The 57,268-nt window shown below is 48.8% G+C and carries 56 protein-coding genes, 2 riboswitches and 1 other annotated feature (2 of these 59 cut by a window edge); of the genes, 19 read left to right on the top strand and 37 right to left on the bottom strand.

Going from position 1 to position 57,268, the window contains the following annotated elements; translation table 11 throughout:
* Positions 1-630, bottom strand: the 5' portion of a protein-coding gene (gene cmoM / locus LGV68_RS02535) for a tRNA uridine 5-oxyacetic acid(34) methyltransferase CmoM (protein ID WP_020428706.1). 153 nt of this gene lie to the left of the window's left edge; only the first 630 of its 783 coding nucleotides appear in the window; the start codon lies at positions 628-630; its stop codon lies off the left edge, out of view.
* A 114-nt stretch (positions 631-744) separates the two neighbouring features.
* Here cmoM and elyC point away from each other — a divergent pair, with 114 nt between their 5' ends.
* Positions 745-1,554 (top strand): envelope biogenesis factor ElyC, encoded by an 810-nt coding sequence (gene elyC / locus LGV68_RS02530; protein ID WP_024374256.1) that lies wholly within the window; start codon positions 745-747, stop codon positions 1,552-1,554.
* Positions 1,555-1,619: 65 nt separating this feature from the next.
* Here the strand turns inward: elyC and torR are convergent, their stop codons facing one another.
* On the bottom strand, positions 1,620-2,327 hold the full coding sequence (gene torR, locus LGV68_RS02525; RefSeq protein WP_020330237.1) for a two-component system response regulator TorR: 708 nt from the start codon (positions 2,325-2,327) through the stop codon (positions 1,620-1,622).
* A gap of 222 nt (positions 2,328-2,549) precedes the next feature.
* On the opposite strand from torR, the gene torD reads away from it, so the two are divergent.
* The 5 genes from torD to LGV68_RS02500 all read left to right on the top strand — a co-directional run bounded on the left by torD (position 2,550) and on the right by LGV68_RS02500 (position 6,572).
* Entirely contained in the window at positions 2,550-3,197 is a 648-nt protein-coding gene (torD, locus tag LGV68_RS02520; protein WP_020428710.1) for a molecular chaperone TorD, read from the top strand.
* 275 nt (positions 3,198-3,472) lie between these two features.
* Entirely contained in the window at positions 3,473-4,483 is a 1,011-nt protein-coding gene (gene purR, locus LGV68_RS02515; protein ID WP_020330234.1) for an HTH-type transcriptional repressor PurR, read from the top strand.
* A 159-nt stretch (positions 4,484-4,642) separates the two neighbouring features.
* A riboswitch (cyclic di-GMP riboswitch) is annotated at positions 4,643-4,727 on the top strand.
* 117 nt (positions 4,728-4,844) lie between these two features.
* Positions 4,845-5,435: a TfoX/Sxy family DNA transformation protein gene (locus LGV68_RS02510; RefSeq protein WP_020330233.1), complete on the top strand. Its 591-nt coding sequence runs from the start codon at positions 4,845-4,847 to the stop codon at positions 5,433-5,435.
* 127 nt (positions 5,436-5,562) lie between these two features.
* Positions 5,563-6,252, top strand: coding sequence for a TVP38/TMEM64 family protein (locus LGV68_RS02505; protein ID WP_252536177.1), 690 nt, complete (start codon positions 5,563-5,565; stop codon positions 6,250-6,252).
* Positions 6,249-6,572: a DUF2007 domain-containing protein gene (locus tag LGV68_RS02500; RefSeq protein ID WP_020330231.1), complete on the top strand. Its 324-nt coding sequence runs from the start codon at positions 6,249-6,251 to the stop codon at positions 6,570-6,572. The genes LGV68_RS02505 and LGV68_RS02500 overlap by 4 nt, the downstream gene beginning before the upstream one ends.
* Here LGV68_RS02500 and LGV68_RS02495 read toward each other — a convergent pair.
* The 5 genes from LGV68_RS02495 to topA form a co-directional block, all read right to left on the bottom strand.
* Positions 6,569-7,369: an alpha/beta hydrolase gene (locus LGV68_RS02495; RefSeq protein WP_020428713.1), complete on the bottom strand. Its 801-nt coding sequence runs from the start codon at positions 7,367-7,369 to the stop codon at positions 6,569-6,571. The genes LGV68_RS02500 and LGV68_RS02495 overlap by 4 nt on opposite strands.
* Positions 7,370-7,513: 144 nt before the next feature.
* Positions 7,514-8,968: a glycogen synthase GlgA gene (gene glgA, locus LGV68_RS02490; RefSeq protein ID WP_024374258.1), complete on the bottom strand. Its 1,455-nt coding sequence runs from the start codon at positions 8,966-8,968 to the stop codon at positions 7,514-7,516.
* Position 8,969: 1 nt separating this feature from the next.
* Positions 8,970-10,187: a glucose-1-phosphate adenylyltransferase gene (gene glgC, locus LGV68_RS02485; protein WP_020428715.1), complete on the bottom strand. Its 1,218-nt coding sequence runs from the start codon at positions 10,185-10,187 to the stop codon at positions 8,970-8,972.
* Positions 10,188-10,536: 349 nt separating this feature from the next.
* Entirely contained in the window at positions 10,537-12,207 is a 1,671-nt protein-coding gene (locus tag LGV68_RS02480) for a GGDEF domain-containing protein (protein WP_252536175.1), read from the bottom strand.
* Between the two features lie 201 nt (positions 12,208-12,408).
* Positions 12,409-15,042, bottom strand: coding sequence for a type I DNA topoisomerase (gene topA / locus LGV68_RS02475; RefSeq protein ID WP_252536174.1), 2,634 nt, complete (start codon positions 15,040-15,042; stop codon positions 12,409-12,411).
* Positions 15,043-15,382: 340 nt separating this feature from the next.
* On the opposite strand from topA, the gene LGV68_RS02470 reads away from it, so the two are divergent.
* Positions 15,383-15,631, top strand: a complete 249-nt coding sequence (locus LGV68_RS02470; protein WP_020330225.1) for a YciN family protein — start codon at positions 15,383-15,385, stop codon at positions 15,629-15,631.
* A 36-nt stretch (positions 15,632-15,667) separates the two neighbouring features.
* Here LGV68_RS02470 and aroA read toward each other — a convergent pair whose 3' ends face one another.
* Positions 15,668-16,948, bottom strand: coding sequence for a 3-phosphoshikimate 1-carboxyvinyltransferase (gene aroA / locus LGV68_RS02465; RefSeq protein WP_020330223.1), 1,281 nt, complete (start codon positions 16,946-16,948; stop codon positions 15,668-15,670).
* Positions 16,949-17,118: 170 nt separating this feature from the next.
* On the bottom strand, positions 17,119-17,574 hold the full coding sequence (locus tag LGV68_RS02460) for a glycine zipper 2TM domain-containing protein (protein WP_020330222.1): 456 nt from the start codon (positions 17,572-17,574) through the stop codon (positions 17,119-17,121).
* A gap of 65 nt (positions 17,575-17,639) precedes the next feature.
* Here LGV68_RS02460 and aat point away from each other — a divergent pair, with 65 nt between their 5' ends.
* The 3 genes from aat (at position 17,640) to infA (ending at position 19,372) form a co-directional block, all read left to right on the top strand.
* Positions 17,640-18,368: a leucyl/phenylalanyl-tRNA--protein transferase gene (gene aat / locus LGV68_RS02455; protein ID WP_020428720.1), complete on the top strand. Its 729-nt coding sequence runs from the start codon at positions 17,640-17,642 to the stop codon at positions 18,366-18,368.
* A 2-nt stretch (positions 18,369-18,370) separates the two neighbouring features.
* Complete coding sequence (locus LGV68_RS02450) at positions 18,371-19,072, top strand: arginyltransferase (protein ID WP_047458158.1); 702 nt, start codon at positions 18,371-18,373, stop codon at positions 19,070-19,072.
* A gap of 81 nt (positions 19,073-19,153) precedes the next feature.
* Positions 19,154-19,372, top strand: coding sequence for a translation initiation factor IF-1 (gene infA / locus LGV68_RS02445; protein ID WP_006075347.1), 219 nt, complete (start codon positions 19,154-19,156; stop codon positions 19,370-19,372).
* A 124-nt stretch (positions 19,373-19,496) separates the two neighbouring features.
* Here infA and clpA read toward each other — a convergent pair whose 3' ends face one another.
* Together clpA and clpS are read right to left on the bottom strand one after the other, a co-directional pair.
* Positions 19,497-21,764, bottom strand: a complete 2,268-nt coding sequence (gene clpA / locus LGV68_RS02440; protein ID WP_020330219.1) for an ATP-dependent Clp protease ATP-binding subunit ClpA — start codon at positions 21,762-21,764, stop codon at positions 19,497-19,499.
* Between the two features lie 40 nt (positions 21,765-21,804).
* On the bottom strand, positions 21,805-22,125 hold the full coding sequence (clpS, locus tag LGV68_RS02435) for an ATP-dependent Clp protease adapter ClpS (RefSeq protein ID WP_020330218.1): 321 nt from the start codon (positions 22,123-22,125) through the stop codon (positions 21,805-21,807).
* A gap of 531 nt (positions 22,126-22,656) precedes the next feature.
* On the opposite strand from clpS, the gene cspD reads away from it, so the two are divergent.
* Entirely contained in the window at positions 22,657-22,878 is a 222-nt protein-coding gene (gene cspD / locus LGV68_RS02430; RefSeq protein WP_020330217.1) for a cold shock domain-containing protein CspD, read from the top strand.
* Between the two features lie 95 nt (positions 22,879-22,973).
* On the opposite strand, the gene LGV68_RS02425 is transcribed toward cspD, so the two are convergent.
* Positions 22,974-25,202 carry an NADP-dependent isocitrate dehydrogenase gene (locus LGV68_RS02425; RefSeq protein WP_020330216.1) on the bottom strand — a complete coding sequence of 743 codons (2,229 nt, stop codon included), beginning with the start codon at positions 25,200-25,202 and terminating at the stop codon, positions 22,974-22,976.
* 308 nt (positions 25,203-25,510) lie between these two features.
* Here LGV68_RS02425 and LGV68_RS02420 point away from each other — a divergent pair, with 308 nt between their 5' ends.
* Positions 25,511-26,203 (top strand): pseudouridine synthase, encoded by a 693-nt coding sequence (locus LGV68_RS02420; protein ID WP_252536172.1) that lies wholly within the window; start codon positions 25,511-25,513, stop codon positions 26,201-26,203.
* 49 nt (positions 26,204-26,252) lie between these two features.
* Here LGV68_RS02420 and hisIE read toward each other — a convergent pair whose 3' ends face one another.
* Genes hisIE through hisG form a run of 8 tightly spaced genes read right to left on the bottom strand, consistent with a single transcriptional unit; the run spans position 26,253 to position 33,398 of the window.
* Positions 26,253-26,882: a bifunctional phosphoribosyl-AMP cyclohydrolase/phosphoribosyl-ATP diphosphatase HisIE gene (gene hisIE, locus LGV68_RS02415; protein WP_020330214.1), complete on the bottom strand. Its 630-nt coding sequence runs from the start codon at positions 26,880-26,882 to the stop codon at positions 26,253-26,255.
* A complete protein-coding gene (gene hisF, locus LGV68_RS02410; protein WP_020428733.1) occupies positions 26,879-27,652 on the bottom strand; it encodes an imidazole glycerol phosphate synthase subunit HisF in 774 nt (257 codons plus the stop codon). The genes hisIE and hisF overlap by 4 nt, the downstream gene beginning before the upstream one ends.
* Positions 27,634-28,371: a 1-(5-phosphoribosyl)-5-[(5-phosphoribosylamino)methylideneamino]imidazole-4-carboxamide isomerase gene (hisA, locus tag LGV68_RS02405; RefSeq protein WP_171933689.1), complete on the bottom strand. Its 738-nt coding sequence runs from the start codon at positions 28,369-28,371 to the stop codon at positions 27,634-27,636. Before hisA ends, hisF begins: the two co-directional genes overlap by 19 nt.
* Positions 28,372-28,419: 48 nt before the next feature.
* Entirely contained in the window at positions 28,420-29,031 is a 612-nt protein-coding gene (hisH, locus tag LGV68_RS02400) for an imidazole glycerol phosphate synthase subunit HisH (RefSeq protein WP_061056406.1), read from the bottom strand.
* On the bottom strand, positions 29,031-30,104 hold the full coding sequence (gene hisB / locus LGV68_RS02395) for a bifunctional histidinol-phosphatase/imidazoleglycerol-phosphate dehydratase HisB (protein WP_024374599.1): 1,074 nt from the start codon (positions 30,102-30,104) through the stop codon (positions 29,031-29,033). The genes hisH and hisB overlap by 1 nt, the downstream gene beginning before the upstream one ends.
* A gap of 53 nt (positions 30,105-30,157) precedes the next feature.
* Entirely contained in the window at positions 30,158-31,198 is a 1,041-nt protein-coding gene (gene hisC, locus LGV68_RS02390) for a histidinol-phosphate transaminase (protein WP_020330208.1), read from the bottom strand.
* Between the two features lie 5 nt (positions 31,199-31,203).
* Positions 31,204-32,496: a histidinol dehydrogenase gene (gene hisD, locus LGV68_RS02385; RefSeq protein ID WP_020330207.1), complete on the bottom strand. Its 1,293-nt coding sequence runs from the start codon at positions 32,494-32,496 to the stop codon at positions 31,204-31,206.
* A gap of 5 nt (positions 32,497-32,501) precedes the next feature.
* On the bottom strand, positions 32,502-33,398 hold the full coding sequence (gene hisG, locus LGV68_RS02380) for an ATP phosphoribosyltransferase (RefSeq protein ID WP_020330206.1): 897 nt from the start codon (positions 33,396-33,398) through the stop codon (positions 32,502-32,504).
* A gap of 54 nt (positions 33,399-33,452) precedes the next feature.
* Positions 33,453-33,589 (bottom strand) — a sequence feature (His leader region).
* A 373-nt stretch (positions 33,590-33,962) separates the two neighbouring features.
* On the opposite strand from hisG, the gene LGV68_RS02375 reads away from it, so the two are divergent.
* A complete protein-coding gene (locus tag LGV68_RS02375; RefSeq protein WP_038128219.1) occupies positions 33,963-34,904 on the top strand; it encodes a sigma-54 dependent transcriptional regulator in 942 nt (313 codons plus the stop codon).
* A 42-nt stretch (positions 34,905-34,946) separates the two neighbouring features.
* Here the strand turns inward: LGV68_RS02375 and LGV68_RS02370 are convergent, their stop codons facing one another.
* Entirely contained in the window at positions 34,947-36,548 is a 1,602-nt protein-coding gene (locus LGV68_RS02370) for a Na+/H+ antiporter NhaC family protein (protein ID WP_020428744.1), read from the bottom strand.
* Between the two features lie 111 nt (positions 36,549-36,659).
* Positions 36,660-36,843: riboswitch (Lysine riboswitch) on the bottom strand.
* A gap of 410 nt (positions 36,844-37,253) precedes the next feature.
* On the opposite strand from LGV68_RS02370, the gene LGV68_RS02365 reads away from it, so the two are divergent.
* On the top strand, positions 37,254-37,658 hold the full coding sequence (locus LGV68_RS02365) for an H-NS family nucleoid-associated regulatory protein (protein ID WP_020330203.1): 405 nt from the start codon (positions 37,254-37,256) through the stop codon (positions 37,656-37,658).
* A gap of 299 nt (positions 37,659-37,957) precedes the next feature.
* On the opposite strand, the gene LGV68_RS02360 is transcribed toward LGV68_RS02365, so the two are convergent.
* On the bottom strand, positions 37,958-39,262 hold the full coding sequence (locus tag LGV68_RS02360) for an inosine/guanosine kinase (protein ID WP_020330202.1): 1,305 nt from the start codon (positions 39,260-39,262) through the stop codon (positions 37,958-37,960).
* 371 nt (positions 39,263-39,633) lie between these two features.
* Here LGV68_RS02360 and mnmA point away from each other — a divergent pair, with 371 nt between their 5' ends.
* From mnmA to purB, 3 genes are all read left to right on the top strand, one after another.
* Positions 39,634-40,752: a tRNA 2-thiouridine(34) synthase MnmA gene (gene mnmA / locus LGV68_RS02355; RefSeq protein WP_020330200.1), complete on the top strand. Its 1,119-nt coding sequence runs from the start codon at positions 39,634-39,636 to the stop codon at positions 40,750-40,752.
* Between the two features lie 33 nt (positions 40,753-40,785).
* Complete coding sequence (hflD, locus tag LGV68_RS02350; protein WP_020330199.1) at positions 40,786-41,403, top strand: high frequency lysogenization protein HflD; 618 nt, start codon at positions 40,786-40,788, stop codon at positions 41,401-41,403.
* 167 nt (positions 41,404-41,570) lie between these two features.
* On the top strand, positions 41,571-42,941 hold the full coding sequence (gene purB / locus LGV68_RS02345; protein WP_212570233.1) for an adenylosuccinate lyase: 1,371 nt from the start codon (positions 41,571-41,573) through the stop codon (positions 42,939-42,941).
* 94 nt (positions 42,942-43,035) lie between these two features.
* On the opposite strand, the gene LGV68_RS02340 is transcribed toward purB, so the two are convergent.
* From LGV68_RS02340 to htpX, 9 genes are all read right to left on the bottom strand, one after another.
* Positions 43,036-43,563 (bottom strand): DUF3833 domain-containing protein, encoded by a 528-nt coding sequence (locus LGV68_RS02340; RefSeq protein WP_222804492.1) that lies wholly within the window; start codon positions 43,561-43,563, stop codon positions 43,036-43,038.
* Positions 43,560-44,084 carry a chalcone isomerase family protein gene (locus LGV68_RS02335; protein ID WP_020330196.1) on the bottom strand — a complete coding sequence of 175 codons (525 nt, stop codon included), beginning with the start codon at positions 44,082-44,084 and terminating at the stop codon, positions 43,560-43,562. The genes LGV68_RS02340 and LGV68_RS02335 overlap by 4 nt, the downstream gene beginning before the upstream one ends.
* On the bottom strand, positions 44,056-44,595 hold the full coding sequence (locus LGV68_RS02330; protein ID WP_020428754.1) for a DUF2878 domain-containing protein: 540 nt from the start codon (positions 44,593-44,595) through the stop codon (positions 44,056-44,058). Before LGV68_RS02330 ends, LGV68_RS02335 begins: the two co-directional genes overlap by 29 nt.
* Positions 44,595-45,839: a cyclopropane-fatty-acyl-phospholipid synthase family protein gene (locus LGV68_RS02325; RefSeq protein ID WP_020330194.1), complete on the bottom strand. Its 1,245-nt coding sequence runs from the start codon at positions 45,837-45,839 to the stop codon at positions 44,595-44,597. Before LGV68_RS02325 ends, LGV68_RS02330 begins: the two co-directional genes overlap by 1 nt.
* The gene (locus LGV68_RS02320; protein WP_222819764.1) at positions 45,833-46,630 is read right to left on the bottom strand and encodes a DUF1365 family protein; all 798 of its coding nucleotides are present in this window, start codon (positions 46,628-46,630) and stop codon (positions 45,833-45,835) included. Before LGV68_RS02320 ends, LGV68_RS02325 begins: the two co-directional genes overlap by 7 nt.
* Positions 46,627-47,904: an NAD(P)/FAD-dependent oxidoreductase gene (locus LGV68_RS02315; RefSeq protein ID WP_222819765.1), complete on the bottom strand. Its 1,278-nt coding sequence runs from the start codon at positions 47,902-47,904 to the stop codon at positions 46,627-46,629. The genes LGV68_RS02320 and LGV68_RS02315 overlap by 4 nt, the downstream gene beginning before the upstream one ends.
* Positions 47,901-48,641, bottom strand: a complete 741-nt coding sequence (locus tag LGV68_RS02310) for an SDR family oxidoreductase (RefSeq protein ID WP_075988446.1) — start codon at positions 48,639-48,641, stop codon at positions 47,901-47,903. Before LGV68_RS02310 ends, LGV68_RS02315 begins: the two co-directional genes overlap by 4 nt.
* Positions 48,638-49,057 carry a nuclear transport factor 2 family protein gene (locus LGV68_RS02305; RefSeq protein WP_024373431.1) on the bottom strand — a complete coding sequence of 140 codons (420 nt, stop codon included), beginning with the start codon at positions 49,055-49,057 and terminating at the stop codon, positions 48,638-48,640. Before LGV68_RS02305 ends, LGV68_RS02310 begins: the two co-directional genes overlap by 4 nt.
* Positions 49,058-49,293: 236 nt before the next feature.
* Positions 49,294-50,157, bottom strand: coding sequence for a protease HtpX (gene htpX / locus LGV68_RS02300; RefSeq protein ID WP_020330189.1), 864 nt, complete (start codon positions 50,155-50,157; stop codon positions 49,294-49,296).
* 270 nt (positions 50,158-50,427) lie between these two features.
* On the opposite strand from htpX, the gene LGV68_RS02295 reads away from it, so the two are divergent.
* On the top strand, positions 50,428-50,595 hold the full coding sequence (locus LGV68_RS02295) for a hypothetical protein (protein ID WP_020330188.1): 168 nt from the start codon (positions 50,428-50,430) through the stop codon (positions 50,593-50,595).
* A gap of 56 nt (positions 50,596-50,651) precedes the next feature.
* Here the strand turns inward: LGV68_RS02295 and bioD are convergent, their stop codons facing one another.
* From bioD to bioB, 4 genes are read right to left on the bottom strand one after another with little or no spacing between them, the layout of a single operon-like run.
* Entirely contained in the window at positions 50,652-51,347 is a 696-nt protein-coding gene (gene bioD / locus LGV68_RS02290) for a dethiobiotin synthase (protein ID WP_020330187.1), read from the bottom strand.
* A complete protein-coding gene (bioC, locus tag LGV68_RS02285) occupies positions 51,344-52,147 on the bottom strand; it encodes a malonyl-ACP O-methyltransferase BioC (protein ID WP_100267303.1) in 804 nt (267 codons plus the stop codon). Before bioC ends, bioD begins: the two co-directional genes overlap by 4 nt.
* On the bottom strand, positions 52,140-53,294 hold the full coding sequence (gene bioF, locus LGV68_RS02280) for an 8-amino-7-oxononanoate synthase (RefSeq protein WP_252536170.1): 1,155 nt from the start codon (positions 53,292-53,294) through the stop codon (positions 52,140-52,142). The genes bioC and bioF overlap by 8 nt, the downstream gene beginning before the upstream one ends.
* A complete protein-coding gene (gene bioB / locus LGV68_RS02275) occupies positions 53,281-54,333 on the bottom strand; it encodes a biotin synthase BioB (RefSeq protein WP_004725339.1) in 1,053 nt (350 codons plus the stop codon). The genes bioF and bioB overlap by 14 nt, the downstream gene beginning before the upstream one ends.
* Before the next feature lie 209 nt (positions 54,334-54,542).
* Here bioB and bioA point away from each other — a divergent pair, with 209 nt between their 5' ends.
* Positions 54,543-55,832 carry an adenosylmethionine--8-amino-7-oxononanoate transaminase gene (gene bioA / locus LGV68_RS02270; RefSeq protein WP_252536168.1) on the top strand — a complete coding sequence of 430 codons (1,290 nt, stop codon included), beginning with the start codon at positions 54,543-54,545 and terminating at the stop codon, positions 55,830-55,832.
* A 118-nt stretch (positions 55,833-55,950) separates the two neighbouring features.
* Here bioA and nirD read toward each other — a convergent pair whose 3' ends face one another.
* Both nirD and nirB read right to left on the bottom strand, forming a co-directional pair.
* Positions 55,951-56,292: a nitrite reductase small subunit NirD gene (gene nirD / locus LGV68_RS02265; RefSeq protein WP_252536166.1), complete on the bottom strand. Its 342-nt coding sequence runs from the start codon at positions 56,290-56,292 to the stop codon at positions 55,951-55,953.
* Positions 56,289-57,268 carry the 3' portion of a nitrite reductase large subunit NirB gene (gene nirB, locus LGV68_RS02260; protein WP_252536723.1) on the bottom strand. It continues 1,507 nt past the right edge of the window, so only the last 980 of its 2,487 coding nucleotides appear in the window; the start codon falls outside the window, past its right edge; it ends in the stop codon at positions 56,289-56,291. The genes nirD and nirB overlap by 4 nt, the downstream gene beginning before the upstream one ends.

Below are 57,268 nucleotides of genomic sequence, written 5' to 3'. Positions count from 1 at the left end.
ACCTGACTTACCACAGATTTCAAAACCGGCGTCTTCTATCCATTGATAAACGTCCGTCGGAATTAAGCCTTTCTGCGGTTGAAGTTTAAAACGTTTACGGTGAGGCATGCCTTCCAGAACGTGAGGAATGTTACCGCAAACCGCATTCTTATAAACCAGACCGTGATAGTTATAGAACATCACCGACACCATACCGCCCGGGCGAACTTGCGCCAGCAAGTTATCCAGCGCGGGTCTCGGATCCGCCAACCATTCCATTACGGCGTGGAACATGACAATATCCACCGGGTCTGACAGGTGGTCCTGAATGGACTGGACCGGTGAATGAACCAAGCGATACTGCTCAAGCAGACCGTGATTTGCAATATCCTTTTCTGCCAGCTGCAACATTTCAGAAGACAGATCACACAGGGTGACACGGTGCCCTAGCTTGGCCAGTTTTTGTGACATTTGGGCCAGACCGCCGCCTGCATCTAAAACGTGCAAAGGCTTGCTTGCTTCGCCAAAATGCGATAGCAATTGCAGTAAATCTTCCCAAACAATGACTTGGCGGATTTCGCCTTTGTCAGAACCGTATATATTTTTTGCAAATTTGTGGGCAATATCGTCGAAATTGCGATCTTCTGTCACAGTGGCTTGAGTTATGATAATCAATCGTGCTGCTATTCTGTCATAGGAATGGCAGGAATAAAGAGGCTTTAGCCCTTTTTATTATCAAGTGCTGTTTTTTCGGACTATTTGTTTATGTTTGAGCTGAAAAAAATTGTTTCCTCTTTACTGATGCCACTTCCGGCGTTGTTGATTATTGGATTTGTGGGCCTGATGCTGATCATGTTCACCGCCAAACGCAAAACCGGATGCCTTGTTGTTTTATTTTCTCTGTTTGGCATTTTCTTAATTTCATTCCAGCCTGTGTCCAGTCGTCTCTTGATGCCTTTAGAGCGTCAGTATACAGCCTTCCTGCCGGTTGACGGCACGATTGATTACGTGATGGTGCTGGGTAACGGGCATGTGGTCGACGACCAAATTCCACCGACATCGGAACTAAGTCGCGCGGCATTAATGCGTCTGACCGAGGGTATCCGCATTATGCGTTTGTATCCGGGTTCGAAACTGATCCTGTCAGGTTACGCAGGTGGTAGTGAGTTCAGTCATGCCCGCATGCTGGCTCGAGTCGCGCTGGCGCTGGGCGTTGCGAAATCCGATATTATTTTGCTGGAAACAGCAAAAGATACCTGGGAAGAAGCACGTCAGGCCGCGGCATTCGTGCAGCAACGTAAACTGGTGCTGGTGACGTCAGCCAGTCACATGCAACGCGCGTTAAATGAGTTCCACTCTGCGGGCTTACAGCCTATTCCAGCACCGACCAACTTTCTGGCTCAAACCAATATCAGTCAGCCTTGGGATAAATACACCCCCAAAGCGCTGTATTTGGAGCAGACAGAACGTTACTGGTACGAAAGTATGGGCTTAATTTGGCAGTCACTGCGTGACTGGGTAGCCGGCCATGAACAGACCGCGCCGATCAATAACGCCGAAACCACGTTGCAGTAAATACTGCATGGGAAGAAACAAAAAAAGACCCGCTGAAGCGGGTCTTTTTCTTTCAGCGTCAACGCTTAATCACCTGCAAACATGTAACCTTCACCATGTACAGTCACAAAGATCTGCGGGTTCTTTGGATCAAACTCCATCTTGGCACGCATACGACGAATCAACACATCGATGGTGCGATCATTCGGCGCATCGACCCGATGACTGATCATATTGAGAATACGCTCGCGGCTGAGCACCTGATTAGGGTACGCCGACAAAGCAACCAACAGCTCATACTCCGCCTTCGTTAAACGCACAGGTTCGCCATTACGAGTTAATGAACGGCGCTGGATATCAAACGTCCATTCGCCAAAACGCACGAGCTTGTCGTCGTCCGGCTCGAGTTCGTGATTGCAGTGGCAGGCAGTGGAAATACGCCACAATAAATTTTTCACGCGAACCAACAGCTCACGTAGTTCAAGCGGTTTGGTGACATAATCGTCAGCACCCATTTCGAGGCCAATAATTCTGTCGATGCTATCCGTGCGTCCAGTAACCAGAATGATTCCAATATCTGATTGCCCGCGAAGTTCTCGCGTCAGTAACAAACCATCTTCACCTGGCAAATTGATGTCCAGCATCACCAGGTCAATGTCATGTTCACTGAGCGCCTGACGCATCTCTACCCCATTTTCAGCCTCTGTTACCTGATAACCCTCTTTCTGAAAGTAACCAGCCAGCTTACTGCGGGTAACGATGTCGTCTTCAACAACTAGTATGTGATAGCTCATTGACACCACTTTATGCTCATTCGAAATACTCCGTAATTCTATTCATAAACAGTCATAATTCTAGTCTGCAATCCAAAAACCTCAGGGTTTATTGATTCAAAGCAATCTCTGAGCAAGCTATTAATTTGCTGACGTATTTGTTCATATTTTTTCATGGTTTGCGTTATTGCTATTCATGTTTATTGTTTAGACTTATAGGGAGAAAGTATCCGGAGTCTAACCATGCAAGAAGTAAAAGCATTTAACGAAAAGCGCGCCGAAATTTATTGGTGGTTGTCGAGTTTGTTCAGTAAAGAGCTCAGTGATAAAGAGATCGAGCAATATCATTCACCCGAAATTCGTGCCTTTCTGACTGGCTTGAGTGAAAACGCCGGACTGAAAGCGGCGGTGACGCATCTGGTGGAAGCACTGAACCGCTTGCTCGACCGTGACGATGCCCGCCTTGAATTGGCGGCCGACTTTTGCGACCTGTTTTTAAAATCAGACAAGGATTCAGCCCTGCCCTACGCCTCCGTTTACCTTGGTAAAACAGGCCTGTTGAACGATACTCCGGCACAAGAAATGGCTGACTTGATGAAACAGCACGGCGTTGCGATTCACGACTCACTGAACGAACCAGCTGATCATTTGGCTGTCGAGTTGGATTTCTTGGGACATATGATTATTCGCTCCAACGAACTGGAAAAACAGTCACATATGGAACAAGCCTTTTCTGAACAGGCCGAATTTATCCAATCTCATCTCTTGAGTTGGGTACCAACTTTCGCGACCCGTTGCCAGTCGCTTGATCAATTTGGTTTTTACGCCGCAGTCAGCGAGCTTCTGGTCGCTTTCCTGCAACTTGATCAGGCTTATCTGACTGACGAATAGTTCGCTATCATGCTCACAAATTGAAGAATATCGCGCGAACTTTGTGACGATCATTTGATCTCATCCGATGAATTTCGTTGCGAGTTCACGCGTTGCGGACTACTATATTGGCCGCAAACGATAAAATATGAATTTAAGATGCAAACCGCTGTTTTCGAGCGGTTTTTGTGTTTTTACTACTTTTAGGCTTCACTTGCAGTACAAGCCTAACCGCTGCTGAATCTGATAGCACGACGCATTTTGTTGCGCTCAGCAGTCATCGACAGGACAAACCTATGGCTACGATTAAAGACGTTGCACGCCTGGCTGGCGTTTCAACAACAACCGTATCTCACGTAATTAATAAAACTCGATTTGTTGCAGAAGCCACACAAGAAAAAGTGATGGATGCTGTTAAAGAGCTGAACTATGCACCGAGCGCTGTAGCTCGAAGCCTAAAGTGCAACACCACACGAACGATTGGTATGTTGGTCACTCAGTCCACCAACCTATTCTTCTCCGAAGTGATCGATGGTGTGGAAAGCTACTGTTACCGTCAGGGTTACACGCTGATCCTGTGTAACACCGGTGGTATTTACGAAAAGCAACGCGACTACATCCGCATGCTGGCGGAAAAGCGCGTAGACGGTATTTTGGTTATGTGTTCTGACCTGACCGAAGAACTGCTGGAAATGTTGGAAAGCCATTCTGACATTCCTAAGGTGATCATGGATTGGGGTCCAGAGACCTCTCAGGCTGATAAGATCATCGATAACTCCGAAGAAGGTGGTTATCTGGCAACCAAATACCTGACTGACCGCGGTCACACTGATATCGCTTGTCTGAGTGGCCATTTCGTTAAAGCCGCCTGTCAGGAACGTATTGCTGGTTTCCGCCGTGCGATGGCAGAAGCAAACCTGCCTGTCCGCGAAGACTGGATTCTGGAAGGTAACTTCGAGTGTGACACCGCCGTACTGGCCGCAGATAAAATCATCGCCATGGACAAACGTCCAACCGCCGTATTCTGTTTTAACGATACGATGGCGCTTGGCTTAATGAGCCGCCTGCAACAACGTGGGATCCGTGTTCCGGAAGATATGTCCGTTATCGGTTATGACAACATTGAGCTGGCGGAGTATTTCTCTCCACCGCTAACCACTATCCACCAACCTAAACGTCGTGTAGGTAAAAACGCATTCGAAATATTACTCGAACGAATCAAAGATAAAGAGCACGATCGCCGTATCTTCGAGATGCATCCGGAGATTGTAGAGCGCGACACAGTAAAAGACTTGACAAAACAATAACTTTGCAGAAAATCAACATGTCTGAATTGTCTATTTAGATTCAAAATCAATGAATCAAGTTGCAATGGTTGGACATATATATTTGAATAACATCACATTTGCACAAGATAAATGTGATGTTTATCCAAATTTTTGATTATCCTTTTTTTGAAGGAAATGTCACGCACAGGGCAAACCATCTGAAAAGGTGGGACGCAAAGCCTCCGGCCTAAACCCAATTCGGGTAGGTAGCGGGGTTACCGATGGCAAAAATGCATACACTAAGAAGTTGACTCCTAACTGACATACTCTCTGCATTCTTTTGCTATTTTCTCGGACCTGACTTTGGTGGCGTATTAATTAATACACCGAGACTTACAGCATGGATAAACCAATACTAAAAGATTCAATGCGGCTCTTTGAGCAATTTGGACGCGTTAAATCTCGTTCAATGTTTGGTGGCTTTGGGATTTTTGTTGATGACACAATGTTCGCATTGGTGGTTAACGACAGACTTCACATTCGCGCCGACGATGCTTCAACAGCCAAGTTCAAACAACAAGGCTACGAGCCTTATGTTTATAAAAAGCGCGGATTTCCCGTTGTAACCAAGTATTTCGCTTTGCCGGAAGACTGTTGGTTAGACACCGCAAAAATTCTGGAAGACGCGAAAGCGGCATTAGCAGTGGCCAAAGATGAGCGTGAGACTCAAGCCCAAGCGAAGCCGGATCGTCTTAAAGATCTCCCTAACCTGCGCCTTGCAACCGAACGAATGCTGAAAAAAGCCGGCATCGAAACGGTGGAAGATCTGCAGGAGAAAGGTGCCGTAGAAGCTTACAAAGCCGTTAGACAATCACATTCTTCAGATGTCGGCTTGGAGCTTCTGTGGGCACTTGAAGGCGCTATTGAGGGCAAGCACTGGTCAGTTATCCCTCAGACGCGTCGCGACGAGTTGTTACAGCGTTTGTCGTAAACCTTTTTGAGAGCAACTTCATTAAAAGCATCCGTTCACGGATGCTTTTTTCTTTGAGTGAAAGAAAATATCGCTTTTCCCTGTCTGGTTACGTATACCTTAGATAACCGTATAACGAGAAACATCGATGAGTAAGAAGTTAGTTCTAGGCTTAATTTTGCTGGCCGTGATCATTGGATTAGGGCTCACGTTCAGTCAATACCTCACTCTGGACAATGCCAAAGCTCAGCAAGCGCTGTTGTCGGACTATATCGCCGAACATTTGCTTGCTGCTGCCCTGATTTACTTTGTCAGCTACGTCTTGATTACGGCGTTCTCGATACCCGGCGCAGCCGTTGTCACATTGCTTGGAGCAGCATTGTTCGGCTTTTGGCTCAGTCTTTTGCTGGTCTCTTTCACCAGTACCATCGGTGCAACACTAGCCTTTCTGAGCAGCCGTTATCTGCTTCGAGACTGGGTTCAACAACGATTTGGTGACAAACTGAACGCAATCAACCAAGGCGTTGAGCGTGATGGCGCGTTTTATTTGCTGTCATTACGGCTGATCCCTGTATTCCCGTTCTTTCTGATAAACCTCTTGATGGGCCTAAGTCCCATTAACGTTGCCCGCTACTATTGGGTCAGCCAGTTGGGTATGCTGCCTGGCACTGCGGTGTATCTAAACGCCGGCACACAACTGGCACAAATTGATTCATTATCCGGCATTGTCTCGCCATCGGTGTTGCTGTCATTCGCCTTACTTGGGGTGTTTCCACTGCTCATGAAATGGGTGATGAACCGGCTGGTCAGACGCTCTGCCAACACGGTACAACGATGAAAATATTCATAGCCGCCAATCCGACGGAAGCACACTTGCTGTGCGAACTGCTAAAACAAGCCAATATTGCCTGTGAGGTGCGTGGAGAAGGTTTGTTTGGTCTGCGCGGTGAGTTGCCGATGAATGATGAAACTGCGCCTTACATCTGGTTGTATGACGTGACTCAGCATGAGCGGGCGCAAGCTATCATTGAAGATTATCAAAGCCCGTCCAGCAGTTCCCGTTCAACACCATGGCAGTGTGCACATTGTGGTGAGCTTAATGAGCGTCAGTTTGCCGTATGCTGGAATTGCGGAAAAGCCGATGACTTGGCAGATTAAGAGCGAATCTGCTGCTGAATAAACTCAATAGACACCTGATTAAACACATCAGGTTGCTCTACGTTGCAGACGTGGCCACAATCAGGAATTTCATGCAGTTCACTCTGCTGGTGAGCAGCGACCATTTCTTTGACCGGTTGGATAAACATGTAGTCCCGCTCGCCCATCAGATACAGCGTCGGAATTGCCAGCTCACGTTCCTTGAAGTAACGCATCAACGGATTCACTTCCGCGGTCAGGGTGTACCAGCGTTTGAATTCTTTCTGGCACAATTTACGCGCTTCATGGATAAAAAGATGGCGGGACTCTTTCTGACTGCGTTGTGGCATCACAATATAAGCAAATAGGCGATACAGCCACATATAAGGGATAAAGTGCTGACTGAAATGGCCAAGTTTCACCAATACCTGCGAGCGGATGTTAAGCCGAGTAATCGCCCCACCAAGCACCATCGAGCGTACGCGCCCGGCAGATATCTCAGCCACATTCCGTACAATAATTGTACCCAGCGACATGCCCACAAAATGAGCCGAGTGAATTTTCAGGTGATCGAGAACCCGCAACACATCCTGAGTAACCGACTGAAACGTATAACGTTTGGACATCAAGCCTTTAATCAGCTCACCGGATTTACCGTGCCCTCGCAGGTCAATAAGTAATAAGTTGAAATGCTGTTTATAGGCTTTGATTTGTTTGAACCAAATCGACGAACTGCCACCTGCACCATGCACAAAGACCACCCACTCCTGACTGGTAGGATGTACGAAGGTTTTGTGAAATAGCAGACTGTCAGACATGAATACCACTGAGCTACGAGTTGATAACGTGGCAAAGACTACCACAAAGCCAGACGCGAATAGCACTCTAGTTGTAAAAATCTGTTTGGTGGATCGTTTACGTCGCTAAAAAAACGGAGCGCTTATGCGCCCCGTTGTATCGAATCAATCAAATATCGCCAGTCGGTACATTTTGATGTAATCCAGCGCCGATTCTCGCCAACTGAAATCTCTCTGCATCGCTCTCTGCTGCACTTTTAGCATTTCATCTGGATGTTGCAGATAAAACAGCAACGCACGTTGCATGGTGATAAGCAGCGCTTCTGGAGACGGTTCCTGGAAGCCAAAACCAGTGGCTTCGTTCGGGTACTTATCGTAATCCAGCACCGTATCTTTTAACCCACCGACTTCACGCACAATCGGCAAGGTGCCATAGGCCATGCTGTAGATTTGGTTCAGACCACATGCTTCGAACTCGGATGGCATCAGGAAAAAATCGGAGCCTGCTTCAACTAAGTGTGCAAAGCGATTGCTGTAGGCCTCAACGAAGGCAAATTTGTCCGAGTGCGCTGCAGCAATCTTATGCAGTTTCGCGGCAACTTCGGGTTCACCTGTTCCTACAATGACCAGTTGCACGTCGTTGCGTAGGAAATGTTCCAAGATAGGTAAAATGTAGTGGAAGCCTTTCTGGTGAGTCAGGCGGCACACCATGCCAAACAGAGGAATGTCGCGTTTCGGCAGTTGCAATTCTTCCTGCAGCAGCGCTTTACTCGCCGCCTTGCCCTGTTTTAGCGAAACCGCTTCATCACTGTATGTTTTGGGTAGGTAACTGTCTGTTTTCGGGTTCCACTCGGTATAGTCACAACCGTTAATAATGCCATGCAGATCTCTGGCGCGTCGGACAAAATCATCCACCAAACCGTGAGAACCCAGTGGCGTTAACAGCTCCGATGCATAGTTCGGGCTGACCGCATTAATTTTGTCGGCGAAAGCAATCCCTGCACGAAGCATGCTGATGTGGTCATGCCCGTATTGCAAAAACTCCATACCAGACAGATTCAGTTCCGGAATCACTTCCAGTTGATGGTAGGAGAATATGCCTTTAAACATCGCGTTATGAATCGTAATAACGCTCTTTACACCGTCAAAGTAGTGGTCTTCACGGTAGCGGGTTTTGAGCAAAAATGGCACCAATCCCGTGTGCCAATCGTTGGCGTGAATAATATCGGGTTTGATATTGAGTTTTGGTAACACATCCAGACAGGCGGCGGAAAAGAAACCAAAACGTTCGCCATTATCGGGATAAGCCTGATTGCTTTCCGCATACAGCTCAGGACGGTCAAAATACGGGTCGCAGTCGATGAGATAGACAGGCACTCCATCCAGTTCGCGCTGACGAACCTGGTAACGAATATGAGGCCAGTGAGTCAGTTCCGTTTCCAGAATCACAGGAGCAGAATTTTTATCTGCGATGGAGCGATAACCAGGCAGCACAAGCGCTACCTGATGACCAAGTTCTACCAGAGCTTTTGGCAGTGCCTTGGCTACATCCGCCAAGCCACCACTTTTAACCAGTCCTTCAGCTTCTGAAACGACAAACCAAACATTAAGATGATCAATGTTAGAATCCAACTTTTGTTCCTTTTGCTATGACAACAATTCCCTCGTCGGATACATGGAAGCGTTGTCTATCTAGTTCTAAATCTTCGCCAATAATCGTACCCGGAGCGATTTCAACATTTTTGTCGATAATTGCGCGCTTTATTGTGCATCCTGCACCAATTTTCACATCACCCAAGATAACAGATTCACTTATCAAAGAGCCAGCAGCAATATTGCTGCGAAATCCCAGAATTGATTTATAAATTTTAGCACCTTGAATGTAGCTACCACCGGAAACCAAGCTGTCGGTTATCGTCACTTTTTTATCGCCGACATCAATAAATGTTGCTGGCGGCAATGGCGGATAGTAAGTGTGCAAAGGCCAACTGCGGTTGTACAACGAGAATGGCGGCTCTTTTTCCAGCAAGTCCATGTGGGCAGCCCAGTAAGACTCGATCGTACCGACATCGCGCCAATAGGTAGACTCCTTCTCGCCTTTGATTTTATTGGTTGAGAAGTCATACACATACACGCCACCTTGCGGGAACATCTTCGGAATGATGTCTTTACCAAAGTCGTGGCTGGAGTTTTCTAAAGCGGCATCCTCACGCAATTCTTCACACAGCGTTTCCGTTTCGAAAATGTAGTTGCCCATCGACACCAGCGCCCACTCAGGATCGCCCGGAATCGCTTTAGGATTTTTCGGCTTTTCTTCAAAACCGACCATACGACCTTCATCGTCCACTTCGATCACGCCGAATTGAGATGCTTGCGACAAGGGCATACGCAACGCGGATACCGTCAGGCGTGCTTCCTTGCGACGGTGATAATCAAGCATCTGGCGAATATCCATTTTGTAAATATGGTCAGAACCAAAGATACAGACTTGATCTGCTTCTGAAATTTCGACAAATCTCAGGTTTTGATAGATGGCATCCGCAGTGCCTTCATACCAACGCTTACCATCACGCATCTGCGCTGGAATACAGTCGATAAAACGGTCACGGATACTGGAGACATTCCACCCTTTCTTCATATGAAGATAGAGCGACTGGGATTTAAATTGGGTTAATACGTAAATGCGCATCAAATCAGCATTCACAAAGTTGTTCAGTGCAAAGTCTATCAACCGATAGCTACCACCAAACGGGACCGCAGGTTTGGTTCTGGACTCCGTCAACGGCATCAGCCTAGAACCTTCACCGCCAGCCAAGATCATTCCTAATACACCAGTCATTGTTATTCTCCATTATTGTCATATATCCGTTCGCCACATTGAGGGATGGGGGGATGGCGACACGTTCCTTTCTCACTGACCGCAACTGCTAGCAGCAAGCACAATGTCATACTCAAAATGCAATCAGTTGGTTATTACTTTATCCAAACACACAGGGAATACAATTTCAGAATAAGTATTCTCTAATAGAAATGCCTGTTACGTTGCTAACTCCTAATCCCGCTCACAGATTAGGGGCTTCTTAATACATAAAACCTAACAATTCCTTCACCCTTTTGGCTTAAAGTGACGAAAATTCCATCAGCATTGTAGTAACGAAATGTGACAGAAGGAGGCAGAGTGAGAAAATTTATGCGACATCCGTGTCACACGCTTGCCAGATGTGAATATTCTGCTTTGGGTCTTGCTTAGCAAAGTAGAGTGCGCCGTCCGCCCGCGCCAGCGCTTCTTTAATATCAGTATCTTCTGCCACTAAAGTGGCGCCGATTGAAAGGGAAATTAACAGCACTTGGTTCTGACCAGTCAGTTGAAGTGGTTGCTCACACTGCTGAGATAATCGCTCAGCCAGCGCGCGCAGACTCTGTTCACTATCGTTACGAACCAGAATAAGGAATTCGTTTTCTCCCCAACGACATGCGGCGTCATATTCGCGAATGCTGAGTTGGATGGAATGCGCGACGTGGCGTAACACTTCCTCAACGCCTTTGCTGCCTAACGATGCCTGTAACGTCTGGTAATGACTAATATCAACCCACACTAAGCCAAACGCGCCCTGCTCTCGACGAGCCCGGGCTGATTCAGCGCGCAGCTCCGCTTCCATCCCTCGCTTATTGAGCAGCAAAGTCAACGGATCAGAAGTAGAAAGCTGATCCAATACCGAAGTGCGCTCTGCAACCTGATGTTCCACTTGTCTGCCCGCCTCGAGTATCGCTTGGGAGTACTGCTCAGCTGACGTCATCAATTGGCCTATTTCCGTATTGGGTTTATCAACGAAGTGAAGCGCTTGTGACGACCGACGTTGCCAGAATCGCTGCATAGCGCTATTTAGCTCGGCAAGCGGGCGATTAACCAAACGCTCGTTGCTCAGACAGACCAGGAAGCAAAAGCTCCAGACGACGCCAATAAAGAGCCAATAGAACGGATAAAGCCGCTGCAACGCCGGAAATTGGCTCGAGTTTATAACGTTGATTTGATGCCAGTCCAAATCGGCAATGTAATTAAGAGCCACTAACGCAGCAGGTTGTTGGTAATGCAGCAACAGCGATGAAGGCTCCTGGCCATCGCGTTGCTTCTCCATCACCTGCCTCATCTGCGCTATCGAATCGCGGTTCATGCCAGTCGCCAACAACACTCTCGGGAAGTTATTGAACCGATTACTTATTTGAGTACGCTCTTGGTTGTGGCGAATCGAATTTTGATTATCCACCCACAACGTGGTTACTCCGTTGACGTTTTTCTCAGGGCTCATGCCTGTTAACGTAGCCAGATTAGTTTGCGTTTCAACAAATCCCACGGGCTGCTTGCCTGCTTGTATCACGCTTCGCACACGAAGCAACGTGGTATCAGACTCGATATTTGTTATCAGATGAGCGGATGCAGGTTCATTCTGTCCGGCAAGCAGATACGGGCGATCCTGAGCTTGCAGCGGCGCCAGTGAGGCGTGGTGAAAAGAGACGTTTTGCACCAATGGGAAGGTAGTAGATGTCACCATGCTGGCGTCGAGTACCAGATGCAGACGAGTTTCCGTCATTGTGGAGCGATAGCGAGTCAACAGCTGAGAGACATGCTGCTGGAGTGCCTGATTCGCGCTGTCCTTTGCCCACATCATCAATGCAGGTTCCTGAGACAACTGACGCACGGAACGTACTTGTTCGAGAACTGGGGCCAGTTCCTTTTGGCTGTCATAGCGAGCAAGCAGAGTCGCAGTTTGCGCCAGAATATCGGCTTCAACCTGCTTAAGAATATAATACGCAGCCCAAACACCCGCCGCACTCACTAACAGTGCAAGCAGCATGTTCATCGAACAAATGCGTATCCTTAGTTTCATACCCAGCCATTCATGCTAATTGATGATTCATACAGACAGCTGCTGGCACTTTCTCAAAAAATTAAAATGAAAAATATCACTTAAAAGTTGTGATTTTTTGATACGGAGAACTAGATCAAAGTTTTTGGGATATAAAAAAGGCAGCCCTGAGGCTGCCTTTAACAATTGAATTATCTATTTCGCGTTTTTGCGCTTGTCAGTGATATCCCACTTACCATCGTTGTAAAGCGCGGTCCAGCCTGATGGTTTACCATCCGTTTCGGTACGCACGTAATGCTCTTTACTCTTACGGCTAAAACGAACCACCGCCTTCAGGCCATCTGGGTCCTGAGATGGGGCTTCGGCCAGATATTGATACTTCTCTGGCAGGCGATCACGGTACTTGGCTAGCTCTTCCACGAGTGGCGCACGAGTCTCGCGCGATTTAGGAAAATTGCTGGCCGCAAAGAACAGACCTGATGCACCATCACGCAGAACAAAGTACGCATCCGAGTTTTCACATGGCAGTTCAGGGAAGTGGACCGGATCTTCTTTAGGAGGTGCAACTTCACCGTTTTTCAGGATCTTACGCGTGTTCTTACAAGATTCACTGGTACAGTCCATGTATTTACCAAAGCGACCGTTTTTCAGCACCATGTCTGAACCACACTTGTCACACTCGACAACCGGGCCATCATAGCCTTTCACTTTGAATTCGCCTTGTTCAACGATATAGCCGTCACAGTTAGGGTTGTTACCACACACGTGTAGCTTACGCTTATCGTCAATCAGGTACGCATCCATCGCGGTTTCACAGATAGGACAACGCTTCTTAGCACGCAGAGCCGCTGTTTCAACATCCTCTTCCAGAACGTTGATGATGCCTTCTTCATCGCCCAGGTTGATAGTAGTTTTACAACGCTCTTTTGGCGGCAAAGCGTAACCGGAACAACCCAAGAAAACACCCGTTGACGCAGTACGAATGCCCATTGGTCGTGAACAAGTCGGACACAGAATGTTGGTCATCACGATGTGGTTTGGTTTCATACCACCGTGCTCTTCATCTTGTTCTGCCTGCTCTAGGTTCTGACTGAAATCTTCAAAGAAGTTATCCAGTACACCTTTCCAGCTGGTTTCACCTTCCGCAATCTGGTCCAGTTTCTGTTCCATGCGTGCGGTAAAATCGTAGTTCATCAGATCTTCAAAGCTGTCATCAAGACGGTCGGTTACGATCTCGCCCATTTTTTCAGCATAGAAACGGCGCTGATCCACTTTCACGTAGCCACGGTCTTGAATGGTCGAGATGATCGACGCGTAAGTCGAAGGACGACCAATACCACGCTTCTCCAACTCTTTGACCAGTGCCGCTTCAGTAAAACGAGCTGGCGGCTTGGTGAAGTGTTGTTTTGGATCGAGTTTTTCCAGGGACAGCGTCTCACCAACTTCAACGGCTGGAAGAATCTGATCTTCATTTTTACCCAGAGGGCGTTGAACTCGCGTCCAGCCATCAAACTTCAGAATACGGCCTTTCGCTTTCAGCGTGTATTCTGCAGCTTTCACGCTCACTGTGGTTGAATCGTATTGAGCTGGTGTCATCTGACAGGCAACAAACTGGTTCCAAATCAGAGCGTACAGTTTGTGGGCATCCGCTTCCATACCTTCCAGATCATCAGCCTTAATCGCGACATCTGAAGGACGGATCGCTTCGTGCGCTTCCTGAGCCCCTTCTTTGCTACCGTACACGTTTGGTTTACCTGGCAGATAAGCTTCGCCAAATTCACTGGTGATGTACTGACGAACCGCATCAACCGCTTCCGAACTCAGGTTGGTTGAGTCGGTACGCATATAGGTGATGTAACCTGCTTCATACAAACGTTGCGCCAGCATCATGGTCTTTTTCACACCGTAACCAAGGCGGGTACTCGCCGCTTGTTGCAGTGTAGAAGTAATAAATGGTGCCGATGGTTTGCTACTGGTTGGCTTGTCTTCGCGTTTGCACACTTCATAAGCCGCTTTTTGCAGCACCGACATCGCCGCATTCGCTTCCGTTTCGTTGGAAGGTTTGAATGCGACGCCATCTTTTTGTGCCACCAGCAGGCGGAAATCGTCTTTACCCGGCGTTTTGGTGTCTGCGTGGATGTCCCAGAACTCTTCTGGCACAAACGCTTTGATTTCGCGCTCGCGCTCAACCAGCAATTTCACAGCCACAGACTGAACACGCCCTGCCGAAAGGCCACGTGCTACTTTTTTCCACAGCAGCGGAGACACCATGAAGCCCACAACGCGGTCCATAAAACGACGCGCCTGCTGAGCGTTCACACCATCCATATTGAGCTCGCCAGGATGCTGGAAAGCCTGTTGGATAGCGTTTTTGGTAATTTCGTTAAACACAACACGTTTATATCGCTCTTCATCGCCACCGATGATCTCACGAAGGTGCCAAGCGATAGCCTCTCCCTCGCGGTCCAAATCGGTTGCGAGATAAACGCTGTCTGCGTCTTTCGCTAATTTCTGTAGTTCGGCAACAACCTTCTCTTTACCCGGTAGGATTTGATAATTCGCTTCCCAGCCATGATAAGGGTCGACACCCATTTTCTTGATCAGCGCGGCTTGGTCTTTCTCTTTCTTTAAGCGCGCTTTCTCTTCTGCGCTCAAATTTTTAGTCGACGTAGCGGCCGCTTTCTTGGTTGGTGTAGTACTGCTCTGACCGGCAGTAGGCAGATCGCGGACATGACCGACACTAGACTTCACAATAAAGTCTTTGCCAAGATATTTATTGATTGTTTTGGCCTTGGCTGGCGACTCCACTATAACGAGTGATTTACCCATAATTTGATTCAAATGTCCTTAATCACTATGCGAACAGTCGATCGCATTGACGTTCTAAAATATTGCTTCTTTTTTTACTATCGAGCCGAACAAAGAGAAGATCAACTTGTTTTTTTAAAAAACCATTTATTTGCTCGACAATTCGACGAAAGCGTATTCTCTGTTCTAAAACCCGCACATACTAAAGTGACTGTGCGTCCCGTGCGACCGCAAACGAGTGAAATATGGAACAAATCACAAATTGCTTAACAACGAGAATGCGACTTTAGCTGCTTTTGATCATGGTATTTACGTGTCACAGCTCTAAACTGGAGCCAGTTCCAACCTGAGGAGAAGTACAATGAATGAGAAAAAAGCCATCAGTGAATTTGATCTGTTGCTGATCGCCAACCAACTGATTCAGGAGCACGAAAGCTATATAGAGGGCATGCGGGCCGAGAGCGTGGAAGAGAAAGAAGGTGTTCTGGTGTTCAAAGGCAACTACTTTTTGGACGACAAAGGTTTGCCTACGGCGAAAACAACGGCGGTATTTAATATGTTCAAATATCTCGCCCACCAGCTGTCCAAAGAATTTACTGTACAAAAATAATAAAAGCCTCGTTAAGAGGCTTTTATTTCAATCACTTTAGTGACTCAGCTGTGCAAACTTATCAAAATAATCCGGGAAGGTTTTTGACGTACACTTAGGGTCATTAATGGTCACTGGCGTATCGCTCAGAGCAACCAAAGAGAAGCACATCGCCATACGATGGTCGTCGTACGTATCAATCGCGGCATGAATCAACTGCTCCGGTGGCGTAATGATGATGTAATCTTCACCCTCTTCCACCGTTGCACCGACTTTACGCAACTCAGTCGCCATTGCGGCCAGTCGGTCTGTCTCTTTCACTCGCCAGTTATATACATTGCGAATCGCCGTAGTGCCGCAGGCAAACAGGGCCGTAGTAGCAATGGTCATTGCAGCATCAGGAATATGGTTGAAATCCAAATCCACCGCATTCAGTTCGCCGCGACGAGCGATAACATAATCATCACCCCATTCGATTTGTGCGCCCATTTTTTCCAACGCTTCAGCGAATTGAATATCACCCTGAATACTGTTCTTACCGATACCGGTCACTTTTACCTGGCCACCTTTAATCGCGGCCGCGGCCAAGAAATAAGACGCCGATGATGCATCCCCTTCTACCAGGAAGTTACCTGGAGCAACATAAGACTGGCCAGCTGGAATGACAAATTCCTGATAATCGTTGTTGATCACCTGAACGCCAAACTGTTCCATGATGTGCAGAGTAATGTCGATATAGGGTTTCGATACCAGCTCACCCTCAATCTTGATGGTTACTTTACCTTTTGCCAAAGGGGCAGACATCAGAAAAGCAGTTAAGAACTGACTGGAGATCGAGCCGTCAATTGAGACGGTTCCCGACTCTAAACCTGTACCCGTGATACGCAATGGTGGGTAGTTTTCGTTTTCCAGATACTCGATCTGCGCACCAGCTTGACGCAAAGCATCAACCAGATGGCCGATTGGGCGCTCCTTCATGCGCGGCTCACCCGTCAGGATGAACTCGCCCTCTCCCAGACACAACGCAGCGGCCAGAGGGCGCATAGCAGTACCTGCGTTACCTAAGAACAGTTCCTGAAGCTCAGAGACGGTAAACGGCTTACCGAGCCCTTCCACTTCACATTCGGTTTTGTCTTCTGACAAACGATACACCACGCCCAGCTTGCTCAGGGCATTCAACATGTGGCGAATATCATCACTGTCGAGTAGGTTGGTCAGACGCGTCGTACCTTTGGCTAACGCAGCTAGCAGCAGAGCGCGGTTTGATACACTTTTGGAACCCGGAAGGTTCACTTCTCCGTCAATTTTTGCAATGGGTTGTAACGTGAGGCTTTCCATTAAAGTTGTGTTCCTTGCACCGCCACTATTCCTGTTTTTATTTAGGGCAGTGAAAATTCTTCGTATCCGCAGACTAACCAAATTCTATGGGGATAGCCAGTGCTAATCTGCGGTTTAAAATGAAATTCTGCCGACACCATAGCCACCAGCAGAAAGCCGTACAGACCTGGCTACATCTCCTTATCCACTCTTACTCCGTCGTCAAAATACAGAATACGTACCCGGTCACCGGAACTGAACAACATCTGACTATCGACATCCTGAATCACGTCAATCAACTTCCCTTCTGAAGTTTTGATCAGAATTTCCACCAGACGATACTCTACATGATAGGTTTGGTTGGCATTGGAACGAGCAATGCCCGCGCCCGCCACCGCACCAATCGCCGTCGCGACTTCTCGACCATGCCCATCCCCAAACTGGTTGCCAATCAACCCACCAACTACGGCGCCAAGCAGAGTCTCCCAACCATTCGCCTTTGAATGCACGATATCTTGTTGAGAGATGTAGCGTACCGTTTCAACCTGGCCGAACACCACCTCATTCACTGGGCGAGCCTGATTTCGCTGATAGGCAGCATTGGCAAACAAAGGAAAAATCAATAAGATCAAAAACCACCGTTTCATTTTTATCTCCTTGAAGATGAATGTTGTTGGGAAACTGCTTGGGTTACTAGGACACTAACGAAGCTATGGCGATATATCTCACCGAACTGGCACCGGGAAACTTTGATTTTCCCTCTCCCTACTCTGCGCTGAAAGAACCTAATGGCCTGCTGGCGTTTGGGGGCGATCTCAATCCCGAGCGGATTTACCAAGGTTACCAAAGCGGCATTTTTCCTTGGTATGGTCCTGATGAGCCTATTCTATGGTGGAGCCCTTCGCCACGCGCTGTGTTTGATCCTAAGACCTTCATTCCGGCAAAAAGTGTGAAAAAGTTTCAACGCAAACACCAATACACTGTCAGTATTAATCACGCGACCGCTGATGTCATTGATATGTGCGCGGCGGTACGTTCTCCGGAAGAGACCTGGCTGAATGAAGAAATGCGTCAGGCCTACACTCAGCTTGCCCGTGCAGGAAAGTGTCATTCGGTGGAAGTGTGGCACCAGGACGCCTTAATTGGTGGGTTGTATGGTATTGAAGTAGGCCGATTATTTTGTGGCGAGTCGATGTTCAGCCTTGCAACCAACGCATCAAAAATTGCATTGTGGTATTTCTGCCATCATTTCAAAACCAATCAAGGTCAGTTGATTGATTGCCAGGTGATGAACCCGCACCTTAAATCATTGGGTGCAAAGGAATTATCCCGCGACAAATTCATGCAATCATTGCTATCTTTAAAAGAACAGCGTGTAACAGAAAGTTGTTTTCAACCTCAATGGCTGACTTGCCCGGTTGAAGCATCTGCTGAGGAGTAAGTATGAGTTCCGATCTGCAGCATATTCGTATTGGTCTCACCAACAACCATCCGTGCAGCTACCTCAAAGACCGTATGGAACGCGTCGCGGTCGCTATCGACACTCAGATGCAATCGCCAGAAAATTATGAAACTCTGCTGGCCAACGGTTTTCGCCGCAGCGGAGATACGATTTACAAGCCCCATTGTGATACCTGCAGTGCCTGCGAAGCTCTGCGGGTTTCTGTGGCAGATTTTGTACCATCCAAAAGTCAGAAGCGATTGCTCGCTAAAACGCACCGCGAGTGTCGTTGGGAACTTAAGGGCGATATGGACAAAAGCTGGTTCGCGCTCTATTCACGTTATATTAAAGCGCGCCATCGCAACGGCACCATGTACCCACCGCGCAAAGACGAGTTTGATAAGTTCGCACATTCTGAGTGGCTCGATACACGCTATTTGCATATTTATCATCATGATACCTTGGTTGCGATCGCGATTACCGATTTGCTTCCTCACAGCGCCAGTGCATTTTACACCTTCTTTGACCCGGACCACCCACTCTCGCTGGGCACACTCGGTGTGCTGACCCAACTGGAGCTTTGTCGACAAATGGGTAAACAATGGCTTTATTTGGGATATCAAATCGATGAATGTCCTGCCATGAACTACAAAGTGCGCTTCCAGCCTCATCAAAGGCTAGTAAATCAGCGTTGGCAAGGGTAGAATACGCCCCAACTTTACATATTGATTGATTAACGGCAGAATGCGGCCGTTAATTTTTGCCTAATTTCTAAAGAGGATTAAATGGCTAAAGAAGACGTAATTGAGATGCAAGGTACGGTCCTTGATACTCTTCCAAACACAATGTTCCGTGTTGAGCTAGAAAACGGTCACGTAGTAACAGCTCACATCTCTGGTAAAATGCGTAAGAACTACATTCGTATTCTTACTGGTGACAAAGTTACTGTAGAGATGACTCCATACGACCTGACTAAAGGCCGCATCGTCTTCCGTGCTCGTTAATCACTGATTTTCGAATGCAACAAAAACGGAGCTTTGAGCTCCGTTTTTGTTGCCTGAGAGACAGGATGAACAGCAAAGAAAAAGCGCACTACTCTGAGTGCGCTTTTTTGTTTGTGCCGTGAGATCAATGAACCACTTCTTCTCGTGTACCCATGTACTTGAAGGTGAGTTGATCTTCGTTCAGGTCCACTTTAACCGTACCACCATCCACCAGAGAACCGAACAGCAGCTCGTTGGCCAGTGGTTTCTTCAGCTGTTCCTGAATCACTCTGCCCATCGGACGCGCGCCCATTTCACGGTCATAGCCTTTCACTGCCAACCAGTGGCGAGCGTCTTCCGACACTTCCAGTGAGACACCACGCGCATCAAGTTGTACTTGCAACTCGACGATGAACTTGTCGACAACCTGATGAATCACACGCTCGTCCAGCGCGTTGAACCAAATGATGTGGTCCAGACGGTTACGAAACTCTGGCGTGAACACCTTCTTGATTTCCGCCATCGCATCATGACTATGATCCTGCTGAATCATACCGATCGATTTTTTCACCGTCTCCGCGACACCAGCGTTGGTGGTCATCACCAAAATCACATTGCGGAAGTCAGCTTTGCGGCCGTTATTATCCGTCAGTGTGCCATTGTCCATCACCTGTAGCAGCAGGTTAAAGATATCCGGGTGCGCTTTTTCAATCTCATCCAGCAGTACGACTGAGTGTGGATGTTTGATAACGGCATCGGTCAACAAACCACCCTGATCGAATCCCACATAACCCGGAGGTGCGCCGATCAAACGGCTGACCGAATGACGCTCGCCGTATTCCGACATGTCAAAGCGCAGCAGTTCGATGCCCAGCAGCTTAGATAGCTGGACGGTCACTTCTGTTTTACCGACCCCAGTTGGGCCAGCAAACAGGAACGAACCGACCGGACGATTGTCCGACCCCAGACCTGCACGAGTTAGTTTGATGGACTCGGTCAGAACATCAATAGCGTTGTCTTGTCCGAACACTAACATCTTCATCTTTTTATCCAGATTTTTCAGGATATCTTTGTCAGATGAAGAGACTGATTTTTCCGGAATACGCGCCATTTTGGCAACCATGGCTTCGATTTCTGCAACACCAACCGTTTTTTTACGGCGGCTGGCTGGCATCAAGCGAACACGTGCACCGGCTTCGTCAATCACGTCAATCGCTTTGTCTGGCAGATGACGTTCGTTGATGTATTTCGCCGACAACTCTACCGCGGCACGCAACGCTTCTTTGGTGTAACGTACATCGTGGTGCGCTTCGTATTTCGGCTTCAGACCCATCAGAATTTTGGTGGTGTCGTCTAATGAAGGCTCGACGATATCAATTTTCTGGAACCGACGAGAAAGCGCGCGTTCTTTTTCGAAAATATTACTGTATTCCTGATAAGTCGTTGAACCAATACAACGTAGCTTTCCGCTGCTCAGTAGAGGCTTAATCAAGTTTGCCGCATCTACCTGTCCACCAGACGCAGCACCTGCACCGATAATGGTGTGGATTTCGTCAATGAACAGAATGGCGTCTTTCTCTTTCTCCAACTGTTTCAGGATGGATTTGAAACGTTTTTCGAAATCACCACGGTATTTTGTTCCAGCCAGCAGCGAACCGATGTCTAACGAGTAGATCACGCTGTTCTGAATCACTTCAGGCACCTGGCCTTCTACAATTCTCCACGCCAAGCCTTCTGCAATGGCAGTTTTACCAACGCCAGCTTCACCCACTAACAGCGGGTTGTTTTTACGACGGCGGCACAACACCTGAATCGTACGTTCCAGTTCTTTGTCACGACCGATCAGAGGATCGATTTGACCTTGTTTCGCCAGATGATTCAGGTTAGTGGCAAAACTTTCCAGACGTTCATCAGAGCTGACGTCTTCACCACTCTCTGTGCCAAACGAATCGGACGATGGCTCATCGCCAGAACTGGATGCTTTGGTAATGCCGTGGGAAATGTAGTTCACGATATCCAGACGGCTGATATCATTTTTCTTCAGCAAATATGCAGCGTGAGACTCTTGCTCGCTAAAGATCGCCACCAGCACGTTGGCGCCAGTCACTTCACTGCGGCCAGATGACTGCACATGGAATACCGCGCGTTGAAGCACGCGCTGAAAACTCAGCGTTGGCTGTGTTTCGCGAGTTTCATCATTTTCAGGAATGAGAGGGGTTGTTTGGTCGATAAAAGTGTCAAGTTCACGACGTAATGTGTCGATATCTGCCTGACAGGCCAGTAATGCTTCCTTCGCTGCATCGTTTTCCAACAATGCAAGTAGGAGGTGCTCGACGGTCATAAATTCATGTCTTTTGTCTCGCGCCCGAGCGAACGCGCCATTTAGACTCGACTCTAGTTCTTTGTTAAGCATAAGGCCTCCTTAAGGAACAACCACATTGTCGTCGCAAGTGCTAAGCTCGCTCCATGGTACACAGCAGTGGATGCTCATTTTCCCTTGAGTACATTGTCACCTGTGCGACTTTCGTCTCTGCAACCTCTGCAGTAAATGTGCCACAAATTGCTTTCCCTTCGTAATGCACTTTCAGCATCACTTGAGTTGCTCTTTCAATATCCATCGAAAAGAAACGTTCCAGGATTTCGATTACAAAGTCCATCGGTGTGTAGTCATCGTTGTTTAACACCACGTTATACATAGCCGGCGGCTTAATTGCTGTTTCTTCTCGCTCCAGTAAATCTGAGCCTGGAGTTACCCATTCAAAATTTTTACTCATGACGGCCGTATTTCAGACTGTTTCTCAAACAAATTAGACATTCCAGTCCCTTCTATCAGCACGGTTTCATAACGTAACATGCTGTCAGTTCAGGTGAAAAACAACCCTTACTTAGAGACTAATGCAGCAATTGTATCGCTGCAAATAAAACATTGCTATTCAGCTTCATCACACAAGCAAACGTTCAAAAAGACGCCACCATTATGCAAACGCACTCACAATATGCTTCGCTATTTGCAAATAGCATTTTTATCAAAATGCCACGGATAGATAGGAAAGTTAACGAAGTTGCAATCAAACAAGTGCCAACTTGACGCAAGATGGCAACAAAAGTGATTTACTTATAAAACTCTATATCTTTATACGTTTTTACTATTGACTGTGTTCAATCATTGACTACATTGGTCAATTAGTGACTAAAAATTTGGCAGCGGCTGAATTGCTATTCACTATTTGGAGAGCTCTTCGATGGAGAAAAGAGAGTGTTCTCTTCAACAACATCAGTAACAAAATGCATGAGGGATGTATAGCATGGCTACAGGTACAGTGAAATGGTTCAACAACGCCAAAGGATTTGGGTTTATTTGTCCTGAGGGTGAAGATGGAGACATTTTTGCACACTACTCAACGATTCAAATGGATGGCTACCGCACACTGAAGGCGGGCCAACAGGTATCGTATGAGGTTGAACAAGGACCTAAAGGTTACCACGCGAGCAGCGTCGTACCGATTGAAGGTCAATTAGCAAAATAATCGCTGCCAAAACATTTGTAATACACAGTCAGTAAACTCTACCGGACTGAAAAAAGAAAACCCGCCAGCTGGCGGGTTTTTTATTGTCTGTGTATTTATGCGCGGTCAACAATGTGATTCAGAGTTGCACTCGGGCGCATCAGTGGTGCCGCTTTCTCAAATTCAGGCAGGTAGTAACCGCCCAAATCACCCGCAACGCCTTGCGCGCCATTCAGTTCAGCAACGATCTTCTCTTCGTTGTCTTTCAACTGTTGCGCGATTGGAGCAAATTCCGCTGCCAGATCCGCATCTGCAGTCTGCTCAGCCAGAGCTTCTGCCCAGTACATCGCTAGATAGAAGTGGCTGCCACGGTTGTCCAGTTCACCCACTTTACGTGATGGTGACTTGTTGGTATCCAGGAATTTGCCCGTTGCTTTGTCCAGTGCGTCCGCCAGAACCTGCGCTTTCGCATTGCCAGTCACCACGCTCAGGTGCTCCAGAGAAGCGGCCAGAGCCAGGAATTCACCCAGTGAATCCCAACGTAGATGGTTTTCTTTCTGAACTTGTTGAACGTGTTTTGGAGCCGAGCCACCTGCGCCAGTCTCAAACAGACCACCACCATTCATCAGTGGAACGATAGACAGCATTTTCGCTGACGTACCCAGTTCCAGAATTGGGAACAAGTCAGTCAGGTAGTCACGCAGTACGTTACCCGTTACCGAGATAGTGTCCAGACCTTGCTTGATACGAACCAGTGAGAACTTAGTCGCTTCAACCGGAGACAGGATCTTGATTTCCAGACCGGCTGTGTCGTGCTCAGGCAGGTACTGGTTCACTTTCTTGATCAGCTCTGCGTCATGCGCACGTGCTTCATCCAGCCAGAATACCGCTGGCGCGCCTGATGCGCGAGCGCGAGTTACCGCCAGTTTCACCCAATCCTGGATTGGCGCATCTTTTACCTGACACATACGGAAGATGTCGCCTGCTTCCACAGCTTGCTCAAGCAGTACATTGCCTTCAGCATCGACAACGCGCACGGCGCCGTCTGCATCAAGGATGAACGTTTTATCGTGTGAGCCGTACTCTTCCGCTTTCTGAGCCATCAGACCCACGTTCGGTACGCTGCCCATGGTGGTTGGGTCAAACGCGCCGTTCTCTTTACAGAATTCGATCACCGCTTGGTAAACACCCGAGTAACAACGATCCGGGATCATCGCTTTCGTATCTTTCTGTTTACCGTCTGGGCCCCACATTTGACCAGAAGAACGAATCATCGCTGGCATTGATGCGTCAACGATAATGTCACTTGGTACGTGCAGGTTGGTGATACCACGGTCAGAATCAACCATCGCCAGTGGTGGCTGAGTTTCGTAAACCGCTTGAATCGCCGCTTCAATTTCAGTGCGCTGCGCTTCTGGCAGAGTCTGAATTTTCGCGTACACATCACCCAAACCGTTGTTCACGTCAACGCCCAGCTCTTCAAACACTTTACCGTATTTCGCAAAGACGTCTTTGTAGTAGACCTTCACCGCGTGACCGAAAATCACTGGGTCAGACACTTTCATCATGGTCGCTTTCATGTGCAGCGACAGCAGAACGTTCTGCGCTTTCGCGTCCGCGATTTCTTTTTCGAAGAATTCAATCAGCGCCTTTTTACTCAGTACGCTGGTATCAATGATTTCTTTATCTTGTAGTGCGAATGGCTTCTTCAGCACTTTGGTTGAGCCATCATTGCCAACAAATTCAATCGAAACTTGAGTTGCACCGCTCAGCGTCACCGATTTCTCACTGCCAAAGAAGTCTTTATCTTCCATGCTTGAAACGTGTGATTGAGAATCTTTGGACCATGCGCCCATTGAGTGCGGGTTTTTCTTCGCATAGTTCTTCACTGATGCTGGCGCGCGGCGGTCTGAGTTACCTTCACGCAGCACTGGGTTCACCGCACTGCCTTTGATTTTGTCGTACGTTGCTTTGATCGCTTCTTCTTCGTAAGTGCTTGGCTCTTCAGGGTAGTTTGGTAGCGCGTAGCCTTTGTCTTGCAGCTCTTTGATCGCGGCTTTCAGCTGAGGAATAGAGGCTGAGATGTTCGGCAGTTTGATGATGTTCGCTTCTGGCGTCTGAGCTAACTCGCCCAGTTCAGCCAGTGCGTCGCCAATGCGTTGTTCTTCTTTCAAATGCTCAGGGAAGTTGGCCAGAATACGGCCTGCTAGCGAAATATCACGCGTGTCAACATTGATGCCTGACGATGCCGTGAATGACTGAATGATTGGCAGTAATGAATACGTGGCAAGCGCCGGTGCTTCGTCAGTAATGGTATAAATAATTGTAGGTTTTTCTGTAGGCATGAACTTTCCCTATTTGTTCTAACAGCACCGTTGGATGAAACAGCACTGTGTGAATGTCCGTACTCAAGTAAGTATTACATCCTCAAACTTGTGCACGATAATCCCACTCTTTCAAGTCTCAGGTCGAACGACATTCATTGTGTTCGGTTTAGTCCGTGAGTGAAGGCAGTTATAATTAAACAAAAGCAAGATAATAGTCTATCATCTTGTTCGTCAATCCTGTTTTCGGGCGCGCAAATGATAGCCTAAAATCGACAGCCAGAAAACTTTCAAACACAACTCATTCACATTTTTGCAAGGTACTTAACATGTCATCCCGCTCACCGCGAGCTTCTTCTCCCTCTTCTCGTCCCACAGGCAAATCTCATTTTAAACAGGCAAAACGCCCGGGTTCTGCACGTTCAAATAAGCCTGCGTCATCGGTGCGTTCACGTACCGACAAACCGAGAGTTTCACCTCAAGAACGTAAGGTTGTGATTTTTAACAAGCCCTTCGATACGCTGAGTCAGTTTACCGATGGCGATGGGCGTAAAACGCTGGCCGACTTTATTCCAGTCAAAGATGTGTACGCCGCTGGCCGCCTGGACCGCGACAGTGAAGGTCTGATGGTGTTGACCAACGATGGCATTCTGCAAGCCAAGCTGACTCAGCCGCAGTCCAAATCGCCTAAAACCTATTGGGTGCAAGTGGAAGGAGCCCCCCAGGAAGCGGATCTGGATAAACTGAGAAACGGTGTCGAATTGAAAGATGGCCCGACATTACCTGCTATCGTTGAAATCATGCCTGAACCTGAAGTGTGGGAGCGTAATCCGCCAGTGCGCTTTCGAGCCGCTATTCCGACAACCTGGCTCGCTATTACCATTATCGAAGGACGTAACCGTCAGGTGCGTCGCATGACGGCCAATATCGGTTTTCCGACTCTGCGTCTGATCCGTTATTCGATGGGCGATATTGTTCTGGGCGACCTCCAGCCCGGCAAGTGGAAACACATTGAGATTTAATGCGCCGACTTCCCATAAAAAACGCCCCAATCAGGGGCGTTTTTCTTTATTACTTGTGACGCTCTTTGAGCTTGTTAATCACATCGTTCATGGCAAGCCCTTGGTCTTGTAGCAATACCAGCAGGTGATATATCAAGTCTGCCGATTCACAAATCAGCTCCGCCTTATCACCCGACGTCGCCGCAAGCGCGACTTCAACGCCTTCTTCGCCCACTTTCTGCGAAATGCGTTTGGTGCCACGCGCATAAAGGCTAGCGGTGTAAGAGGATTCTGGGTCGGCACTCTTGCGGGCAGCCAGTAGCTGCTCAAGTTGATGAAGCCACACCATTTGCGACTCCTCTTGCGCGTCACCATCCCAACACGTCGTTGTGCCGGTGTGGCACGTCGGGCCAATCGGATTCACTTTGACCAGCAGAGTATCTTGGTCGCAATCAAGTGCAATGTTCTTGAGTTCAAGCACATTACCCGACGTCTCACCTTTGGTCCAAAGGCGCTGCTTGGTACGGGAGAAAAATGTCACCTGATTGGTTTCTATTGTTTTCGCAAGCGCCTCTTGGTTCATGTAGCCCATCATCAGCACCTGGCTGGATGCAAAATCTTGAACGATCGCCGGCACCAGACCATCGACCTTGTCCCAGTTAATACGGTCTGAGAGCGCTGTCGTTACTGCTTGGCTCATAGTCTTACCTCGATCTGTTGTTGTTTTAGATAGTGTTTGAGTTCACCGATATTAATGATTTGCTTGTGAAATACCGATGCGGCTAGAGCGCCGTCGACATTCGCCAACTTGAACGCGTCCACAAAGTGATCCATCGCGCCCGCACCACCAGAGGCAATCAGCGGAACTTTACAGACTGCACGTACCATATTGAGCTGCTCTAAATCGTAGCCATTTCGAACGCCATCTTGGTTCATCATATTCAGCACGATTTCACCTGCACCACGCTTTTGCACTTCTTGCACCCAATCTTTGGTTTCCCATTGAGTAGCCTTGGTGCGTGCTTCATCGCCAGTAAACTGGTAAACCTGATACTTGCCCGTCTCTTTGTCGTAATAGGAATCGATGCCGACGACGATACATTGAACGCCAAATTTATCCGCTAAATCGGTGATCAGCTGCGGATTGGCCAGCGCGGGTGAGTTGATGGAAACTTTGTCGGCACCAAACTCCAGAATGCGCGCCGCGTCATCTGCGGATTTAATGCCACCCGCCACGCAGAACGGAATATCAATCACTTCTGCAACGCGAGCCACCCAACTCTTATCCACCACTCGGCCATCGCTTGATGCGGTGATATCGTAAAACACCAGCTCATCGGCGCCTTCTTCTGCGTAACGTTTTGCCAGCGGTACGATGTCACCGATGATTTCGTGGTTACGAAACTGAACGCCCTTCACCACCTGACCATCACGGACATCAAGACACGGAATTATGCGTTTTGCCAACATGCGAATGCCTCCTCAGCGGTGAATTTGCCATCCAGCAGCGCGCGGCCTACGATAACGCCTGCGACACCAGTGTCTTTCAGTGCTTCGATATCCGCTAAGCTGCCAATGCCACCGGATGACTGGAATTGCACTTGTGGGTACTGCTTGCACAAATCGACGTACAAGCCCACGTTTGAACCGGCCAACGTACCGTCGCGTGAAATATCGGTACACAGAACGTGTTTGAGCCCAACGGTCAGATAGTCCTCAATCAGCGCTTCAATGGTCACGCCTGAATCTTCCTGCCAACCGGAGATGGCAACTCTGCGGACACCGTTGTCATCGATGTTGATGTCGAGCGCCAGCACGATTTTCTCCGCGCCGTATTTGCTCATCCAGCCTTTCACCAGCTCCGGCTGTTTGACCGCGGTGGAACCCACGACCACCCGTTGCGCGCCCGCTTCCAGCAGGTCAATCACATCTTGTTCGCTGCGCACACCGCCGCCGATTTGAATATTGGCTGGCGTACTCGCCAAGAGTTTGGCAATTAAGTCCAGTTGGCGCGCTGAGGTATCTTTCGCGCCGGTTAAATCAACCAAATGCAGCCAGTTTGCACCCGCTTGGTGATACAGGTTGAACTGCTCTGCCGGGTCTACTTTGTATTCGGTCACTTGGCCGTAATCGCCTTGATAAAGGCGAACGACCTGACCTTCAATTAAATCTAATGCGGGAATGATCATTCTAAATCCTTATTCCTGCCTGACGACATTGTCGCCAGACGTCAATCCTTACAGTTCCAGAAAGTTTTGAATCAGCTTAGAGCCTGCTCTTGAAGAGCGCTCTGGGTGAAACTGCACACCGTAGTAGTTGCCGTTTTGAATCGCGGCGCTGAAGGGCTGACCGTACTCACATTGCGCAATGGTGTAATCGCCGACGGGCATGGCAAAGCTGTGAACGAAGTAAAAGTACTCACCCTCTTCGATCCCTTTAAACAGCGGATTGCCAGCGTTGGCCGACACGGTATTCCAACCCATGTGCGGCAGTGGCAAATCACCCGTTTGCATCAGGCGGACCTCGCCACGGACAAGACCAAGACAATCGACAATCTCATCGGCTTTCTGGCCTTTTTCTTCTGACAGTTTACCCATCAGTTGCATGCCTAAACAGATACCAAGCATCGGCTTTTCAACTTTCTTGACCAGCTCGATCAGATTGCGCTGCTCTAGGTTTTTCATCGCTTCGCTGGCCGTACCGACGCCAGGAAGGAATAATTTGTCTGCCGCGAGCACGACCTCTGGGTCTTTCGAAATCGACACGTCGTAGCCCAAACGTTCAATGGCAAACTTCACCGAAGAGACGTTGGCACAACCGGTATCAATAATGACAACTTTCTGGCTCATCACAGCACCCCTTTACTGCTCGGCAGTTCATTGCCCTGCACCTGAATCGCTTGGCGCAGCGTGCGGCCAAAGGCTTTAAACAAGCTTTCGATGATGTGGTGATCGTTCTCGCCCGCCGATGACAGATGTAGCGTACACGCTAAGGTGTCGGTTAAAGAGCGGAAAAAGTGATACACCATCTCAGTCGACAAATCGCCAACCTGTGGGCGGCTGAAATCTGCGTCGAATTTAAGATACGGGCGACCCGATAAGTCCAGTGCGCATTGCGCCAAACATTCATCCATTGGCAGGGTGAAACCAAAGCGACCAATGCCACGTTTGTCACCCAGAGCCTCTTTCAGTGCCTGCCCCAAAGCCAATGCGGTGTCTTCTACCGTATGGTGATCGTCGATGTGTAAGTCACCCACGACTTTCAGTTTGAGTTGGAAGCCGCCGTGGGTCGCAATTTGATCCAGCATGTGGTCGAAGAAACCCAAGCCTGTCTCGATTTGATTGCCACCGGTTTCATCCAAATTCACCGCAACCAGAATGTCGGTCTCTTTGGTTTTACGTACCACTTCTGCTGTGCGCGCTTTGACGGTCAGGTCTTTCACAATCTCGCGCCAGCCCATGGTTTGCGGATTATATTGAATACCGCGAATCGCCATGTTCTCTGCCAATTGCAGATCGGTCATGCGATCGCCAATCACCACGGAGTGTTTGAAATCAACTTTGCCGCCTTGCAGGTACTCTTTCACCATGCCCAATTTTGGTTTACGGCATGAACAGTTGTCTTTTTCAAAGTGTGGGCAGATCAGCACGTCATCAAATTTAACGCCCTGAGATTCGAAAATCTCCATCATCATATTGTGTGGCGCATCGAAATCTTCTTGTGGGTAGCTGTCAGTCCCCAATCCGTCCTGATTGGTCACCATGACCAGACGGTAGCCCGCGTCCTGAAGAGTCAGCAGACTCGGAATCACATACGGTTCGAGTTTGAGTTTGTCTAAACGGTCGACCTGAAAATCGACAGGTGGCTCAACAATTAAGGTGCCATCACGGTCGATAAAAAGAATTTTCTGTTGATTGCTCACGGGAATGTCCTTTTCTTACGGCAGCGATACCCGCTGCCTGTCATAACTTTTAATTACTGGTAGTAGTTGCGAATAAACGCGACCGTTTTCTCACACTCTTCACGGTTACCCACCGAAATGCGCACACAATTTTCAATCGGTGAATTGCGCAAGATGATGCCGTGTTCCCATGCTGCTTTAAACAGCGCGTCGCCATCCGGGAATTTCACCAGCAAATAGTTGCCCCAGCCTTCAAATACCTGGACACCGTCAATCATCTGCAAGCCAACCTGCAGGTAAGCACGGTTGGCATTCAAATCCAGCACCTGGAATTTGGCACGTGCCAGCCCGGCTTCAGACAGCGCCTGCACCGCGATATCCGCCACAGGCACCGGCACTGGGTAAGGGGCAATCACTTTCAGCAAAACGTTGATAAGTTCAGCGTTTGCCAGCGTGAAACCACAACGTAGCCCGGCCAGCGCAAATGCTTTCGACAATGTGCGCAGAATCGCCAGATTCGAGTACTCAGCCAGTAAGTCAACGGTGGACGCTTCCGGGCAGAAGTCGATATACGCTTCATCCATCACCACAATCGCGCGGCCTTTGGTCATCTCTAATAATGAGATGATGTCTTCGCGCTTCACCAGATTTCCGGTTGGGTTGTTCGGGCTGCACACAAACACCAATTTCACGTTGTCCAGATTGGCTTCGATAGTTGGCAGATCAAGTTGCCAGTCTTGGGTAAGCGGTACTTTCTTGCGTTCTACACCAAAGGTTTCGGCACTGATGGCGTACATACCGTATGTCGGCGGACAGAATAAAATCGCATCTTCATTCGGTTCACAAAAGGCACGAATCAACAACTCGATGCCTTCATCAGCACCGCGCGAAGTCAGAACCTGTTCTGGTTTTACACCAGCGTAATTGGCATAAGCCTGAATCAAGGCTTTAGGTTGGCAATCGCTGTAACGGTTGAGGCGGGCAAAATCCGTTTTGTACTCGTTATCAAATGGTGATTCATTGGCATTCAGCCACACATCACCACTACCACCAATGCGGCGTGCAGACAGATACGGGGTCAATGCCTGAACTTGTTTACGTGCGAGTTTTTCCATGATGATTAAGCCTTCTGTAACTTTTCTACTCGAATGGTCACGGCACGTTTGTGTGCATCCAGACCTTCCGCATTTGCCATTGCCACAACGGTCGGAGCCAGAGTTTGCAGACCCTCTGCACTCAGCTCTTGCACTGTCATTCGTTTACTGAAGTCTGCCAAGCCCAAGCTTGAGTACGTACGGGTATAACCGTAGGTTGGCAGTACGTGGTTGGTACCTGATGCGTAATCGCCAACCGACTCTGGCGACCAGTCACCCAGGAAAATAGAACCAGCGTTGTCAAGCAGTGGTACCAACTCACGTGGATTTTTGGTCTGAACAATCAGGTGCTCCGGACCATAGAAGTTTGAAATCGATACCGCTTGAGTCAGTGACTCAGCAATGATGATTAAGCTTGATGCCAGCGCTTTTTCAGCGATACCGGAACGTGATAGTTCTTTCAGTTGCTTTTGCACTGCGTCGGTCACTTTGTCGGCAACGACTGGTGATGGCGTCACTAACACAACTTGAGAATCTGGGCCGTGTTCTGCCTGGCTGAGCAAATCAGCAGCGATAAAATCTGGGTCAGCGGTATCGTCAGCAATAACCAATACTTCTGACGGACCTGCTGGCATATCAATCGCCGCACCGCGGAAATCGTTGCTCACCTGACGCTTAGCTTCGGTGACATACGCGTTACCCGGGCCAAAAATCTTATCGACTTTAGCCACGGTTTCGGTGCCGTAAGCCATGGCCGCAATCGCCTGGCCGCCGCCAACGTTATAGACTTCATCAATCTTACACAGCTTGGCTACATACAGAATTTCGTCGGCAATCGGCGGCGGTGAACACAGCACCACTTTACGGCAACCCGCAATTTGCGCCGGAACACCCAACATCAATACTGTTGACGGCAGTGGTGCGCTACCACCCGGAATATAAAGGCCCACTTTATTGATGGCGCGTGTCACTTGCTCACACACCACACCCGGCATGGTTTCGACCTTAATTGGTTGCGGTTTCTGTGCTTTATGGAACTTTGCGATATTGGTGTAAGCCTGCTCCAGTGCCTGTTTCATCTCGTCGCTAAGACGTTCAGACGCTGCGTCAATTTCGTCTTGAGTGACACGAATCGATTCTGGTGTCACACGGTCAAACTTTGCAGTCAGCTCCAGCAGCGCAGCGTCGCCTTCTGCACGCACCTTCGCGATCACTTCCGAAACGGCAGCAGTAATATTGGCACCTTCTGCAATGGCTGGACGCTCCAGAATGGAATCTTGCTGAGTCTCACTCAACGATTGCCAAACAACAGTTCTCATCGCGATTACTCCATAATCTTTTCGATTGGTAGAACAAGAATAGAACTTGCGCCTAATGCTTTCAGCTGTTCCATCGTTTCCCAGAACAGATTCTCTGAGCTCACCATGTGCACGGCCACCTTGGTTTTATCTGCTGAAAGAGGCAGAACGGTTGGATCTTCAGCACCCGGCAACAGGGATTTCACTTGCGCCAGTTTATCGACCGGAGCATGCAGCATGATGTACTTCGATTCTTTTGCTTGTTGAACGCCCTGCATACGAGCCAGCAGCTTTTCAATCAGTTCAACTTTATCAGCCGCGAAATCACCGCTACGCTGAATCAGAACCGCTTTAGACTGGTAAATGACTTCCACTTCTTTCAGGCCGTTCGCTTCCAGAGTTGCGCCAGTAGAAACCAAGTCAGCAATAGCGTCAGCCAAGCCAGCACGTGGTGCCACTTCCACCGAACCGGTTAGCATACAAGTAGTGAAGTCAATGCCCTGCTCATCCATGTAGGCTTTTAGCAGTTGCGGATAGGTGGTTGCGATGCGTTTGCCACGCAGATCTTGTGGACTGTTGTATGGCAGTTCTTTATCGATGGCGATAGACAGGCGACAGCCTCCGAAATCCATACGACGCAAAGAAACAAATTCACTCGGCTGGTTGAGAGCCTTACGATCAAGACGGGTTTCTTCCAGTACGTTTTCACCCACGAAACCTAAATCCACAACACCGTCCATGATCAGGCCAGGAATATCGTCATCACGAACCAGCAACAGGTCAATCGGCATATTTAGTGAGTGCACGACCAGGCGCTCACCCATGATATTGAATTTCACACCACATTTTTTCAGCAGTTCCTGACACTCTTTGCTCAGGCGACCTTTCTTTTGAATTGCGATTCTTAGGCGTTGTGTTTGCATTACATTCTTCCTTAATAACTTGTTGAATTTATTTAAGATTTATAAAAGCCAAATAGTAAAAAACCCTCGAGAGATTGGTCTCCCGAGGGTCTGAAATCTGTAAATATTTTCATGTAACCACCGGGAGCGTCCTGCCTCCCGGGTATGCGTACATCTCCCGAAAGACAACTTAGGGATGATGGTGATGATGAATGTTCATTACAAAATTACGCATACTTAACAACTTTGGGTTGGTTAACTGGATTGCTTTCAACACTAACCAAGCTGGAGATAATTTGCAACCGCTAATTTATATTTTTTTCACCTGATGAATCCACACCGAAGCGGTCTCCATCACCAACCCGAAGAAACGAATAAAGTATTAGTACGGAACTCATCCGATTTTCTTAGCGGCCACTTCCTCAATTTCATCAAAAAGTGATATTTGAGCGCAAGTCACTGACAAAGATATGCGTCACATCACATAAAGATGAGTAAGCCTTTGTGGTTTCTTAAATGTAAGACACGGTCTAGACCTTAAGTTACGCTAAGTTTAAAGAGGTCATTTTACCTTGGTATAGTGAAGTGAGTGCTCATGTAGATTCATTGTGTGCCGCAGCTTACAACACGCTGGAACTGATCGGCGAGAGCTCCAGCATGGCAGATGTGCGCAACAAGATTTTGAAATACGCCAACAGTGACGCTGAAGTCCTTATCCAAGGTGAAACCGGTGTGGGCAAAGGTCTGTGTGCCAAACTGATACATAAACTCTCTGCGCGGCGTGATCACCCATTCATTGAAGTGAACTGCGGTTCCATCGCCAGTGGTCTGATTGCGTCTGAACTGTTTGGCCACCAAAAAGGCGCATTTACCGGCGCTATTTCTGACCATATTGGTTACATCCAACGCTCGCACAACGGCACACTATTTCTCGATGAGATTGGTGATATGCCACCAGATTTGCAAATTCATCTGCTGCACTTTCTTGAGTCCAAAAAGATGCAGCGTCTGGGCTCAGACAGCAGCGTAGTGGTCAATTGCCGCATTATTGCGGCCAGCCACGTGGATTTGAAGCAAGACATTATTCAAGGCGGATTCCGGGAAGATTTATATTATCGCCTCAATATTTTGCCGCTCTTTATTCCCCCATTGCGTGAGCGCAAAGTCGATATCACCGGCTACGCTCAGTATTTCCTCAATGTGTTAAGCGATGGTAAGAAAAAACATCTGACCAAACCGGTACTGGATTATCTCAGCCGCCACTCTTGGCCGGGCAATGTGCGGGAACTGCGCAACGTGATCCAAAGAGCGATCATTATGTGTGGTGATAAGAACATCACTATTGCAGATTTGGGATTAGAAATTATCGACCGTCAAATGCTGCCCGCTTCCGATACGATTGATTCCGACTATTTATTGCAGGTCATCAGCGATCATAAACACAATATGAGTGCCGCAGCCCGCTATATGGGAATATCTCGCACCACTCTTTACCGACTTTTGAAAAAGTACAATCTGCAGAAATAAAAAACTCCGCCTGGGCGGAGTTTTTTATTTGGAATTCGACGATTAAGCCGTTTCGCAACTGGTCATTTTCGCTTTTGACAGACTGACAAAAACAAAACATACCGCGATGAAGGCTGCGCTCGCTGCGGCAAACGACAACATCACTGACGCCGTCATACCCAGCACCACGAAACCTACCGCAGAAACACCAGCTACCGCCAAAGAGTAAGGAAGCTGCGTTGATACGTGATCGATGTGATTACAACGTGCACCAGTTGAAGACAGAATCGTGGTATCTGAAATTGGTGAACAGTGGTCACCAAATACCGAACCTGCCAGCACAGCACTCAGCATTGGCAGCATCAGAGCTACATCGGTAGCACCAGCCATATCCCCTGCAATCGGCAGCATGATGCCGAATGTGCCCCAAGAAGTGCCGGTCGAGAACGCCATAATGCCCGACAGAGCAAATAGAATCACTGGCAGCCAGTGTGGGTTGATGTTGCCTTGCACCATGGATGAAAGGTAAGCACCGGTTTTCATGTCGCCGATAACAGAACCGATTGTCCAGGCGAAAATCAGAATCAGAATCGCACCGAACATCGATTTCGCACCGATCCACAGTGTTTTCGCGATTTCACCCAAACCAATACGCTGCTTCAGAACTGTATACAAAGCCACAGCCAAACCAACCAGGCCACCGTAAATCAGTGAAGTACCCACATCAGTATTTTCAAATGCGCCAAGCACGTTGAACGTAATACCATCGCTGGCCAGTGATTGACCACCCGTGAAGAGCATCGCGCCAATAGTAGCGATGATCAGCAGAACGATAGGCAGTATCAGATCAGACACTTTACCGTGCTCGCTTTCGCGGATATCCAGCTCTTCATTGAGATCATGAGCCGCTTGAGAGTCACTATCATCGTCACTGTCGAAACCACGGCCCTGAGACGCATTAATTTCATGTTGACGCATTGGGCCGATGTCCATCTTGAACCAGACCACCGCGAATACCATCAACAGAGCGAAGATCGCGTAGAAGTTCATCGGTACCAGACGCATGTACGCACCCAGTGGCGAATAGTCAGTGATACCGTGTGACACCAGAATGCCACCGATGATGGTCATAATGTAGGCACCCCAGCTTGATGCTGGCATCACCACACACATTGGCGCTGCGGTCGAATCCAGAATATACGCCAGTTTAGCGCGAGACACGTAAAAGCGGTCAGTAACCGGACGAGCAATAGAACCTACGGCCAGGCTGTTAAAGTAGTCATCAACAAAAATGAATACGCCCAGGAAAGCGGCCAGAAGTTTAGAGCCTCGTTTACTTTTCACTCGAACCTGAGCCCACTCAGCGAACGCACGAGTGCCGCCAGAGAGTGTCAGCAACGCCGTCATCATACCCAGCAGAAGCAGGAAGCCAACAATACTCATGTTCCAAGTATTTAGACCGCCGTCTTCAACAAAGACACTCGATACTTTAGAACCAACATAGCTCAATGCCCCACCGACAGAGTAGTCAGCAAGAAGTAACGCACCTAATAAAATACCTACACCGAGAGATACCAATACTTTGCGGGTAACAATAGCCAGGCTAAGAGCCACCAGCGGCGGAAGTAAAGATAGTGGAGAGGAAGCAAAATCAATTACATTCATGATCTTCAAAAACCAGTAATAAATGGCTAGAGATCTACTGCAGACAAACCACGCAACGCTGCACGCAATTTATGTTGAACTAAGCGAAAGGGAAGCGAACACTTCACCCAACCCTACAGTAGCGCTCCATAGTTTAACAACAATATAGACTATGGCAGTGTTGCCCCTATTCGCTGACAACCCCAGCCAGCCGCTTTGATGTGCGAACTGACTTCGGCGATAAAACCTTTCATCATGGTTCATTGGCATCACCCCAACCATGAGTACTATTCGATACCGCGCCTCTACATCGAAAGTAGGACATAAGTGGCAGTTAATACAAATTAACCGAATCTCACGTCGTACTTCCCATTAGGTGGGCGCTATTGTACTTATCAAGATTGTCAATGCAACATATCCTGTTATTTTAATTCGCCCACACAATGTCACATTGAACTTACATCCATTGATACTCATTTCATATCGCTATGCAATGGATATCACTTTGCATATATATAATGAAAGAAAAAACACCCATCTATTTAACTGAAATTGGCGCTAAAACCTTAATTAACTTATGGATGAATGGATTGCACAATAATAGTGAATGTCGCGCATTTAAGTTTTGACAGATATTTTGCTTAATATTCTGTATTCAATGTTGCCAGAATAAATTCCTAGGTTTAGTATTGAACTGTTAATTATTTTATTTCATAGGAAACGGTAATGTCGGAAGTTACGAAAACTCTATTGAATATTCGCAGCCTGCGCGCTTATGCACGCGAATTGACTCTGGAGCAGCTAGAAGAAGCTTTGGATAAATTAACTATCGTTGTTCAAGAGCGTAAAGAATCTGAAGAAGAAGAACGCGCAGAACGCGAAGCTCAGGAAGCGAAACTGGCAGCAATTGCAGAACAAATTGCAAAAGACGGCATTGATGTTGACGCGTTAATTACTGCTCTTGCTGGTGAAACAAAAACTAAAGCAAAAGGCAAACGCGCTCCTCGTCCAGCGAAATACAAATACATGGACAACGGCGTAGAAAAGACCTGGACAGGTCAAGGCCGTACACCTTCTGTTATCCAGAAAGCTCTGGACGAAGGTAAATCACTGGAAGAGTTCGCTCTCTAAGCCTTTGTGCTCTTAGATCCAAGTAAAAAAGCTCCTTCACGGAGCTTTTTTTATTTTTGATATAATACCATTATCTCAGCAGACCAAACGTTATATTAAACTTACTGACTATAATTGGTTGCATATAATCAGAAAGGTCTTATCGCCCTTTCAGATTTTTCTGACATTTTAAGTCATTGTTGTCTAAAAAATTCAGCGCTTTTACTTTTAGATTGAGAACGTCGTTCTCTAATTACCCATCAACAAACTGCAGATAAAAAAACGCCACCGTTCACGGTGGCATTTTCTTAAACAAAGAATTAGCGTTCCCAGTACGCTTCTTCCAAACTATCTTCACGCTCTGGCAGTCCACGGGATAAACGTGGCGAATGTTGAACCAACACCTCATAACTCACGCGATTTGAATATTTACAAACCTGAGAAAATGAAGAATAGGTTAAGAATTCATGCTGGTGTTTGCTTGAATTCGGAACATTTTCTTTATGGTATTTATTTGCTGCCATATCGTGCAGTAGAGCAGACAAAGCGGCATCACCGGCACCATTGGTGTTTTTAATTTTCTCCGGACCACCCATATAAGGAGAAATATGAGAATAAATACGAACAGGATTAATGCAGCTGATTTTGCTGGCAGGACGGCTGAACTCATAGCGGTTGAATTCTGGAATCGAGCCAGGCAATAAAGGCAGAGAGGTTTCGCGTTTCGCTGAATCCTCAGTATAACCCGCCATAAACAGGCCAACCGGACCTGCGGTACACAGAACCAGGTCAACCCAGTCCAGCGCTTTATCTGACGCAGCCAGAGGATCACGCTCGCCCGTCAGAGCCTCCGCTTCATCTTCGTTCATCGCGACAACCGTCACGTGGTCACGCAGGAAATCCTGCCAGAATTTAGGATCGTCCTGAATCACGAACTTGGTACCCAGCGTCAGTACCACAGGAACGTCGTATTTTTTCGCGTACTCAATGGCGCGCATGGTGGCTTCCGGCATCGGGTCGCCTTCTTTACAACGCACCAAATAGGCGGTAATTACCAACGCTGAAGCACTTTTGAAAATCTTCTCAGGAATATTTTCCGGGCTCAGTTGGTTCATCTGACCTTCACTGATCGCAAACGTGCGCTCACCGTCTTCAGTAATCAGAGCGAAACAGCGGCCAATAGCGCCATCGACACCCTGCAGGTAATTCAAATCCATGCGGCTGGAGGTATTACACAGATAACGGTAACCATAACTGCCGATTTTAATATCCTGACTCATTACGCCTAATAAGGTCGAACGATCATCAGCCAGTACAGAATAGTTATGAAGTGTGTTACCGATAGTGCCACCCGCATATTCATTGGTAATCAGCTGTTCAGACTTCAACTCATTGTACAGTGCTTCAGCCGCTTCATCGCTGATGACCAGCGAGTGCCCTTTACTCAGACCATAACGCTCAATCAAGTCAGTATCGACTTTCGCTTCAATATCCACCAGAGTTTGGTCGATACCAATAATATGAGTGCGCGACATTTTTTTGCTTTCTTGTGCTTGAATCACAAGAGGATCGCGCGCGTGAACAGGGAAATAATGCTTGGATTTGCGTTGGCCAGGAAATTTCATAACGTCAGTTTGGGCTTGGGAATGAAAGGATGCGCGATTCTACCTCGCACCCTATAAGGCGGCAACTCACACAATTATAGCAAACGATTGCAACGTGGATATTTTTATCAACGCCATAAATAAGAACGATTACATTCTGCAGCTATGTTTATATTGGCGAATTGCTCAGCGATATTTGTCGCAGGAAAGCAGTCAATATTTATCCCCTTCCCTTCGGTCATTTTTCATTGGGCCTTTTGTACAGCGCTTCGCCACTGGCGGAAAGAGCATCAAATAGCATCGCAAGGAAGTGTGATTGCGGTCGCGGATCTGTCCTCAAAAAAATCTTTCTGTTAGAATCTGCCTCCTAGTTAATCAAGTGGTGTTTAGTCATGTCAGAGAACCGCAACGCAAACAGCCAAAAGAAAGTCATAGTCGGTATGTCAGGTGGCGTTGATTCATCCGTTTCAGCTTATCTTCTTCAACAGCAGGGTTATCAGGTTGAAGGCCTGTTCATGAAGAACTGGGAAGAAGATGACAACGAAGAATACTGTACAGCGGCGGAAGATTTGGCGGATGCTCAGGCAGTCTGTGACAAACTGGGTATTCATCTGCATACCATCAACTTTGCAGCGGAATACTGGGACAACGTGTTCGAGTATTTCCTGGCTGAGTACAAAGCAGGTCGTACGCCAAACCCGGACATCCTTTGTAACAAAGAAATTAAGTTCAAAGCCTTCCTTGAATTTGCTGATGAAGTTCTCGATGCAGACTACATTGCGATGGGTCATTATGTGCGTCGCACCTTCCCGCAAAACGGTGAAAAACCGCAAATGTTGCGAGGCCTCGACAGCAACAAAGATCAGAGCTACTTCCTTTATACACTAAGCCACGAGCAAGTTGATCGCAGCCTGTTCCCAGTGGGAGAATTGGAAAAGCCTGAAGTTCGCCGCATCGCGGAAGAACAAGGACTTATCACCGCGAAGAAGAAAGATTCGACCGGTATCTGTTTCATCGGTGAGCGCAAATTTACCGATTTCTTGTCTCGCTATTTGCCAGCGCAACCGGGTAAAATCGAAACGCCTGAAGGTAAAGTGATTGGTGAGCATCAGGGCCTGATGTATCACACGCTGGGTCAGCGTAAAGGTTTGCACATCGGTGGCACCAAAGACGGCTCTGAAGAGCCTTGGTACGTAGCTGATAAAGATCTGAAACGTAACGTGCTGATTGCTGTTCAGGGCGCGGATCATCCATTGTTGAAATCAAATGGTCTTATCGCCTCTCAATTGCATTGGGTTGATCGCACCCCAATCACAGAGCCAACTCGTTGCACCGTGAAAACACGTTATCGTCAAACGGACATCCCGTGTACAGTCATCCCAGTCGATGACAACACCATCAAAGTGATGTTTGACGAGCCACAAGTGGCGGTTACCCCAGGTCAGTCTGCCGTATTCTATCAAGGCGAAGTGTGTCTTGGCGGCGGCATTATTGAAGAACGACTGTCTTAGTTCATTCAGCTAGTCAACCTTAGGAGTATATACGTGGCTAACACAAATTATGACCGTACCATCGCTTTCGCCGGGATCTGCCAGGCTGTCGCTCTGGTTCAGCAAGTGGCGAAAAACGGTTACTGTGATTCAGACGCGTTTGAAACTTCACTTAAAGCTATTCTGTCGACGAACCCATCGAATACGCTGAATGTATTCGGTAGCGAGGCCAACCTGAAAGTCGGCCTCGAATGTCTGGTCAATGGCATCGACAGTACACCTGCTGGCAGCGAAGTGACTCGCTACATCATCAGCCTGATGGCTTTAGAACGTAAACTAACGAGCCGCCGTGACGCGATGTCGCAGCTCGGCGATCGTATTCAGATGATTGAACGTCAGGTCGAACATTTCGACTTGCTGGATGATCAAATGATCAGCAACCTAGCCAGCGTTTATCTGGATGTGATTAGCCCTATTGGCCCACGTATTCAGGTAACGGGTACCCCAGCGGTACTGCAACAAACGGCGAATCAGCAAAAAGTGCGTGCTCTTCTGCTATCCGGTATTCGCTGCGCCGTATTGTGGCGACAAGTGGGTGGTAAACGACGTCATTTGATTTTCGGGCGCAAGAAGATGATTGAACAGGCGAAAATCTTATTAGCCAGACTGTAATCAAGTCCTCGTAAGCTCGCGATCTATCGCGAGCTACTTTTTTGCGCCTCAGACACATTTTTGACCACAACAACTTTAGCGCAAACGTTTGCGCAATATTCGTGACAATTGCCACTGTTATTGGTATAAAGCACACGAAATTTAGAAACTCAATTCAGGAGAACACCATGGAACTGTCAGCATTGACTGCTGTTTCACCAGTAGACGGCCGTTACGGAAGTAAGACAATTGCACTACGCAGCATCTTTAGCGAGTTTGGCCTACTAAAGTACCGCTCTATCGTTGAAATCCGTTGGCTGCAAAAATTAGCTGCCACCGACGCGATCAAGGAAGTACCAGCATTCAGTGCAGAAGCAAACCAGTTCCTGGACGATATCGCCGCCAACTTCAGTGAAGAAGACGCGCTACGCATCAAAGAAATCGAACGTACCACTAACCACGACGTAAAAGCGGTTGAGTACTTCCTGAAAGAGAAAGTTGCTGGCATGCCAGAACTGCACGCGGTAAACGAATTCATTCACTTTGCTTGTACATCTGAAGACATCAACAACACCTCTCACGCTCTGATGTTGAAGGAAGCGCGTGAAACGGTGATTCTGCCAGAAATCCGCAACCTGATTGATGCGATCAAAGCACTGGCAGTGGAATACCGCGATATTCCACTGCTGTCTCGTACACACGGTCAACCTGCGTCGCCATCAACCATGGGTAAAGAAATGGCAAACGTTGCCTACCGCATGGAACGTCAATACAAGCAAATCGAAAACGTTGAGATCCTGGCGAAAATCAACGGCGCCGTAGGTAACTACAACGCACACCTGTCTGCCTACCCAACGGTTGATTGGCACAAATTCAGCGAAGAGTTTGTCACTGAATCTCTGGGCGTAACTTGGAACCCATACACCACTCAGATCGAACCTCACGATTACATCGCAGAGCTGTTTGATGCCGTGGCGCGTTTCAACACCATTCTGATCGACTTCGACCGTGACGTTTGGGGCTACATCGCACTGGGCCACTTCAAGCAAAAAACCATTGCAGGCGAAATCGGTTCTTCAACCATGCCGCACAAAGTTAACCCGATTGACTTCGAAAACTCTGAAGGCAACCTTGGTCTGGCGAACGCAGTCTTTGGCCACCTGGCGCAGAAACTCCCTGTCTCTCGCTGGCAGCGTGACCTGACGGATTCAACCGTACTCCGTAACCTGGGTGTGGGTGTGGGCTACGCGATCATCGCTTACACTTCAACGCTCAAAGGCATCAGCAAGCTGGAAGTGAACCGTGACGCTCTGCTGGCTGAACTGGACAAAAACTGGGAAGTTCTGGCTGAGCCAGTACAAACTGTGATGCGTCGTTACGGCATCGAAAAGCCTTATGAAAAGCTGAAAGAGCTGACTCGTGGTAAACGTGTCGACGGCGAAGCGATGCGTAACTTCATCGACGGTCTGGAACTGCCTGAAGACGAAAAAGTACGTCTGAAAGAGATGACGCCAGCGAGCTACATCGGTTACGCCATTGAGCTGACTGATCAGCTGTAATGCGTTAGCGGCGAAAACGACAAAAATTGAAAAGGGAGCCTCGGCTCCCTTTTTGTTTGCGGCAAATGTTAAACGTGAAACTGATATCTCTCGTCTAATCCTTTTCAAAAAACAGCGTCACTTTACCCACTTCCAAACCAAATTTGCGAATGGTGGTGACATTAAATAGACGCTTGTCGTCCTGACGGAACAGCCAATCATCAAAACTGACCGTCACTTCGCTGTCATCCGTTTTGAGCAGGAAATCGTATTGCCATTGCAGCGCGTTGCCAATCTCCTGCCCTGTTGCAACACCAATCACATCATCCGCTGTGCCTTGATAATGCCCATCACCAGTGCGAGTAATGGTCCACACTCGCTGGCTCTCTTCGCCATCATCAAATACGAAATCTTCTATTAAGGTGAGCGTATCGCCGGAGACGTTGCCCTGAATCACCACCTGAAAGCGCCGGGTCTGTTTGTCACTGTAATCCTGCACCATGCCCCAGGCGCGGGTTTCACCGCGAAAATAGCCAAACAGATCAAACGCAGGCTGACTGGCCTGGTAATCTTTTAGCTCTGCCGAACAGCCAACAAGGAGCATAAGAAGAGCCAGCGACCACGCCTTCAGAGAGTGTCTCATCGATTCATTCCTATTAACTGATTACGTAATTTCGGGTATTCGGTTTTGGGTGACAACCAGATGGACAAGAACGCATCGTTCATCTGCTCATCCGCCACCGAGCCGAGCAGACGTTGCTTCCCCTGCTGAGTGAAGTAATACATTTGTCCGCTGAGTCCGTCCGATACGTAGACTAAGCGTTCTCCCGCTTTCACATCAGGAATCATGCTGGTCAGTGCGTCTAACCATTGGTCACTGCTGGATTCGTTATACCCCAGCTTGTGCCATTGATCTTGCGTCGCTTCCAGCAGTTGATCACGACTGATATCGCGCAAATATCTGATCTCCAGAGCCACGGGATGCGGGGTCACATCGCTGTCTTGTTGATAGTGCCCATCAGGTGTACGCAATTGTGACGAGTAGATATCGAGCCAGAACCAAGACAAAGTGGCCTGACCGACAACAGGCCAATCCGTCCATTGCGCCGAAGGCTTCCCATTGATTTCAGCACTGTTAGCGGTGGCGGTCCATAGGACGGCCATCAGGTAGAGTTGAGCGGTTACGAGTGGCGTTTTCATTCCTAAATACCTTCATCAGTAATAAAGACAACACAAACCATTCCAAGAACAGTGCCAACACTGACCAAAAAACAGACAGCTCAAATTGCACTGCACCAAAACGATAACCGGCCCAATAACTTAACGCTCCGCCGGATGCAGTACCGATTGATACGAAAAATTTGGGCAAATGGCTCACTGCCGGAACGGCAAAACTGGCAAACCAGGCAAAGGCAAACCACAATCCCATCAACCAAATCGGAAGGTGCAGAAAAGTAAAAGAAAACAGCCCGACATACAGATTTGCGTAGTCCAATGCTATGCCCAAGGTGGCAATTAATATCACCCTTTCAAGGGCAACAGTCAGTCGCAATGCAGTAAAGGCCATCGTGGCCGTGACAACGCCGATCGTTATCCATTGCAACCGCTCCTGCCCCAATACTGCCAATAGCCAGATAAATTCAAACCACAGCGAAATCAGCAGGAAGCGACGCATTATTGACCTCGTTGCAACGTCATATGGATGGTGCTGATGGTGCGGGCATTAAAGCCGCCTTCACAATAACACAAGTAGAAACGCCACATTCGGACAAAACGCTCATCGTAGCCCAGCGCTTGCACGGTGTTTAACGCAGCTTCGAAACGCAAACGCCAGTCGGCCAATGTTTTGGCGTAATCCATACCAATGTCAAACACATCGCGAACGATGAAGTCTGTGTGTCGCGTCGCCATTTGCGTCAGCACAGTAATCGACGGCAAAAAGCCACCGGGGAAAATGTATTTCTGAATGAAGTCGACGTTGTTGCTGTAGTAATCGTAACGTTGGTCAGCAATCGTGATCGCCTGAATGGCCATTAAGCCACCCGGTTTCAATAGCGACTGACATTTCTCGATGTAAGACGCCAGATACGCTTTGCCGACCGCTTCAATCATCTCAATGGAAACCAGTTTATCGAACTGCCCCTCAAGCAAACGATAATCCTGTTTCAGTAACGTAATTTGCGCCTCCAGACCCAGGCGGGTGATTTCCGCTTCTGCATAGGCGAACTGCTCCTCAGAGATGGTCGTTGTGGTCACTTTGCACCCATAGTGTTGCGCCATGTAAATCGCCATCGCGCCCCAGCCAGTGCCAATTTCAATCACGTGATCATTCGCAGTGAGCTGCAATTGCTGACACAAACGGTCCATCTTCTGAATCTGCGCCTGCTCCAGAGAATCACTGGTACTGAGATACAAAGCGCTGGAATAGAGCATGCGTTCGTCGAGAAACGTCTGATACAGGTCGTTGCCTAAGTCGTAGTGGGCTTCGATGTTTTGCTTGGCACGCACAATGGAGTTGCGTTTTAGCCAATGACCCACTTTGTTCATCGCACGAGTTACAAAACTGCTTTGCGCTTCCAACTGATCCAACGCGCTCAGGTTGCGGGCCATAAGCTCTGTCACCGCGGTTAAATTCGGGCTGTCCCACCAACCATCCATGTACGCCTCGGCAGCGGCGATACTGCCGCCTTTCAGTACACGGCCGTAGAATCCCGGATGAGTAACCCGAATATGAGCCTGAGGCTGACCTTCATGAGCGAAACCAAAATGTTCTACCGTCACATCATGGCCTTCATACGCCTCTTCTAACGTCAAACTGCCAATCTTAATCAACTGTAGCGACTTCAGTGCCACGGAGCGCGCACCTTTCTGCAACGCCGTCATTGATTTGGGCATTTCTAGTGAAGACGAATTTAGCATTGAGAATTCTCCTTGTTATTCTTATCTGCCTCATGCTGGCGATACTTGGGATGCGAATAGAATGGCGCGCCTTTTATCCACAATTTCAGAGCGTGCCAATAAATCCCGGTCAACACTTTTACCGTCATCATCGGCGTTCGGATCAGCAATGTGATCAGAGCTTTTGTGGTAAAAGGCTGCGCTTTTAAAGCCAGCGTGGCATCAAATTCCTTTTGATCCCGATGGCACTCAAGGTGCACCATCAACGCATCAGACAGCGGTTTAAGCTTCCATTGATAAATCTGCTCAACCGGGTTAAACGGCGACACATGAAAGGCTTTGTCGTGCGTCCAGTTTTCCCCCTGATCACCGCGTTCTGCCGGAACGGCGTAATAATGTCGCTCATTCCAGGGCGTATTGCTGACCTCTGCAAGCAGATAACGCCAAACGCCTTGCTGATCATAAAGATAGTAGAAATTTACCGGACTGAAATAGAGGCCGAGATAGCGCAGGTGCACCACAGCTTGCACTCTGCCCCTTATCTGCTCGCCAGTCAGCTCAAACACTTTGTCCTGAACCGCAGTTTTCAAATCACCGGTACCAAGATAATCCTCGCGGCGAAAGCGTGCCCAATGCCACCAGCATTCGCCCAAACCCCATACGCGTTTTTGCAATACTGGCCATTCGTCCAAATCAATATTCGGCATAAACAGCGGGTAGTTCAGCGCATGTTCAACTGGCGTAAAGCGGCGATGGCGAACATGACCCACCATCAACGCGCTGTTTGCCAAGTCGGAATTTCTGGTGCTCATGCTGCGCCCTTATCGACCCGCGCAGCCTTGGACTGCAATTGCGTAACCACATCCAACGCACTTTTCACACCGTCTTCATGAAAACCGTTATGCCAGTAAGCACCACAAAACCAGGTGTGATTAACACCACTGACTTCTGCTTTGCGCTGCTGGGCACGAATCGACTGCTCAGTAAACACGGGATGGTGATAGATAAAGCGGCGCAGAATTTTGTCAGGATCGATGCTTTCGCTACTGTTGAGCGTGACACAGAACGTTTCGTCGCTTTCAATGTGCTGCAAAATGTTCATATTGTAGGTTAGCGACGGCAATTTGATTTCTTCACCACTTTGCCCACTCAGCCAATAGTTCCAGGATGCCCACGCCGCTTTACGCTTTGGCAGCAAGCGACTGTCTGTGTGTAACACCACCTCGTTAGCCTGATAAGCCATCGACGACAGAACCGCTGTTTCGCTCTGACTTGGGTCCTCGAGCATGGCCAGTGCCTGATCACTGTGACAGGCGAAAATCACTTCATCGAATGTTTCAATGCCATGTGAAGTTTCAACATCCACACCGAACAGTGAGCGTTTAACCCGCTTAACCGGAGTGTTGAGGCGAATGCGTTCCGCAAATCCCTTCGTCAGTGGTTCGATATAAGCGCGTGAACCTCCTTCAATCACGTACCACTGTGGCCGGTCGGTGACTTCCAGAAGACCGTGGTTGACGAAGAAGCGCAGGAAGAACATAAGCGGGAAAGCGCGCATATCGGCGAGTGATGAAGACCAAATCGCTGCGCCCATCGGCAGAATATAATTGTGGCAAAAATAGTCCGTAAACCGGTGATGGGCGAGGAATTGCCCTAAGGTTTGCAGGTTCTGTTGCGCATTATCCGCTTCGGCTTTGGCCAGTTTATTGAAACGAAGAATCTCGCCGATAAAGCGATAGAAGCTCGGCTTCAGCAGGTTGCGTTTCTGCGCAAACAGCGTTGCGAGTGTATGGCCGTTGTATTCCAATCCATTCGAATCGTTGCGTACGCTAAAACTCATCTGCGTCGGTAAACCTTTCACACCGATTTCGTTCATCATGCGGATGAAATTCGGATAGGTTCGATCGTTGTACACAATGAATCCGGTATCAACAGAATAGCGCAGCCCTTTGACATCCACATCGACCGTTGCGGTGTGGCCGCCGATGTAGTCGTTGGCCTCAAACAGAGTAATGTCGTGCTGCTGATGCAGATAGTAGCCGCAAGTCAGCCCTGAAATTCCCGTTCCGATAATCGCAATTTTCATGAGTTATCCTTCTGTGTGCGAAAAAGCCGGCTAACAATTTGGTACTGCCAGGTATAGGGCAACATGCCCAACATACGAACGACCCAGGTAAAACGAGCCGGAAAATAGAGATTCGCCACGCCTTTCTCTAAGCCGTGACGAATCGCGTGAGATGCACGTTCCACCGAGATGATCATCGGCATCTCAAAGGTATTTTTCTGAGTCAGCGGCGTAGCGACAAAACCAGGGAACACGCACGTGACATTAATGCCTTTGCTGGCCCAATCGAGTCGCAGGGTGCGCGCCAAATATGCCACCGCGGCTTTCGAGGCGCCGTAAGCTTCTGCGCGCGGCAATGCCAGTTCACTGGCGATCGACCCGACCAAAGCGACGCGATGGCTTTTAGACAAGTGAGGCTGAATGGCCTCAATGGCGTTGGCCATACCCAGCACATTAATCTGCATCACTCGCGCCATGAGTCTGGCATCCATTTCACCGTCATCGATATATTCGCAATCGCCGGCATTCAAAATCCACAGCGTTGGAATAAAGGGTAATGAGTTGAGTGCGGTGTGCGTTGCATCGAGGTCGGTTAAATCAAATTGCAGTGGTGTAATCGACGCGTACAACGCGCTCAATTCACTCAATACCTGTTCGTTACGCCCACAGGCAATGACCTGCCAGCCCAGTCGCGCATAGTCTTGTGCCAACTGTCGGCCAATGCCGGACGTTGCTCCGGTGATAAGTACGCCACTCATTGGCCAAGCCTCCGCTTGATTGAACGAATCACGCTGCCAAGGAGCGGCAATTGCTCGTACAACATTTCGCCCAAATCAAAATAGTCACGGTGATAAATCACTTTGCCGTCCTGAAAACGAAGGTGGCTGACGCCCTGCACATTCACCAGTTTCCCGTTGCCGAGCTTCGGATGTTGCAGATGCATAGTCCAGGTCAGGAAGGCGTTGCTTTGGCTTTGATGCTGTTCATGAATAGTGAAGTCGCACCGTTCCACGTTTTGATAGAGGTTAGCGAAATAGTCAGACAGGGAGATAAAACCCTCTATTCGATGAGCGGCATCTTCAAACACAATGTCTTGATGGTAAATATCCTGCAGCGTGTGCAGATTATGTTTGTTGAGCTGAGAATAGAACCGCGCAACGGTTTGTACATCCATGAGCTGACCTCGCATTGGTTGTACAAAAATTATTTCCGTACAACTTAACTGTAAGATAGTGCAAATTGAAAAGTTGTACAAAATTTTTTTTGTATAACTTTTGTAAAAAAGGTTTACGCATGAAGGTACAAAATGGATCAGAAACGGCAGCAACAAAAAGCGCGCGCTTTGAAAGAGATAGAGAAATCGCAGAGACAAAAAAGCCAGCTCGAAAGCTGGCTTTAATCAAAATCACATTACGAATTACGCAGTGCAGCAATTCGCTTATCGAGCGGTGGGTGGCTCATCAGCAGCTCAGTCATGGTGCGTTTACCATTGATACCGAACGCCATCATCGAACCTTCCAGTTGTGGTTCGTAGCTCATTTTCAAACGTTCCAGCGCCGCAATCATCTTGTGTTTACCGACCAGTTGCGCCGCGCCAGCATCGGCATGAAACTCACGCTTGCGGCTATACCACATGGTGATGAAGCTTGCCAGGAAGCCGAATACCAGTTCCAGCACCATCGATACACCAAAGTACACCATCATGTTGCTGCCTTCGCCGTCTTCAGAATCACGCGAAGCAACCAGATTCGCGATAAAACGCGACAAGAAAATAACGAAGGTGTTCACCACGCCTTGCATCAGCGTCATCGTGACCATGTCACCGTTTGCGATGTGGCTGACTTCGTGCGCCAGCACCGCTTCCGCTTCATCACGCGTCATGTTATGAAGCAGACCCGTCGATACCGCGACCAGAGAATCATCACGCTTCGCACCCGTCGCAAACGCGTTCATATCCGGTGATTCATAAATTGCCACCGTTGGCATGCCGATGCCCGCCTGTTGCGCCTGACGGCTCACGGTTTGCATCAACCAATGTTCCATTTCATTGCGCGGGTTTTCAATCACAACGCCGCCCACTGAACGCAGCGCCATTCCTTTCGACATCAGAAGCGAAATGAATGCACCGCCGAAACCAAACACCGCAGCCATCACCAGCAAACCAGACAAACTGCCTGGCTGCATACCTGTGACGGCATACACAATATTCAAAACAACGCTCAACACCAGCACAACGGCTAGGTTGGTTGCTAGGAATAACAATACTCGCTTCATTACCTTTCTCCGAACGGAATCTTTTTTGTTATCTCAAAACCTTTAAGCACAGTAGCTGAGAGGCTTCGAGGGTTTTCTAATACATAGTGTCTAAGATTTAATATTCAAGGTTAAGCGGTAAATTGAAACATTTAATGTCTGGAAAGATGGACCATCGGACAAGAGATCCGATGAGTCGCGTTTTAGACTTTGGTCTTATTGAGGCTAATACTTAAAGCATCTACATTCCATGGGTCGAAGGATTTCAACTTGAAAACAAAGGAAACCATCATGGCTGAAGCGCATAGCTACCAAATGGCGATTGATTTACTTTGCTGTCACTTAGGCTTAACTGAAGAAGAAGCTAAGAAGCAACTGGGTATCAGTTCAGAGCAAATGATTCAAAAACAGATCGCGGACACTCAGCAATCTCTGATGGGTATTGGCCAAGAGAAATAATCGCGAGAATGAAAAAAGGGCTGCACGTGTGCAGCCCTTTTGCTTTTTAACTTCTGTTAAGCCGTAACGACTTCACCAACGAGCGGTGTCACATCAATATACTTACCGAGTTCGCGGCGCTTAGCGCTCGGAACGTATGGTATTTCACCCAGCTTCGGCGCACCAATGCGAGCTTCCAGAATCTCAATGATGTCCGCGTAATGCTCGGTCCCCGGATTTACTCGGTTAGCGACCCACCCCACCACATTCAAACCATCGGCGCGAATGCTTTCGACGGTCAACTGTGCGTGACTTAAACAACCTAGCTTAATGCCGACCACCAGAATAACAGGCAACTTTTCTTGTTTAACCCAAGTCGACAGGCAATCCGTGTCGGAAACTGGCACACGCCAGCCACCAGCACCTTCAACCAGAACGATGTCGGCATTGGCTTTCAGCTTAGCGAGTTTTTCACTCAGCACGCTGTATTCAATGGTGACATTTTCATGCTTGGCTGCAATGTGCGGTGACGCTGGCAGTTCCAATGCATATGGATTGATGTCGTCATAATCCATTTTCTTCGATGCCGCTTGCAACAAGTGCAGTGCATCCGAGTTACGAAAACCATGCTCGGTTTTGTCACATCCCGCGGCAACTGGTTTGTAACCAATTGTCGACAAATCCTTGGCAGCTAATGCTTGTAGGATCGCTTTAGAAGCGACCGTTTTGCCCACATCGGTGTCCGTACCCGCAATAAAAAAAGCATCTATCATCGATGTATAACCCCTAAACAAACCTGATACGTTGCAGGTAGAAGACCTTGATGGTTGCGATATAGCTGATATTCCTGCTCAACCTGTGCGAGCATTCGGCGGCTGGTAAGCCCTTGCGAGCGACCATTCACATGATTCGCGCCAATCCCTTTGAGATCGCGCATTAAAGCGAACGCCGTGTCATACCAGACCGTTATCGTGGGTAAGTCTATGTGATGTTTCTCGCACTGAGCTTGCGCTAACGCAATTTTTACCTGATTGAGCGTGATGAAATGATTGACGTGTTGATGTGCATCAATTTTCATCCATGATCGCTGCAATTCAAACAAAGAACCATCAAGAAGTGTTGAAAAATAAGCGCTTGCGCCGACTTTTAAAACGCGACGAATCTCTTTAAGTGGTCGTGATAAGTCATCACACCACTGCAGTGCCAAGCTGGAAAATACGCAGTCAAATGTTGCATCAGAAAACGGCAGTGCTTCGGCATCCGCTTCGATATAGCGCATGTTGTCGATTCCGCAGCGCTGCTTGGCCTGCGCTAACATCGCCGGAGACAGATCGACGCACGTCACCCGCGCGCCTCGGCGTTGCAACTCCTGCGAGCAATATCCGGTACCGCAACCCAAATCGAGAATGTGCCAGCCGCTTAAATTGTCCGGCAATTTCGCCAGCAGACGCTGGGCAACATCGCGTTGAAATGCCGCGTGACGATCATAACTCTGCGCCGCTTTGCCAAAGGCTTGGGCTATCGCGGCTTTGTCACTGACGACTGCGCCCAACGCTTGCGCCATTTCACTCATGAGACGCCTCCACACATTGCTTTAAGGTGTCGGCCATCTGCTGAACTTGTTGCGGTGTGTGATGAGCAGTCAGCGTAATTCGCAGCCGCGCGCTGCCACTTGGCACCGTGGGCGGGCGAATCGCCGTCATCCATAACCCCGCTTCACGCATCGCGCTGGCGACATGCAATGCACGCTGCGCAGAACCGAGCACGAACGGTTTGATTGGCGTTTGCGTCGCGACAAATCCCGGCACATCGCGCAGCAATTCGTGATAAAGCGCAGACAGCTCGGTCAGTTTGTCCCGCCGCCATGCCTCGCCTTGAATCATGCCGGCAGCGTGCGTTAACGCATGCGCCTGCGCCGGTGGCATCGCCGTGGAATAGACATGATGACGAGCAAACTGAGTAAGGTAATCCCCCAGCGCGGCGTCGCACAAAATCGCTGCGCCTGACAAACCAAACGCTTTGCCAAACGTCACAACCAGCGCCTGCGGCTTGATTCCGGCCGCCTGACAACTGCCCGCGCCGCGCTCACCCAACACGCCCACGCCGTGCGCATCATCCACCGCGAGCCAGGCATTGCTACCCAATGCGGCTTGAATCTCGGCCAGCGGTGCTTGGTCGCCATCCATGCTGAACACGCCTTCGGTGACCACCAGCGTGGCAACCTGCTCATCCAGCAAACGGGTTAAATGAGCGACATCGTTGTGCTGAAAACGCTTCATCTGCGCCGAAGACAACAGGCCCGCTTCCATCAGCGACGCGTGATTGAGCTTATCTTGCAGCAGCAAATCGCCTTTTTGCAGTAGGGTAAACAGCAGCGCTTGATTGGCACTGAATCCAGAGCCAAACAGCACCGCGCGTTCAAACCCGAGCCACTCACACAAGGTGCGCTCTAAGGTTTGGTGCGCCTCGCTAAAGCCGGTCACCAAAGGTGACGCGCCACTGCCGCAACCATACAGGCTGAGCCCCTGCTGCCAGGCATGAACCAAGGCCGCATCGCTCGCCAGCCCCAGATAGTCGTTGCTGGAAAAATTGACATAACGCTGCCCGCGTTGCGCCAGCAGCGTTTGATTGCTGCGATCCAGCACTTGTAGCGAGCGACGCAGCCCCTGCTGCTCGCGGTCAGCAAGGGCTTGATGAATGCGCGAATTAAAGGCTGGCATCGTAGAACATGTCATCCGCTGTTGGACGCGCGGCCACGCGTTCTACCACGCGATCCAGCAGTTCGTTTTCAGTAATCTCATCGGGCTTTTGCGCCACTTGTTGGCTGTTGATGCCTAGCTTTTTGAACAGCAGCATGTCGCTGTCTTCCGCCGGGTTGGGAGTCGTCAGCAGTTTGCAGCCATAGAAAATTGAGTTTGCACCCGCCATAAAGCACAGCGCTTGCATCTGTTCATTCATCTTTTCACGGCCCGCAGACAGGCGCACCGCCGACTGCGGCATCATGATGCGCGCAACGGCAATCAGGCGCACAAAATCAAACGGTTCGACATCATCCACTTGTTCCAGCGGCGTGCCTTTGACTTTCACCAGCATGTTGATGGGCACGCTTTCCGGATGCACAGACAGGTTCGCCAGTTCCACCAATAAGCCGGCGCGGTCATTGGTGCTCTCGCCCATGCCGATGATACCGCCCGAACAGATCTTCATGCCCGCATCACGCACATGGGACAGCGTATCGAGACGATCCTGGTAAGTACGCGTGGTGATGATGTTGCCGTAGAACTCCGGCGAGGTATCCAGGTTATGGTTGTAGTAATCGAGGCCCGCATCCGCCAGCTCTTGAGCCTGATCAGAGGTCAACATGCCCAGCGTCATACAGGTTTCCAGTCCCATGCCTTTCACGCCGGAAATCATCTCTTTGAGCAGCGGCATGTCGCGCGCTTTCGGGTTTTTCCACGCCGCGCCCATACAGAAACGGGTTGAGCCTGAGCTTTTGGCTTTTTGCGCAGCATCCAGCACGCGTTCTACTTCCATCAGACGCTCTTTATCGACATCGGTGCGGTAGTGCGCGCTCTGCGGGCAGTATTTGCAATCTTCCGGACACGCGCCGGTTTTGATGGAGAGTAATGTGCTCACCTGAACATGGTTGTGCGGATGATGCTGGCGGTGGACGAGTTGAGCGTCGAACAGCAGATCCATAAACGGTTTTTCAAGCAGTGCTTTGACTTCAGCCACTGTCCAGTTATGACGAATTTCCACGTGTAATCCTTGTTGGTGTTATTAGTTTTATGCCCAAGTGACCGGGTGTTTCAGGCTGGCGAACCAAAGTCGTCAATGCTCCGCAACGCCCTGTGGCATGGGGATTATGCTTGGCTAGTCTACTGACACACGTTAGACTGTCAACAATAAGAAAGATCAATAGTTTACAATTGATTATTTTATAACCTAATTTTTATTGCGGAATTGTCATGGATTTAGCCTTCGATCGCCAGCACATCTGGCATCCCTACACCTCAACCCTAACACCTCTGACCTGCTATCCGGTCACGCATGCTGACGGTGTTTTCATCTATCTCGAAGATGGAAAAGCGCTGGTCGACGGCATGTCCTCCTGGTGGTCAGCCATTCACGGATACAATCATCCCCGTCTCAATGCCGCGGCTCATCAGCAGATCGATAAGATGTCTCACGTCATGTTTGGTGGCATCACCCACCAGCCAGCCATTGAGGTATGCCAGCGCTTGCTCTCTCTGGTGCCGAATAATCTTAAACATGTATTTCTCGCCGATTCCGGTTCCGTGGCAGTGGAAGTGAGTTTGAAAATGGCGCTGCAATACTGGCACGCCAAAGGCGAACAGCGCCCGAAATTCCTCACCCTGCGCCACGGCTATCATGGGGATACCTTTGCTGCGATGTCGGTCACTGATCCGGATAACTCAATGCACACGCTGTACAAAGGTTTTCTGCCTGAGCATCTGTTTGCTGAATCGCCCAACACCGGCTTCTGGGAAGAGTGGGATGAGCGCGATATCGAAGATTTTCGCCATCAACTCACCGAGAATCATCGCCAGATCGCAGCCGTCATTCTTGAGCCTATTGTGCAGGGTGCGGGTGGCATGCGCATTTACCACCCGGAGTTCTTGCGTCAGGTACGCGCTCTGTGTGATGAGTTTGGCGTGCTGCTGATCCTCGATGAGATCGCCACGGGTTTTGGTCGCACCGGCAAATTGTTTGCGTGTGAACATGCGAACATTCAGCCGGACATTTTATGTGTCGGAAAAGCGCTCACCAGCGGCTACATGACCTTATCGGCCACACTGACCACCAAGGAAGTCGCTGATACGGTCTGCGGCGGCGAAGCAGGCTGTTTTATGCATGGTCCAACCTTTATGGGCAACCCGCTGGCGTGTGCGGTCGCCTCGGCCAGTCTGAGCCTGATTGAAGAAGAACATTGGCAGCAACAGGTGAAGCAGATTGAGTTGGGCTTTGCCGAGCGTTTGCCGCTGCTCAATCGCTACCCGCAAGTCAAAGCGACGCGCTGGCTCGGGGCAATTGGTGTGGTTGAGACGCATCAATCGGTCAACATGGAAGTGATTCAGGCGCTGTTTGTGCAGCATGGCGTGTGGATTCGTCCATTTGGTCGCTTGATTTACATGATGCCGCCATTTATCAGTGAGCCACAGCATCTGGATCAACTGATTCAAGCGGTGGAAGCGGCACTCCAATCCCCGGAATGTTTTTTGAGTGATGCCGACTGATTGAGTCAGATTCAATGGCGCGTTTGAGCGGTGTTTTTCGAGAAAAGAACCCGTCATTCACGGAGACAACAAAAACCTGGCGACTGAGGCCAGGTTTTTGAGTTAACTGTTTGATTTGTCAAGCGAGCGCCGTTTCACTTAGCAGCACGTACACCTGCCCCTCTTCCACCAGCACGCGCCAAGTCTTAAGCGCTACGTCCGGTTGTTCAACACACTGCCCTGTTCGTAAGCTGAAATGCTGTTTGTAGAGCGGCGAGGCAACGCACGGTTCTCCTTTCACATCGCCGACGATACCGCGAGCCATCACATAGGCCTTGCCAATGGGATCCCAGTGTTGCAGCGCATACACGTGTGGCTCATCACCGGGCAGATAGAACAGCGCTGCTTGTTGATCGCCAATCCACGCGCCACATCCTTGAAATGGCGTCAGCTCGCTCAAATGACACACTTGTTGTTTCATGATGATATCTCCTCGCTAACCGGAATACGCTGACCACGCAGGCGCTGATATGGCAGGCTCACGCTGCCTTGTTCGTGATTAATGAACGGACGGAACTTACGCAGTTTGTCCTCATTTTCAAGCGTGCTTTTCCACTCACATTGATAGGTATCGACCACTCGTTGCATCTGACTTTCCAGTTGCTCGCACAGTCCGAGCGAATCGTCCAACACCACCTGTTTGAGATAATCCAGACCGCCCTCCAGATTGTCGAGCCACACCGATGTGCGTTGCAGCTTGTCAGCAGTGCGGACATAGAACATCAACACCCGATCAATCAAGGTCACAAGCTGCGATTTGGTTAAGTCAGAAGCCAGCAGGTCGGCATGACGGGGGCGCATACCGCCATTACCGCACACATACAGGTTCCAACCCTTTTCGGTCGCAATGACACCGATATCTTTGCTCTGCGCTTCAGCACATTCGCGTGTACAACCCGAGACGGCAAACTTGAGTTTGTGCGGCGCGCGCAAACCTTTGTAGCGATTCTCCAGCTCAATCGCCAGCCCAACCGAGTCATCCACCCCATAGCGGCACCAGGTTGAGCCGACACACGATTTCACCGTTCGCACCGACTTACCGTACGCATGGCCGGTCTCAAAGCCGGCGTTAATCAAGGTGCGCCAGATCTCAGGAAGCTGCTCCATTTGCGCGCCGAACAGGTCGACCCGCTGACCACCAGTGATTTTGGTGTACAGATCGTACTGCTTCGCCACTTCCCCCAGCACAATCAGTTTGTCCGGGGTAATTTCACCGCCCGGCACGCGTGGCACCACGGAATAGGAACCGTCTTTTTGCAGGTTAGCCATAAAGGCATCGTTAGAGTCCTGCAGCGCACTCAGCTTCGGTTCCATAATGTGCTCGTTCCACAAAGAGGCAAATACCGAAGCCGCGGTCGGTTTACACAAATCACAACCCAAGCCGTGGCCGTGTTTCT

It is taken from the genome of Vibrio sp. LQ2, assembly GCF_023920125.1.
Taxonomy (GTDB): Bacteria; Pseudomonadota; Gammaproteobacteria; order Enterobacterales; family Vibrionaceae; genus Vibrio; species Vibrio fluvialis.
This window is presented reverse-complemented; position numbering and strand designations above follow the sequence as displayed.

What these genes read in the sequence shown, in the direction of transcription:
- elyC (WP_024374256.1), top strand. Translation starts at nt 745, where the DNA reads ATGTTTGAGCTGAAAAAAATTGTTTCCTCTTTACTGATGCCACTTCCG.
- torR (WP_020330237.1), bottom strand. Translation starts at nt 2,327, where the DNA reads ATGAGCTATCACATACTAGTTGTTGAAGACGACATCGTTACCCGCAGT.
- torD (WP_020428710.1), top strand. Translation starts at nt 2,550, where the DNA reads ATGCAAGAAGTAAAAGCATTTAACGAAAAGCGCGCCGAAATTTATTGG.
- purR (WP_020330234.1), top strand. Translation starts at nt 3,473, where the DNA reads ATGGCTACGATTAAAGACGTTGCACGCCTGGCTGGCGTTTCAACAACA.
- LGV68_RS02510 (WP_020330233.1), top strand. Translation starts at nt 4,845, where the DNA reads ATGGATAAACCAATACTAAAAGATTCAATGCGGCTCTTTGAGCAATTT.
- LGV68_RS02505 (WP_252536177.1), top strand. Translation starts at nt 5,563, where the DNA reads ATGAGTAAGAAGTTAGTTCTAGGCTTAATTTTGCTGGCCGTGATCATT.
- LGV68_RS02500 (WP_020330231.1), top strand. Translation starts at nt 6,249, where the DNA reads ATGAAAATATTCATAGCCGCCAATCCGACGGAAGCACACTTGCTGTGC.
- LGV68_RS02495 (WP_020428713.1), bottom strand. Translation starts at nt 7,369, where the DNA reads ATGTCTGACAGTCTGCTATTTCACAAAACCTTCGTACATCCTACCAGT.
- glgC (WP_020428715.1), bottom strand. Translation starts at nt 10,187, where the DNA reads ATGACTGGTGTATTAGGAATGATCTTGGCTGGCGGTGAAGGTTCTAGG.
- LGV68_RS02480 (WP_252536175.1), bottom strand. Translation starts at nt 12,207, where the DNA reads ATGAACATGCTGCTTGCACTGTTAGTGAGTGCGGCGGGTGTTTGGGCT.
- topA (WP_252536174.1), bottom strand. Translation starts at nt 15,042, where the DNA reads ATGGGTAAATCACTCGTTATAGTGGAGTCGCCAGCCAAGGCCAAAACA.
- LGV68_RS02470 (WP_020330225.1), top strand. Translation starts at nt 15,383, where the DNA reads ATGAATGAGAAAAAAGCCATCAGTGAATTTGATCTGTTGCTGATCGCC.
- aroA (WP_020330223.1), bottom strand. Translation starts at nt 16,948, where the DNA reads ATGGAAAGCCTCACGTTACAACCCATTGCAAAAATTGACGGAGAAGTG.
- LGV68_RS02460 (WP_020330222.1), bottom strand. Translation starts at nt 17,574, where the DNA reads ATGAAACGGTGGTTTTTGATCTTATTGATTTTTCCTTTGTTTGCCAAT.
- aat (WP_020428720.1), top strand. Translation starts at nt 17,640, where the DNA reads ATGGCGATATATCTCACCGAACTGGCACCGGGAAACTTTGATTTTCCC.
- LGV68_RS02450 (WP_047458158.1), top strand. Translation starts at nt 18,371, where the DNA reads ATGAGTTCCGATCTGCAGCATATTCGTATTGGTCTCACCAACAACCAT.
- infA (WP_006075347.1), top strand. Translation starts at nt 19,154, where the DNA reads ATGGCTAAAGAAGACGTAATTGAGATGCAAGGTACGGTCCTTGATACT.
- clpA (WP_020330219.1), bottom strand. Translation starts at nt 21,764, where the DNA reads ATGCTTAACAAAGAACTAGAGTCGAGTCTAAATGGCGCGTTCGCTCGG.
- clpS (WP_020330218.1), bottom strand. Translation starts at nt 22,125, where the DNA reads ATGAGTAAAAATTTTGAATGGGTAACTCCAGGCTCAGATTTACTGGAG.
- cspD (WP_020330217.1), top strand. Translation starts at nt 22,657, where the DNA reads ATGGCTACAGGTACAGTGAAATGGTTCAACAACGCCAAAGGATTTGGG.
- LGV68_RS02425 (WP_020330216.1), bottom strand. Translation starts at nt 25,202, where the DNA reads ATGCCTACAGAAAAACCTACAATTATTTATACCATTACTGACGAAGCA.
- LGV68_RS02420 (WP_252536172.1), top strand. Translation starts at nt 25,511, where the DNA reads ATGTCATCCCGCTCACCGCGAGCTTCTTCTCCCTCTTCTCGTCCCACA.
- hisIE (WP_020330214.1), bottom strand. Translation starts at nt 26,882, where the DNA reads ATGAGCCAAGCAGTAACGACAGCGCTCTCAGACCGTATTAACTGGGAC.
- hisF (WP_020428733.1), bottom strand. Translation starts at nt 27,652, where the DNA reads ATGTTGGCAAAACGCATAATTCCGTGTCTTGATGTCCGTGATGGTCAG.
- hisA (WP_171933689.1), bottom strand. Translation starts at nt 28,371, where the DNA reads ATGATCATTCCCGCATTAGATTTAATTGAAGGTCAGGTCGTTCGCCTT.
- hisH (WP_061056406.1), bottom strand. Translation starts at nt 29,031, where the DNA reads ATGAGCCAGAAAGTTGTCATTATTGATACCGGTTGTGCCAACGTCTCT.
- hisC (WP_020330208.1), bottom strand. Translation starts at nt 31,198, where the DNA reads ATGGAAAAACTCGCACGTAAACAAGTTCAGGCATTGACCCCGTATCTG.
- hisD (WP_020330207.1), bottom strand. Translation starts at nt 32,496, where the DNA reads ATGAGAACTGTTGTTTGGCAATCGTTGAGTGAGACTCAGCAAGATTCC.
- hisG (WP_020330206.1), bottom strand. Translation starts at nt 33,398, where the DNA reads ATGCAAACACAACGCCTAAGAATCGCAATTCAAAAGAAAGGTCGCCTG.
- LGV68_RS02370 (WP_020428744.1), bottom strand. Translation starts at nt 36,548, where the DNA reads ATGAATGTAATTGATTTTGCTTCCTCTCCACTATCTTTACTTCCGCCG.
- LGV68_RS02365 (WP_020330203.1), top strand. Translation starts at nt 37,254, where the DNA reads ATGTCGGAAGTTACGAAAACTCTATTGAATATTCGCAGCCTGCGCGCT.
- LGV68_RS02360 (WP_020330202.1), bottom strand. Translation starts at nt 39,262, where the DNA reads ATGAAATTTCCTGGCCAACGCAAATCCAAGCATTATTTCCCTGTTCAC.
- mnmA (WP_020330200.1), top strand. Translation starts at nt 39,634, where the DNA reads ATGTCAGAGAACCGCAACGCAAACAGCCAAAAGAAAGTCATAGTCGGT.
- purB (WP_212570233.1), top strand. Translation starts at nt 41,571, where the DNA reads ATGGAACTGTCAGCATTGACTGCTGTTTCACCAGTAGACGGCCGTTAC.
- LGV68_RS02340 (WP_222804492.1), bottom strand. Translation starts at nt 43,563, where the DNA reads ATGAGACACTCTCTGAAGGCGTGGTCGCTGGCTCTTCTTATGCTCCTT.
- LGV68_RS02335 (WP_020330196.1), bottom strand. Translation starts at nt 44,084, where the DNA reads ATGGCCGTCCTATGGACCGCCACCGCTAACAGTGCTGAAATCAATGGG.
- LGV68_RS02330 (WP_020428754.1), bottom strand. Translation starts at nt 44,595, where the DNA reads ATGCGTCGCTTCCTGCTGATTTCGCTGTGGTTTGAATTTATCTGGCTA.
- LGV68_RS02325 (WP_020330194.1), bottom strand. Translation starts at nt 45,839, where the DNA reads ATGCTAAATTCGTCTTCACTAGAAATGCCCAAATCAATGACGGCGTTG.
- LGV68_RS02320 (WP_222819764.1), bottom strand. Translation starts at nt 46,630, where the DNA reads ATGAGCACCAGAAATTCCGACTTGGCAAACAGCGCGTTGATGGTGGGT.
- LGV68_RS02315 (WP_222819765.1), bottom strand. Translation starts at nt 47,904, where the DNA reads ATGAAAATTGCGATTATCGGAACGGGAATTTCAGGGCTGACTTGCGGC.
- LGV68_RS02310 (WP_075988446.1), bottom strand. Translation starts at nt 48,641, where the DNA reads ATGAGTGGCGTACTTATCACCGGAGCAACGTCCGGCATTGGCCGACAG.
- LGV68_RS02305 (WP_024373431.1), bottom strand. Translation starts at nt 49,057, where the DNA reads ATGGATGTACAAACCGTTGCGCGGTTCTATTCTCAGCTCAACAAACAT.
- htpX (WP_020330189.1), bottom strand. Translation starts at nt 50,157, where the DNA reads ATGAAGCGAGTATTGTTATTCCTAGCAACCAACCTAGCCGTTGTGCTG.
- LGV68_RS02295 (WP_020330188.1), top strand. Translation starts at nt 50,428, where the DNA reads ATGGCTGAAGCGCATAGCTACCAAATGGCGATTGATTTACTTTGCTGT.
- bioD (WP_020330187.1), bottom strand. Translation starts at nt 51,347, where the DNA reads ATGATAGATGCTTTTTTTATTGCGGGTACGGACACCGATGTGGGCAAA.
- bioC (WP_100267303.1), bottom strand. Translation starts at nt 52,147, where the DNA reads ATGAGTGAAATGGCGCAAGCGTTGGGCGCAGTCGTCAGTGACAAAGCC.
- bioF (WP_252536170.1), bottom strand. Translation starts at nt 53,294, where the DNA reads ATGCCAGCCTTTAATTCGCGCATTCATCAAGCCCTTGCTGACCGCGAG.
- bioA (WP_252536168.1), top strand. Translation starts at nt 54,543, where the DNA reads ATGGATTTAGCCTTCGATCGCCAGCACATCTGGCATCCCTACACCTCA.
- nirD (WP_252536166.1), bottom strand. Translation starts at nt 56,292, where the DNA reads ATGAAACAACAAGTGTGTCATTTGAGCGAGCTGACGCCATTTCAAGGA.